The organism is Micromonospora lutea, from assembly GCF_016863535.1.
GTDB lineage: Bacteria > Actinomycetota > Actinomycetes > Mycobacteriales > Micromonosporaceae > Micromonospora > Micromonospora lutea.
This window is the reverse complement of the sequence record NZ_BOPB01000001.1, coordinates 57085-112198: the sequence shown is the minus strand read 5'-3', so window position 1 is coordinate 112198 and position 55114 is coordinate 57085. Positions and strand designations below refer to the sequence as shown.

The window sequence follows — 55114 nt, the reverse complement described above, 5'->3', positions numbered from 1 at the left end:
CGCATCGCGATGGCCGCCTCGGGCTCGCTCGCTGTGCAGGGGGAGATCATTCAGTGGGTGGCCGACCACCGGCGGCACCACGCCTTCTCCGACCTGGAGGGGGACCCGCACTCGCCGTGGCGGTTCGGCGAGAATCTGCGCGGACTGGTGAAGGGGCTGTTCCACGCGCACATCGGGTGGTTGTTCGGCCGGGAGTTGTCCAACCGGGAGCGTTTCGCGCCGGACCTGTTGGCCGACCGCGACATCCGACGGATGGACCGGTTCTTCCCGGTGCTGGTGATCGTCTCGGTGCTCGGGCCGGCGGCGATGGGCTGGCTGTTCACGTGGTCCTGGCAGGGGGCGTTGACCGCGTTGTTCTGGGCTGGTCTGGTCCGCATCTCGCTGCTGCACCACGTCACCTGGTCGATCAACTCGGTGTGCCACGTGTACGGAGAACGGCCGTTCATGATGCGCCAGGGTGACCGGGCGGCGAACTTCTGGCCGCTGGCGCTGGTCTCCTTCGGGGAGAGTTGGCACAACCTGCACCATGCCGATCCGACGAGCGCCCGGCACGGTGTCCTGCGGGGGCAGATCGACATCTCAGCCCGGGTGATCTGGCTGTTCGAGAAGATGGGCGCGGCGTGGGACGTGCGTTGGCCGAAGCCCGAACGGATCGCGGCGAAGCTGGCGAAGCCGGCGGCCTAGCAGCCGTACCGGACACCCACCCCGCAAGTTACCTGGCAGTATGTTCGGGTGAACGGGCGGCAAGCAGGCAGCATCCCACGACAGGGCGTCGCCGAGCGCCAGCGAGGTGACGAGATGGTCGAGGCTCCCAACGAGGGCGGCAAGCGGCGGCGAGCGGTGCCCGCGGCGGCCAAACCGACGCCCCGGGTACGCATGTCCGCCGCGCAACGTCGGGAGCAGTTGATCTCGATTGGTCGGCAGATCTTCGCCGAACGCGGCTTCGACGCCACCTCCATCGAGGAGGTGGCGTCGCGCGCGAAGGTCTCCAAGCCGGTGGTCTACGAGCACTTCGGTGGCAAGGAGGGGCTCTACGCGGTGGTGGTGGATCGGGAGGTCCGGTCCCTGCTGGACCGGATCACCACGGCGCTGACCGCGGGTCATCCGAGAGAGTTGCTGGAGCAGGCCGCGCTGGCCCTGCTCGGCTACATCGAGGAGGAGACCAACGGCTTCCGGGTGCTGGTGCGGGAGTCGCCGGTGCTCTCGGCGAGCGGCAACTTCAGCAGCGTGATGAACGACGTCGCGCACCAGGTGGAGCACATTCTCGGCGCGGAGTTCTCCAGTCGGGGGTACGACCCGAAGCTGGCCGAGTTGTACGCGCAGGCGCTGGTGGGCATGGTCGCCCTGACCGGCCGCTGGTGGCTGGAGGTGCGTAAGCCGCGTAAGGAGACGGTCGCCGCGCACCTGGTGAATATTTCCTGGAACGGGCTGTCGCATCTGGAGGCGAAGCCCGGTCTGATCACCGTGGGCGGGCGTTGACCCTCAGCGGCGTCGGTGAATCTCGGCGACGGGGTGGTAGCGACGATTTCGCTCGGCCTCGGCGTCCTCGTGCGGGCCGACCTTGTCGTAGAGGCCGGTGCCGAGCAGGACCAGCCCGAAGATCATCGAGACGACCACCGTCGACATGGAGAAGTTCAGGAAGTTGGCGTCGGTCTGCAGCACCGACATCAGCAGAATGCTGGTGACCAGGAAGACGACCCCGGCGGTGAGGTTCATGTAGTGGCCGAGGTTGCCGCGCCGGGACGCGCCGACGATGAGTACGGCCCCGAAGACGATGGAGACCAACGAGAACGCCAGGTTGGTGCGGAGGCCGAGAGCCCAGTCGCCGTTGCGACCGAAGAGCGGTTGGCCCCAGGTGAGCGCGGTGCCCCAGACGCCGAAGATCAGGATGTAGAGCCCGATCAGGCCGGAGAGCACCCGGTAGAACGGCCGCGCCGGATGGTTGATCGGAAAGTGCGGCATCGACGCCTCCACACCAAAAGGGAACAACAACGACATTGTTCCCCAGTCGGGCAGCCGATGCGGGCGGATGCGCAACCCCGACAGGTTTTCGCCGGAGCCCGACCCGCGCAGGGATCAAGCCTGACCGCCCGGAGCGGGTCGGGCTCCGGCGACAACCACAACCGGAACAGAGAAGACCTCAGAGCACGAGCCGAGCCTTCTGCCACGCCTCGTGCTCCTCGTCGGTACCGACCTTGCTGTACATGCCGGCCATCAGCAGCGCCAGGCTGAGCACCATGTACACGATGACCGTGGCGACGCTCAGGTTGAAGATGTTGGCCTCGGTCCGGATGAAGGCGAGACCGGCCAGGCTGACCACCATGATCAGGTACGCCGACCACTGGTTGATCAGCACGTCGAGGTTGCGCCCGATGGCGGTGCCGGCCAGCACGATCGCGCCGACCACGATGCTGAACAGCGAGAAACCGAGGTTCGTGCCCTGACCCAGGGCCTGGGTGTCGCTGCGGCCGAAGAAGGGCTCGCCGGTGCTGGCGAGGAAGCCGATCACTCCGAAGACCACCAGGTACAGACCGATCAGCCCGCCGATCGCCCGGAAGATCGGCCGCGCGGGGTGGTTGACGGGGGTGTGGGCCATGTCAGTGTCTCCAACGCCGTTGGGTGAGGGTCGACGACGATTCTCCCGCATCCGATGGTGTGACGCCGCACACGGGGTACCGAAGGCGCAGGCAGCGGCCGGTCGGCGGGTCAGCTCGCCGGAATCTCGTCGGCCAGGGTGAGCCACGCCTGCTCGACTTCCTCCCGTTCGCTGCGTACCTGGGTGAGCTGGGCGTCCAGCTCAGCCACTCTGGTGTAGTCGGTGGCGTTCGCAGCGAGCTGGTCCAGCAGCGCGGCTTCCTTCTGCTCCAGCTTCCCGACCTGCCGTTCGAGGCGGGCCAGTTCCTTGCGGGCCTGCCGGGCCTCCGCGGCGCTCATTCCACCGGCGTCGGCCGGGCCGGTGGTCGGAGTCACGGATGCCGGGGTACGCCCCGGTCCCGGTCGATCGTTGGTGCGGGCGAGGTACTCGTCGACACCGCCGGGCAGGTGCACCAGCCGACCGTCGCCGAACATGCCGTACGCCGAGTCGGTCACCCGCTCGATGAGGTAGCGGTCGTGGCTGGCCACCACGATGGTGCCGGGCCAGGAGTCGAGCAGGTCCTCCAACGCGGCCAGGGTGTCCGTGTCGAGATCGTTGGTGGGCTCGTCGAGCAGCAGCACGTTCGGTTCGCCGGCAAGCAGTCGCAGCATCTGCAGCCGACGCCGCTCGCCGCCGGAGAGGTCACCGACCGGGGTCCAGAGCCGCCGGTCGTCGAAGCCGAACACCTCGGCGAGTTGGGCGGCGGAGATCTCCCGATCGCCGAGGCGGACCCGCCGGGCGACCTCCTCGACCGCTTCGAGTACGCGCAGCTCGCTGGGCAGCTCGGCGAGTTCCTGGGAGAGGAAGGCGGGTCGTACGGTGCTACCGGTGATCAACCGTCCACGGTCGGGGTGGGTGACGCCGGCGAGCATCCGCAGCAGGGTGGTCTTGCCCGCGCCGTTGGCACCGAGGATGGCGACCCGGTCCCCGGGGCCGACCTGCCAGGTGACGCCGTCGAGGATGGTCTTGGGGCCGGCGTGCAACCGGATGTCTTCCAGGTCGTACACCTGCTTGCCGAGCCGGGCGGTGGCCAACCGTTGCAGCGACATGGTGTCGCGCGGCGGCGGCACGTCGGCGATGAGGGCGTTGGCGGCGTCGATGCGGAACTTTGGCTTCGAGGTGCGGGCCGGGGGGCCACGACGAAGCCAGGCGATCTCCTTGCGGAGCAGGTTCTGCCGGCGTGCCTCGGTGGCGGCGGCGATTCGTTCCCGTTCGGCTCGGGCCAGGATCCAGGCCGCGTAGCCACCCTCGTAGGCCCGTACGGTCTGATCGACGACTTCCCAGGTGGTGGTGCATACGGCGTCGAGGAACCAGCGGTCGTGGGTGACCACGACCAGGGCACCCTTGCGGCTGAGCAGGTGCCGGGCCAGCCAGTCGACGCCGCTGACGTCGAGGTGGTTGGTGGGCTCGTCGAGGATGAGCAGGTCGGCGTCGCGGACCAGCAGGGCGGCTAGCGCCACCCGGCGGCGCTCACCGCCGGACATCGGCCCGACCGGGGCGTCCAGGCCCAGGTGGGGCATGCCGAGCCCGTCGAGGATGGCGCGTACGCCGGCGTCGCCGGCCCATTCGTGCTCCGCGCCCATGCTCTCGGCGAGCCACTCGGTGCCCAGGACGACGTCGCGGACGGTGGCCTCGGGGCTGAGGGTGAGATTCTGTGGCAGCCAGGCGACCCGCAGGTCGCGGCGGTGGGTGACCCGGCCGTCGTCGGGCTGTTCGGTCCGGGTCAGCAGTCGTAGCAGGGTGGACTTGCCGGCGCCGTTGAGCCCGACGACGCCGATCCGGTCGGCGTCATCCAGGCCGAGCGAGACATCGGTGAGCAGTGGCCCGGCCGCGCCGTAGCCCTTGGACACCCGGTCCAGGTTGACGATGTTGGCCACATACCCACCTTTCATGATCAAGGCGTCCCGGTGCCGGCGGGCACCTGGGGACGCCTGTCGTTCCAGGGTACGTGGAGCAACCTCGCCCTCGGCGTCCGCCCGACCGGACCCGCCCCTACCTGCGGACCCCGTCGGCGCCAGGCGGGGGCGTCAGGTGATCCGGGCGCCGTGCACCGGGCCGTGGGCGGTGCGGGCCTGCCGGCACACCCCGGCGGCCTCCAGCTCGGCGGCGACGCGTTCGGCGTCGGCGGCGTCGGCGACGAGGAACGCGCAGGTGGGTCCGGAGCCGGAGACGATGCCGGCCAGCGCCCCGGCCGCCTCGCCGGCCTTCAGAGTGGTCGCCAGCGACGGCCGCATGGCCAGGGCTGCGTCCTGGAGGTCGTTGCCGAGGCTCGGGGCGAGCACCCGGGGGTCGCGCTGCCGCAGCGCGGCGAGCAGGCCGTCGGTGCTGCCCAGGGGCGGCCCGGCGGCACCAGCCTCGCGGAGCCGGTCGAGTTCCCGGTACGCCTCCGGGGTGGACAGACCGCCGTCGGCGATGGCGACCACCCAGTGCCAGGAGGTGGGCCGGGCCAGCACCGGGCTGACCGTCTCACCTCGGCCGGTGCCCAGCGCGGTCCCGCCGTGAATCAGGAAGGGCACGTCCGAGCCGAGGTCGGCGGCGATGCTCGCCAACTCGTCACGGGACAGACCGGTGCCCCACAACGCGTCGCAGGCGACCAGCGCGGCTGCCGCGTCCGCGCTGCCGCCGGCGAGCCCACCGGCCAGCGGGATCTGCTTGCGCAGGTGCAGTCGGGCGTGCGGCATCACGCCGGCGTACCCGGCGAGGGCGTGCGCCGCCCGGATGATCAGGTTGGAGTCGTCGAGGGCGAGTTCCCCGGTGCCCTCGCCCTCCATGGTGAGGGTCAGCGTGTCGCCACGACGCGCGGTCAGCTCGTCGTAGATCGAGATCGCGTGGTAGACCGTGTTCAGCTCGTGGTAGCCGTCCCGACGCAGCGGACCGACCCCCAGGTGCAGGTTGACCTTGGCGGGCACCCGTACCCGGACCGGACCGCTCGCCCCGCGCGGCTCATCGTCCTCCGGACGCCAGGCCTCGGTCACGGGGTGATGTCCCGCACTGACAACCGCACGTCGAACGGCTTAGTCACGATCAGCTCCTCGGCGGAGTCGGCAGCCAGCTCGTACCGGCCGTCGACGAGGTCGTACGCGTACACGTGCACGGGATTCTGCTCGATCCGCCAGTAGTGCGGGATGCCGGCGTCGGCGTAGTCGGCAGGCTTCTCCAGTCGATCCCGACGTCGGGTGCCGGATGAGACGACCTCGACGGCGAGCACCACCTGCTCGGCGTCGACGTAGTGGTTGTCGGCGACGACCGGGCGCTTGATCAGCACCACGTCGGGCTCGAAGGTGTTGCGATGGTTGATCGCCACCCCGACCGCGGTGGCGGGCGCGACATCGTCGGGCGCGTTGTGGAACAGCCACATCCAGAGCCGGTTGGCGATGTTCTGGTGACCGATGGTGGGGGAAGGGACCAAGACCAGGACTCCGTCACGCAGCTCGACGCGGGGGGCGTCGTCGGGGAGGGCCAGCACGTCCTCGATGGTGTGGTTGGCCAGGCGTTGCCGGACCGGGTCCGGGCCCCACATGCCGGACCCGTCGGGGTCGATCGGCTGCGCGGTCACTGGTACACCTCCTCGGCGGGCACTGCCTCAGCCTACTGTGCTCCCGGCGTACGACTCGGGGCCGACGCGGCCACGGCGGCGAACTGCTCGACGGTGAGTGACTCGCCGCGTGCGCCGGGGTCGATCCCGGCGGCGGTGAGCGCGGCGGCGGCCCGGTCGGCGCCGCCGGCCCAGCCGGCCAGGGCGGCGCGCAGGGTCTTGCGCCGCTGCGCGAAGGCGGCGTCCACCACGGCGAAGACCTGGTTTCGGGGGACGTCGGCGCGGGGCGGTTCGCGGCGGGTGAAGGCGACCAGGCCGGAGTCGACGTTGGGCACCGGCCAGAACACGTTCGGCGGCACCTTCCCGGCGGCGCGGGCGTGGGCGTACCAGGCGAGCTTGACCGACGGTATGCCGTACACCTTGGAACCGGGACCCGCCACGAGCCGGTCGGCGACCTCCTTCTGCACCATCACCAGCCCGTGCCGGAGGCTGGGCAACTCGGCCAGCAGGTGCAGCACCACGGGTACCGCGACGTTGTACGGCAGGTTCGCCACCAACGCGGTGGGTGCCGGGTCGGCCAGGTCGGCGGCGGTGATCCGCAGCGCGTCCGCGTGGTGCACGCTGAGCCGGTCGGCGGCCGGGCCGGCATGCCGGGCGGCGGTGCCGGCGAGCGCACCGGCCAGCGTGGCGTCGATCTCGACGGCGTGCACGTGGGCGGCGGCGGGCAGCAGGGCGAGGGTGAGCGAGCCCAACCCGGGGCCGACCTCCAGCGCCACGTCGTCGGGGGCGAGCCCGGCGGTGGCGACGATCCGGCGGACCGTGTTGGGGTCGTGCACGAAGTTCTGGCCGAGCTTCTTGGTGGGCGCGACGCCGAGGCGGGCGGCGAGGTCCCGGATCTCCGCCGGGCCGAGCAGGTCTGCGGCCATAGCCCGACAGCGTACGGCGTAAGGAAGGGCACCTTATTAACGCCTCGTGTAGAGGAAGGGTCCCTTCCTAACGGTTGGGCCGCGAGCGAGCCGCCGGGGGCGGGTTCAGCGCCAGGGGCCGAAGGCGCGGTCGCCGGTGGTCGAGATGGCGGCACAGAGTTCGTCGAGGTCGGCGCCGGTGACGGTGGCCAGCGCCCGGACGGTCAGCGGAATCAGGTAGGAGGCGTTGGGCCGGCCGCGGTGCGGGACGGGGGTGAGGTACGGCGCGTCGGTCTCCACCAGGATCTGGTCGAGCGGGGTCAACGCTGCCGCCTCGCGCAGCGCCCCGGCGCTGGCGAAGGTCACGGTGCCGGCGAAGCTGAGCAGATAGCCCCGGCGGACGCACTCGGCGGCGAACTCGGCGTCGCCGGAGAAACAGTGCATCACCACCGTGTCCGGTGCGCCCTCGTCGTCGAGGATGCGCAGCACGTCGGCGTGCGCGTCCCGGTCGTGGATCACCAGCGTCCGGTGGTACCGCTTGGCGATGGCGATGTGTGCCCGGAAGCTCTCCTCCTGCGCGGCGCGGCCCTCGTCTCCGGTGCGGTAGCGGTCCATGCCCGTCTCACCGATGCCGCGGACCCGGTCCTGGCCTGCCAGTGTCTCGATCTCGCGCAGGGCTTCGTCGAGGTCGGTCAGCCGGGGGGCTTCGTTGGGGTGCAGCGCGACCGTGGCCACCACCGCCGGGTATTCGCCGGCCACCTCGACACCCCAGCGGGAGGAGGCGACGTCCACCCCGACCTGCACCAGCCGGTCCACTCCGACGGCGGCGGCGACCTTGATGGCCGCCGCGACCGGATCGGCGGCGTCACCACCACCCGGTACCCCGGCCTCGCTGACGGTGATGTCGAGGTGGGTGTGGCTGTCCAGGACCGGCAGGGGCAACGGCTCGGGTGCGGGTGGAAACTCTCCGGCACGGCGGGCGGCGCGCTGGCTACGGGACTCGGTCGGCTCGCTCATCTCGTCGACAGCATCACACACCGACCGAGTCCATCGGCACGCCACCCGGAGTTCACCTCGGCTACGCCCCGCACCCCTACCGTCGCGGAGTGGACGCGCGAAGCGAGCTTTCCCGGGCCGGCGGTACGGTGCCGGAGCGGACCGGTCTGCGGGTGGCGTTCGGCGGTGCGGTCTATCCGGCGGAGGAGATCGCACGGGGCGCGGCGTACGAGTTGTTGAGCGCCGACGAGGCGACAGGTTTCGAGTGGGCGCCCCGGCCGAACTCGGCGCTGCCCTGGCGACGGTTCGTGCACGTCACCGAGGTCACCGCAGTGCATGGGGCGACCGAGCAGGCCGAGGAGCCGGAGACGCCGTTGCTGGTGCCGCTGCACCGGGAGCGGGGCTGGTCGGAGGTGCACCGGCTCGCGCAGCAGCCGGCCGCCGCTGACGATCCGCTGATCACTGCGGTACGCGCCTCCGCCGGTGTCCGGCGGGGCACCCGGATGATGAAGATCCTCTCCGCCCGGCAACTCGCCGGCTACGTCCGGGGCTGGTTACCGCACGGGTTCTGCTACCGGGAACACGACGTGGCGCACCTGCGTACCCCGACGACGACGAGTGTGCTGCGTACCGACGGCGGCGATGGCCGGGACAGCGCGGACGTGACGTACGCGCTGCGCTGGCGGGCCGCCGACCAGGGTGACTACGACGTGCCGGCGGGTGCGGCGTACCGCGGCCTGGCGGCGCTGGGTGCCCGGGACCGGTTGGGTCCGGCGGTGCTCGGTACCGGCTTCACGCCGAGCAGCCATCATCTGATTCCGGAGTTCGTCACCCGGGACTTCGCCGACCTGCCGATGCCGGCGAACGCCACCCTGCTGGCCTATCCGGCGGAGGGTGTGGAGGTGGTGCTCTACGCCTACCAGGCGGAGCAGCGGGGCTGGCTACGGATGGTCGGGCCACAGTGGCGGCACCTGCTCGCCGAGGTGCCGGGTCTGTCACCGGACCAGGAATATGTGCCGACCGGGGAGGCGCCGCGCTCGACCCGGCTCGTGGGTACGCACGCGGGCGGCGAGTACGAGGCGGTCGCCGACCTGCCCGGCGGCTTCCGGGTCCTGGCGCTGACCCGGGCCGCCCGGTACCCGGTCGACGGGGCGAGCCGACGGCTGCGCCTGGCCGCCTGGCGGGGGGTGCCGTGTCTGGTGCTGCGCGAGGAGTCGGGCTGGCTGCGGTTACGGCTGCGACGGCCCGATCCGGACGCCGTCGCCGCCACCGGGGCACAGTGTCACGAACGGGGTGTCTACGAGACATGGGCCCCGGGCGGTGAAGTCACCGACGATCAGGTGGTGGATCACCCGTACCTCCTGTGACCTGCCCCTGAGGCTCGGGTGGCGCAGGAATACCGGACGTCCGCCGGGGAAGGCTCGGTTTCCCGCCTGAACAGGAGGACGAGATGCCGTTCATCACCGTCGGCACGGAGAACTCCGCGCCCATCGACCTGTATTACGAGGACCATGGGTCGGGTCAGCCGATCGTGCTGATCCATGGTTTTCCGTTCAACGGAGCGACCTGGGAGAAGGTCTCCGGACCGCTGCTCGACGCCGGATACCGGGTGATCACGTACGACCGTCGCGGCTTCGGCAACTCCGCCCAGCCGGCGTTCGGGTACGACTACGACACCTTCGCCGCCGACCTCGACGTGCTGATGACCGAGTTGGATCTGCGCAACACGATCCTCATCGGCCACTCGATGGGCACCGGCGAGGTGACCCGCTACCTCGGCGCGTACGGTTCGGAGCGGGTGGACCGGGCGGTGCTGTTGGCACCGCTGGCACCGTACCTGCGGCAGGCGCCGGACAACCCCGAGGGTGTCGAGGCCAGCCTCTTCGAGGGGTTCAAACAGGCGATCCTGCAGGACCGGTTCGCCTACCTCACCCAGTTCTGCGAGGCCTTCTTCAACTACAGCGAGAACAAGGGCAAGCTGGTGAGCGAGGAGGCGCACCGGGCGCACTGGGAGATCGGCGCGCGGGCCTCGGCACTGGCCACGTACCACTCCGTGGACGCGTGGGGTACCGACTTCCGGGCCGACGTGTCCCGGATCGACGTGCCGGTGCTGATCGTGCAGGGCGACAAGGACAACGTGTTGCCGTACCCGAAGACCGGCCAGCGGTTGCAGCCGATGCTGGCCGACAGCCGGCTGGTCACCCTCAAGGGCGCACCGCACGGCACCCCGTGGACCAACGCCACCGAGGTGAACCAGGCGATCATGGAGTTCATCGGCTCGCCGACCATGGCCCACGCCTGATCCGACGGCCGGCGCGCACCGCGCCCGGGGCACGGGTTCACGCACGGCCGCGATGGGCGCGCACCCCGAACGGGCCGCGCCCATCGCGGCGACGGTCAACTTTCGAGCCGGGCCAGTTCCTCGTCCACGATCGAGGGGTCGAGCTTGCGGAAGACCGGCTTGGGGGCCGCGAGCGCCCGGCCCACCGCGAGCGGTACGGACTCCCATCGCGTGCCCTGGGTGTAGTCACCGGTCAGCACCGGGTACGCCGGCCCGACGTCGAGGTCGGTGACCTCCTCGATCACCGGCATCGGGGCGTGCACCCCGGTGCCGCCGAGCAGCTCGTGGATCTTCTGCGCGGAGTGCGGCAGGAACGGGGTGAGCAGCGTGTTGGCGTCGCTGACCACCTGGAGGGCGACGTGCAGGATGGTGCCCATCCGGGGCTTGTCCGCCGCGTCCTTGAGTTTCCACGGCGCCTGCTCGGAGAGGTACTTGTTGGCCTCGGCGACCACCTTCATCGCCTCGCCGATGGCCTGCTTCTGCCGGTGCCGGGCGATCAGGTCGCCGACCGTGTCGAAGCCGGCGCGGGCCACGGCCAGCAACGCCTGGTCGGCCTCGGTGAGCCCGTCCGGGCCGATCGGCGGGATCTCGCCGAAGTTCTTCGCCGCCATGGAGATGGACCGGTTGACCAGGTTGCCCCAGCCGGCGACCAGTTCGTCGTTGTTGCGGCGCAGGAACTCGGCCCAGGTGAAGTCGGTGTCGTTGTTCTCCGGCCCGGCCACCGCGATGAAGTAGCGCAACGCGTCGGCGTCGTACCGCTGGAGGAAGTCCCGGACGTAGATGACGACCCGGCGCGAGGAGGAGAACTTGCGTCCCTCCATGGTCAGGAACTCGCTGGAGACCACCTCGGTGGGCAGGTTGAGCCGTCCGAGCTGGCCCGGTTCGCCATCCCGGCTGCCCTCGCCGGAGTAGCCGGCGAGCAGGGCGGGCCAGATCACCGAGTGGAAGACGATGTTGTCCTTGCCCATGAAGTAGTAGGCCTGGGCGTCACCGTCGGCGTCGCTGGCCGAGGCGGCGCCGCCCGCGCCGTCGGTGACATTCCAGTACCTCCGCCACGCTTCGGGGTCGCCGGTGCGGCGGGCCCACTCGATCGACGCGGAGAGGTAGCCGATGACGGCGTCGAACCACACGTAGATCCGCTTGTCGGTGCGCTCGCGCCAGCCGTCGAGTGGGATCGGCACGCCCCACTCCAGGTCCCGGGTGATGGCCCGGGGGTGCAGGTCGTCCAGGAGGTTCCTGGAGAAGCGGAGCACGTTCGGGCGCCAGCCTTCCCGGGTGTCCAGCCACTGCCGCAGCACGTCGGCCAGGGCGGGCAGGTCGAGGAAGAAGTGCTCGGTCTCGACGAACTCCGGCGTCTCCCCGTTGATCTTCGAGCGCGGGTTGATCAGGTCGATCGGGTCGAGCTGGTTGCCGCAGTTGTCGCACTGGTCGCCCCGGGCGCTGTCGTAGCCGCAGATCGGGCAGGTGCCCTCGATGTACCGGTCGGGCAGGGTCCGGCCGGTGGACGGCGAGATGGCCCCCATGGTGGTCTTCGGCACGATGTAACCGTTGCGGTACATCCCCTCGAACAGCTCCTGCACCACGGCGTAGTGGTTGCCGGTGGTGGTGCGGGTGAACAGGTCGTAGGAGAGACCGAGGCCGTGCAGGTCCTCGACGATCACCCGGTTGTACCGGTCGGCCAGTTCCCGTGGCTTCAGACCCTCGGCGTCGGCCTGCACCTGGATCGGCGTGCCGTGCTCGTCGGTGCCGGACACCATGAGCACGTCGTGGCCGGCCATCCGCATGTACCGGGCGAAGACGTCGGAGGGAACGCCGAAACCGGAGACGTGGCCGATGTGGCGTGGCCCGTTGGCGTACGGCCAGGCCACTGCCGCGAGAACGTGACTCATGGACAGAAAGCCTAGTGACCCCCGTGTGGCGACCGCGAACCAATAGGGCTCTGCGGTCGGTGTGGTGGTCCGGACCAGGTCAGCAGTTCGTCCGAATTGTCGCCGACACGCTGCCTGAGCTGCCCGATCAGCCACCCTCACCGGTGTCCAATGAAACGCGTGACTGGCAGCCGAGCCGCCCGAGACCACTCCGACGGCCCTTTTCCCGACGCCGGGCCGGAAACCAGCGCGCCGCCGCGTACCCAGGTGGTGGCGCCGCACCCCCGCGCGGTGCCCTCGGCGGCACCCGAGAGCGGAACCGGCGGCACCGAACCGGACCAGGCCGAACCCGCCACCGTCGAGTTACCGCACGGAGTCGAGGTGGAGCCGACGACCGGCGCGCCGGTGGACACGCTGCCGCGTCGGGTCCCGATCCGCGCGACCGGGCGTCGGGGTCGCCGGCACCGGCCCCTCGACGACGGTACGCCGGACGAGGACACCTTCTGGGCACCGATCGAGGAGGTGCACTGGGACGGCACCCCGGTGCGGCAGGACGCAGCGGGCGAGGGCGATCCGTGGTGGCGGCGGTTCCGGCCGGTCCGCCGGCACCGGGAGCGGAGCAGCCACCCGCCGGACCCCCTGGCGGGGTTGGCCGCGTTGATCGGGTTGAGCCTCGCGGCGGCCTTCTTCGCCTGGGTGAGCGCCGGCCCGCTCTGGCTCGCCGTCGGGCACGCCACCTCCGGCACGGTGACGGTCACCCGGTGCACCGGGGACGGCCTGGCCCAGCGGTGCCGGGGCATCTTCACGGCGGGGGACGAGGAGTTCCGGACCCACGGCGTACGGGTCAGTGGGGTGCCTCGGGACCTGGCGGTGCCCGGTTCGGCCCTGCCCGCCCGGGTGACCGGACCGGACGGGCACGTCGCGTACGCCGACCGTGGGGTGGGGGCTCAGCTGCGTTGGCTGCTCGGGCTGCTCGGAGTGCTCGGCTGCGCGGTGGGCATCGTCCGCTGGACCGGTGCGGCCCGGCTGCCCGACCCGACCGAGCGGCGTTGGGCGATCGCCGCCTCGCTGGCCGGTCCACTGCTGACCGCCTTCGGCTTCATGGTCGCCGCCTGGTAGCCGGCGGCGTCCGACGGACGCACCGGTTCACTGGTGTACGAGCGCGTAGACGTCGCGGCGGCGCAACCCGTACTCGGTCGCCACGTCCGTGATCGCGTCCCGGCGGCTCCGACCGGCCGCCTCCCGCTCGGTCACCGCCGCGCGCAGGGTGTCGTCGTCGGGGCGCACCGCGGGTGTGGCCGGAGCCCCGGCCACCACGAGTGTGATCTCGCCGCGCGGGTCGCCGTCGGCAGCCCACCGGGCCAGTTCACCGAGCGGGCGACGCAGCACCTCCTCGTACGTCTTGGTCAGCTCGCGGCATACCGCGGCGGGCCGGTCGGCACCGAACGCGTCGGCCAGGTCGGCCAGCGCGGCGGCGATCCGGTGCGGCGCTTCGAAGAGGACCAGCGTCCGTTCCTCGTCGGCCAGTGCCCGCAACCGGGCGCGCCGGGCGCCGGCGGCACGGGGCAGGAACCCTTCGAAGCAGAACCGGTCGCAGGGCAGCCCGGACAGGGCGAGAGCGGTGGTGACGGCGCTGGGGCCGGGCGCGGCGGTGACCGACACCCCGGCGTCCAGGGCGGCGCGGACCAGGCGGTAGCCGGGGTCGGAGACGCTGGGCATTCCGCCGTCGGTGACCAGTGCGACGACGTACCCCTCGGTGAGCACGTCGACCAGTTCCGGGGTCCGCCGCTCCTCGTTGCCCTCGAAGTACGAGACGATCCGGCCGGCGATGGTCACGCCGAGATCGCGGGCGAGCCGGTTCAGTCGGCGGGTGTCCTCGGCGGCAACCACGTCGGCGGCGGCGAGCACATCCCGCAACCGGGCGGAGGCGTCGGCGGGGTTGCCGAGCGGCGCGCCGAGCAGAATAAGGCGGCCCGTTTCGGACATTTCACCCACAGCGGCGTACTCCTTCATCGACAGGCGTACCGGATATGGGGACGACAGGCACCACCGGCACCCTTCGCAGCCTACGATCGCCGGGTGACGAGTGCGTCGACAGCACAGAGCGCGAGCCCCGACCAGCCCTCGGAGCCGGCAGCGACGACAGCCACCGATCCGACGGAGGGCGGCGTACCGGCGGCGATCCGCCGGCGGCTGGCCACCGTCGAGGCCGGGCTGAACGACCGATCGTGGTTGGCCACGGCGGTCGTGGTGGTGATCGCGGGGGTTCTCCGGTTCGCGAATCTCAGCCATCCGCCGGGCAAGATCTTCGATGAGGTCTACTACGCCCGGGACGCCTGGGGGCTGATCGACAAGGGCGTGGAGTGGAACTACCTCAACAACGCCCCGTCGTACGTGGTCCACCCGCCGCTGGGCAAGTGGTTGATCGGTCTCGGCGAGTGGGCGTTCGGCTACCACGACGCCGAGCACGGCATCTCGGTACCCGGCCACCTGTTCACCACCGCGCCGGAGTTCGGCTGGCGCTTCTCGGCGGCCCTGCTGGGCACCCTGTCGGTGCTGCTGCTGGTCCGCATCGGCCGCCGGATGTTCCGCTCCACGGTGCTCGGCTGCGCCGCCGGCCTGCTGCTCGCGGTCGACGGGTTCCACCTGGTGCTCTCCCGTACCGCGCTGCTCGACATCTTCCTGCTCTTCTTCGTCCTGGCCGCCTTCGGTGCGCTGGTGCTGGACCGGGACGCCACCCGCCGCCGCTGGGCCCGGGCCCTGGAGGCCGGGCTGGATCCGAACGCCCGCGGGCGGGCCGGCCGTCCGCCCGGCGGCTGGCGGAACTGGCCCTGGTGGCGCCTGGCGACCGGGGTGCTGCTCGGCTGCGCTTTCGCGGTGAAGTGGAGCGCGCTGTTCTTCGTACCCGTCTTCGCGCTGCTGATGTTCCTCTGGGACGTCGGCGCCCGACGGTCGGCCGGGGTACGCCGGCCCTGGCGCGACACACTGCTCGACGGCGTGCCGTGGATGGTGCTCGCCGGCCTGCTGATGGCCGTCACCTACGTCACGACGTGGTCCGGTTGGCTGTACAGCCAGGAGGGCTACTACCGGCTCGCCGAGCGGTACCCGGACGCCGGCCTCAGCGACACGCCGATCATCGGCCCGCTGTGGAACCTGGTGCAGTACCACCAGGCCGCGCTCGGCTTCCACAACCAGCTCGACGATCCGCACAAGTACCAGTCGTGGCCGTGGCAGTGGTTGCTACTGGGCCGGCCGGTGGCGTTCCACTGGACCGGCGACGGCCCCTGTGGCGCGGCGAGCTGCGCCGAGGAGGTGCTGCTGCTGGGCACCCCGCTGTTGTGGTGGTCGTTCCTGCCCGCGCTGGTGGCACTGGTCTGGCTCGGGCTGGCCCGGCGGGACTGGCGGGCCGGGGCGATTCTGCTCGCCGTGGCGGCCGGGCTGCTGCCCTGGTTCTGGTTCGCCCTCGACGGCCGGACGATGTTCTCCTTCTACGCCGCGCCCGTGGTGCCGTTCCTGGTGCTCGCCGTGGTCTACGTGCTGGGTGCCATCGCCTCGCCCGCGGGGTTGAGCGGCAGCCGAGCCGTGACCGGCCCCGACGAGGAGGCGAGCCGGGAACGCCGGTTGGTCGGCGGTGTGATCGCCGGGGCGTACGTGGCGTTGGTCGTCCTCTGCTTCGCGTACTTCTACCCGATCTTCGTGGGCTGGACGTTGCCGTACGAGGACTGGTCGGCGCGAATGTGGTTGGACGGCCGCTGGATCTGACACCACGATGGGCCCGTACGCCTCGGCGTACGGGCCCATCGTCGACAAATAGGACGCGCCCCGATCGCCTGCCACGGGGGAAGCGGGCGATTGGGGCGCGCACCAGCAGCTTAACCACCCGCGACCGGAGGCACAACGGGGCGACGCGGGTCAGATTTCCGACGAATGCTGAATGCGACACGAAATTCCGGCGATGGTTGCCGCTGCGTGACTCCGCGCGGACTCTGCGCCGCCGACGAGTCGCCGACCGCCGCTCGGCTGAACCGATCCGTCCAGCGACGCAGCTTCGGCGTGACACCGTCCGACAGCGAAGCGTCGTCCCACCTGGACGGTCGATCGAGGGGCGGCCTCAGTGCTGTTTCGGACGGCGCGGCAACCAGCCGAAGAATCGGTCCTGCAATGACGTCGCACCGCTGATGTGCAGATCCTCGGCAGCGGCGGCGAGACAGGCGCCCAGGTACACACTCAGCATCGCCCGATCCGTGCCGTACTCGGTCAGCAACTGCTCTCGTTTGGGCTCACAGGGCCACTCGGCGTCACAGGTGCCACACGTCCATTCGGGGGTCACCGGGGCGTGCCCGCCCACGCGGGATGGCGCGATTCCGTCCGTCTCCGCCACCGTGACACCCGAGCGATCCGTAACACCCGTCATCGCGCTCCCTTCCGCCTCCACCGGGGACGGCGGGCATGCGGGCCCGCCGCCGGGTCGAGAATGCCCGTGCGCACCTTCAGCGTCCGGGGACGCTGAGGCGTTACACCGTTGCGGTACGTTGACCAACCATGGCCGCCGCGACCTGCCGTAGGCACCGCATCCACCAGAGGCACCCATCATCGCCGGTCCCCCGTACCGGCACCATTGACCGAAAGCACTCCCCCGGAGCCGCAGGTGCGTGATCTTCTGCCGCCCGCCGTCGCGGTGGCCGTGGCCGGTCCGGACGACTGGTCCGGGCCGTTGCACGCGGCTGAGGCCGCCTGTATCGGAGACCGAGCGGTGGACAGCCGCCGCCGTGACTTCACCGCCGGCCGGGTCTGCGCCCGGCGCGCCATGGCGGCGCTCGGTCTCCCACCGGTCGCCGTACCAGCCGCGCCCGACCGCTCCCCAGTCTGGCCGGCGGGCACGGTCGGCACCATCACCCACACCCACGGCTACTGCGCCGCAGCCGTCGCCCGCAGTGACGAGATCCGGGCGGTCGGCATGGACGCCGAGCAGCACCGGGAACTCAGTGCGGGAGTACGCCGCCTGATCTGCCTACCCGACGAGCACGAGCAGATCGCGCGGCTGCCAACGGGCGTTTCCTGGCCGGCGGTGATCTTCAGCGCGAAGGAGACCGTGTACAAGGTGTGGCATCCGGTCGTCGGCAGTTGGCTCGACTTTCACGACGCTCTGGTACGCCTCGATCCCGATACCGGGACGTTCACCGCGCGAATCTCACCCGCTCGGGTCACCGACGCGTCGGTCGACGACCCGCCCGCGCTGATCACCGGCCGCTTCGCGGTGGAGGCCGACCTGGTGCGCACCGCCGCCGTGCTCACCATCCGCTAGCGAGCACCGCCGAGCTGCACCGCGACCGGCGACCGGATGTCCTGTCCTGAATGGACTTGTCTACACTCCGCCCGGTGATCAACAAGAGATGGTCGTCAGCCGCCCTGCTCGGGCTGCTGGCGGCGACCACGCTGGCCGGCCCGGTGCCGGCGCTTGCCGACGACCGGGCGGAACCCCCAGCCGAACCACCACGGGTCCAACTCGTACTTGATGTGAGTGGCTCGATGCGAGCCACCGACATCGACGGACGTAGCCGGATCTCCGTGGCTCAGCAGGCGTTCGGCGAGGTGGTGGACGCGCTGCCCGACGAGACACAGCTGGGCATCCGGGTGCTGGGCGCCACCTACAAGGGCAAGGACAAGCAGCAGGGCTGCCTGGACACCCAGCAGATCGTGCCGGTCGGTCCGGTCGACCGGGCGCAGGCCAAGGCCGCCGTGGCAACCCTACGACCGACCGGTTTCACGCCGGTCGGGCTCGCCCTGCGCGAAGCCGCCAAGGACCTCGGTACCGGCACCACCGCCCGACGAATCGTGCTGATCACCGATGGCGAGGACACCTGTGCCCCGCCGGACCCCTGCCAGGTGGCCCGTGAGCTGGCCGCCAAGGGCACCACGCTGGTGGTGGACACCCTCGGCCTCGCACCGGACGAGAAGGTACGCCGGCAGTTGCTCTGCATCGCCGCCGCCACCGGTGGTACCTACACCGCCGCACAGAGCGCCGAGGATCTGACCGACCGACTGAAGCAACTGGTGGACCGGGCCCGCGACACGTACGCCACCACTCCGGCGAAGGTCGACGGGACGGACACCTGCCAGGGGGCGCCCCTGCTCTCCGCCGGCGTCTACACCGACCGGGAAACCTTCTTTGAGCACCGTTGGTACCGGGTACCGGTGCGGCAAGGGCAGGAACTGCGGGCCTCGGTCAGCGTGGCGCTCGACCGCCCGATCAACCCCGACTACGGCGTGCTGCTGCGGGCCACTGCGACGGACGGTCGGGAACTCGTTCGCGGGGTGGACGCCGGCAGCGGACGTACCGACGTGATCTCCACTGGCCTGCGCTGGTCGGCCGGAGAGGACGCCGAGCGCGCCGAGGAGACCGACCCGACTCCGGCAGCCAGTTCGCGCCCCGCCGTCACCACCGTCTGCCTGGTGGTCAGCAACATGTTCTCGCCACGGGCGGGCACCGCGGCGGATCCGGGTATGCCCGTCGAGCTGACCGTCGACGTGGTCGCCGCTTCGTCCGCCCCGGACGGGCCGGACCTGGGCCGTGGCTGGATGCTGCTGCTCCTGCTGACCCTCGCCGGCCTGCTCACCGGGCTCGTCACCGGCCTGCTCACCCGCTGGTGGGTAGCCACCTGGAGGAACTGAGTGATGCTCACCCGATCGGCAACCGCCGCTGCCCTGCTCGCCGTCGGTGTCGCCCTGGCCCCCGGCACCGCACTCGCCGCGCCTACGCCCACCCCTTCCCCCGGTGCGGTCACCGTCACGAAGGCGGGCACCTCGTACCTGAGCGCCACCCCCGTCGCCGCCGGCCAGCCCGTCCGCGTCGCCGCCTCGACCGGTGAATACCTCTACTGGTCGTTCCCGGCCACGGCGGGCGAGGTCCACGAGATCACCGCGACGGTCACCCTCGCGCAGAACCGCGGCGGCCGATCCACCTGGACGGTGGAGGTCTTCGACGGGCTGCGACGCCGGCAGGCGTGCACGGCCGGCGCGCAGACACCGACCGCCGACGCTTCGGCGCGTACCGTCGGCATCGGCTGCACGCTGCGGCGGGTGCGCCCATGGGCCGAGCCGTGGTCCGGCGACCCACTACCCGGCACCTACTACGTGCGGCTGGCCGTGGTCGACGTCCCCGAGCCCGACCTCGGTCTGCCGATCGACGTGGACCTGCTGGTCTCGACCGTCGACGACGCCGGCACCTCCGCTGACGACGGCAGGTTGGAGGCGGCGCTGGTGCCACCGACCAACGCCGGCACTGTCTTCGACGCCGAACCGACGGTCGCAGCGGAGGGCGATGAGGACGACGGCTGGAACCTGAGCCTCACCGGCTGGCTGCCCGAGGCCGGGTCCCGCTGGATCTGGACCACCGCCGGCGGGATGCTGGCCGCGGTCGCGGGCGTGATCGGCTTCGCCCTCACCCGACGCCCCTCCACCAGGTGAGCCCCGCCGGCAGGTCGCATTGAGGTGCCCGCTGCGACCTGCCGGCGGTCCCCACGCCGAGCCAGCGGGAACAGGGCGGTGGCGGCGGGGCGCAGCCCCACCAGTCCCGATGCTGGCCACCGCACTAGTCCAGGGCGAAGGTGGCCGAGGCGCGTCCGGCTGCATCCGGTACCGCCTCCAGGTAGAGCAGTCCGTCGCGGTGGCGGACGTACTGCCCGGGGAAGTTCACCGACTCCAGCGACACCTTCGCCGCGTCGGCGAGCCCGGCCCTTCGGGTGAAGGTGGCGTCCTGTCGGAAGAGGTTCGAGCCGTCGTTGCGTTCCACCCAGATCTGGTGGTTGCGGTGCCGCAGGAAGTAGCCGGGATAGTTGGTCGATTCCAGCGAGACCGCCGAGGAGTTCGACAGGCCGGCGACGATCCGGAACTGCGAGTCGGCCAGGTTGGTGACGTTCGATTCCAGCCGGACCCGGAACTCCCAGTGCCGCAGGTAGCGGTCGGGCAGGTCGTGGGCGCGCAGCCGGACCGGCGTCAGGCCGTCCGGCACCGGTACGCCGAAGTTCGGGGTGCCGTCGGCGTTCCAGTAGACCCGCTGGACGCGGGTACGCCGGTTCGGGTCGCTCAGCGGGTCGTAACCGTTGCCGAGGTACCGCTCGTAGTTGCGGGAGTGGTAGACGATCACGTCGCTGCCGTCCTCGGCCACGGTGAACGAGTTGTGGCCCGGGCCGTACTGACCGGTCCGGCTGTCGCTGGTCAGCACCGGTGTGGCGCGCTTGGTCCACGAGGCCGGGTTGAGCAGGTCGCTGTTGGCCTGGGCGGTGAGCAGGCCGACCGCGTAACTGGCGTCGGTGGCGCTCGCCGAGTAGGTCATGAAGACCCGGCCGTTGCGGATCAGCACCGCCGGGCCCTCGTTCACCCGGTAACCCCGGGTCTCCCAGGCGTGGGTCGGGGTGGCGATCAGGCTCGGGGTGCCGGCGTACGTCCAGGGGTTGACGGCTCGCGCGAGGTAGATGTTCGAATTGCTGCCGGCGTACTCCGCCCAGGCCAGGTAGCGCTGGCCGTTGTGCACGAAGGTCGTCGCGTCGAGCGAGAAGCTGCTGCGTGCCGGCTGGAGTTGACCACGCTCGACCCACGGGCCGTCGAGCGGGTTCGCGGCGCTGCTCTCCAGCACGTACGGCCGGATGGCCCAGATGTCGTCGGTGCGGCCGGCGGCGAAGTAGACGTACCACCGGCCGTCGATGAAGTGGATCTCCGGGGCCCAGATGTGCGCGCCCATCTCGCCGCTGCTGTGCCGCCGCCAGATCACCCGCTCGCTGGCGGTGGCGAGCCCCTGCAGAGTGGTGGCGCGGCGCAGCACGATGCGGTCGTACTCCGGGACGGTCGCGGTGAAGTAGTAGTAGCCGTCGGTGTGCCGGTAGATGTGCGGGTCGGCGCGCTGTTCGGCCAGCGGATTGGTGAATGTGACGGCGGCGGCCCGCGCTGGGGCGGCCGGCCCCACCAGCGTGCTGGTCACCGCGATCATCAGGGCGGCGCACGCCGCTGCCCACCTGCGGTACGTGAGCTGAGGCCGTGTCATCGCCTTCGCCCTTCCGCCGACTGCGAGCCGACCGTCCGGGGCGGGCACAGTCCCCGTCCGACCGTGCCCGCCGTGCCCGCCTCATTGATAGCGTTAACAATCACCCGCCGTCAAGAGACGGACATCTATTAGACGTCTGGCCGCAACACATCAACCGCCCAGCGCAGGCATCCCGGATCCGCACGCCCGCAGGAGTCCCACAGGTACGGGCCGACCCGGACAGGCGAGCAGGGTCGCCCGATCCTCCAGGCCCCGGGCCGGTCACACCGCGACGGGTCGCTCTAATCCGTCCAGGTCAAACTCAAACACTCCTGATGAAGCGATGCGCCAACGGGCGGCGGCTCGACGCCTGCCGGGAGTTTCGTTTCAGCATCGGTGACGGCGCAGCGCAACTGGCTGGATGAAAGGTCTGTCACGCCGCGCAAGTCGGCACCCGAAAGATCGGCTCGCCAGAACGACGTTCCGAAGAGAGTCGCGTTGCGCAGGCTCGCTCCCTTGAGATCGGCGCCATGGAGAAGAGAATGGGCCAGGTTGGCGTTGTCAAGTTTGGCCAGCTCCAGTTGGGTGCTCCGCAGACGGGCGCTCGACATCCGCACCTCGCGTAGATCTGCACCCCGCAGGTCAGCCCCATTGAGGGAAATACCATCGATCCGGGCCCCTCGGAGATAGGTGTTCGGAAGTTCCAATCCGTCCCCACTGCGCTGGTTGTTGGCAATTCCTTCCGGTGTCAGGACCGCCCGGTCATCTTCTTCCGAATTTCGTCTGGCGAGTACGGTCAAGGCAGCCTGAACGTCCATCGGCAGCCGGGCACGGCGGTCCGATCGGTGTTCAGGCCGGCTGGCCGACTCCTGCGGAGCATCGGCTTCAGGGGCATCCGGCAGCGGAGAATTCAGCCGCACGAAGCCGGCAATGATCTCGATCGTCGCCGGCTGGTCGGGCGGCGAGTTCCGCATCAACTGCTCAAGGGCATAGATGGCACCCACCCGCAGTAGGAGTTTCTCGCGCCCAGGCTCGTTGAGTTGCCGCACCGCGTCGTTGTACCTGTCACTGGCCTGTCCTTTGAGCGTCACATCAAGCTGCGCACGGTCGGCCTCATTACTGAGGTAGAGTCCGACCGCGACCACTAAGACCGACACGATGCTTCCTATGGCGATCAGGCGATGCCAGGGATCAGGCTTGATTTCCACACGCGGGAAATCCTGGGTCTGCGTCCACGCTGGACCCGCCGGCTTTCGCGACCGAATCCTGTTCGCGGGCCTACTGGCCCGGACATGACGTCTTCGGCGACCTTGACCAGGGCTTGGGCCCTGACCCGCACCGCCGCCCCTCACGTGTTTTCTGCGGAAGACCACTTTCAACCCCTCACCGCACCATGAGATCAATGGGAGCGGACCTTCACCGAAGCGGAATCGCCACCTCGTTACAGGTGCAAGATACGGGCGCAATCATGATCACCGGTTGAATCGCTTCCGGCCTGGTCCAGTCGGATTGTGGACATCGTCGAACGCACGCACTACGACGGTTGTGCGGCCGAATCCTTCAACGGCCTGACTGGTCGGGCAGTCAGGCGGTCGGGCAGTCAGGCGGTCGGGCAGTCAGGCGGTCGGGCAGTCAGGCGGTCGCGCCGCCGTCGACGGCGATCGACGCGCCGTTGATGTGCCGGCCGCCGTCGCCCACCAGGTGACTGACCGTGGCCGCCACGTCGGCCGGTGCCGCGTACCGGCCGAGGGCGATGTGCGACCGCTGGGCGTCGGCACCGGCGCTGTCGGCCGGGTTCATGTCGGTGTCGGTCGAGCCCGGCAGGATCAGATTGACGGTGATCCCGCGAGGCCCAAGCTCCCTGGCCAGCGCCCGGGTCAGCCCGTTGACCGCGCTCTTGGTCATCGCGTACGCGCTCACCCCCGGGGCCGGGACACGGCTGGCGAAGCTGCTGCCGATGTTGACGATCCGGCCACCGTCACCCATGTGACGTACCGCTGCCTGGGTGGCCAGGTACACCCCGCGCACGTTGACCGCGACCGCCCGGTCGAGGTCCTCGAAGCTGACCGCCTCGATCGGCCCACCCGCGAACACCCCGGCGTTGTTGACCAGAATGTCCAGTCGCCCCATCTCGGCGACGGTCCGCTCCACGGCACCGACAACCGCCGCCGGGTCCGCGCTGTCCGCACAGATCGCCAGACCCGCGCCTCTGTACGCCTCGATGTCGGCCAGGACGGACTTCGCGCGGTCCCCGGCGCTGCGGTAGGTGAACGCGACGTCCACGCCATCCTCGGCGAGCCGGCGGGCGACGGCGGCACCGATACCCCGACTTCCGCCCGTGACCAGTGCAACCCTGCCGGCAAGTTGGACCGTCATGCCGGCAATCCTGACAGTTCACTCAGGACAGCCGCCCGTCGGGTCGTCGATCACCCTTACGTGAGCACCCACCCGGTCGGCAACGGTGACGCTGGGACGCCGGGTAGCCTCGCCGACCATGCAACGAAAGGTTTTCGTAGTAGCTACTCTGTGCTACGCCGCAGTGGTCGGTTACGGTGCACTCGTCTGGCCGGAGCGGGTGGCGCTGCACTTCGGGGCCGATCTGCACGCCGACTGGTACGGCTCACGCGGTACGGCGATCCTGGTCGCCGTGGCGCTCGGTGTTTGCATGGCGGCGGCGTTCGTCGGTTGTGCGGCCCTGGTCAGCCGGATCCCGCTCGACCTCCTCAACGTCCCGCATCCGTCGTACTGGAAACAACCGGAGCACGTGGCCGAGCTGCGCCGCCGCTCCGCCGAGGACATGTACCACCTCGGAGCGGTCACGATTTTCTTTCTCGCCGGCGTCCTCATCCTGGCCGTCCAGGCGTCGACCAGCGTCGACCACCGGTTGTCCGGGGCGGCCCCGATCCTGCTGATCGGATATCTCGGCTACCTCACCGGGTGGACGATCTGGCTCTGGCTCCGCCGCTACCGGCCGCCGGCACGCTGAACCACTCCGCGCCTGCGTCATATCCGTTCGGGGCCCGGATGCCGAGCAGGTGGCGGCCTTGCCAACGTTGGAAACGTAGATGCATTGGTGACCGAAGAAGAATCGTCGCCGCAACATCGTCAGCACGGCGCTTCGGGAGGCTGCGGGGAACCGCTCGGGGGCGGCGCTTCCGGGCTGAGTTGTGCCGGATCTGTGCCAAATGACCAATGGCCAGCGTTTCCGCTGGCCATTAATGGTGTGGGTGGAGCTGAGGGGATTTGAACCCCTGACCCCCTCGATGCGAACGAGGTGCGCTACCGGTCTGCGCCACAGCCCCTCCGCCGGTCTACCGGCGTCGGTCCCACCCGGCTTTCACCGGGCGGGCCGGCGACAAGGCTAACAGGTTCAGCGCCCCCGCCGCGAACCACCCCGCCCACTGAGCCTCCCAAGATCCTCGCAGTTTCCCCGATATTGCTGCCTTCAGCCGATCCGAGGCAGCACTATCCCCGAACTTGTCGCCTCGCACGGCGCCCAGGGGCGAGGGCGAGCGCCTCGGCGAAGGCGAAGGCGAGGGCAGGGGCGAGGGCAGGGGCGAGGGCGAGGGCAGGGGCGGGGTCAGGCGGAGTGGGAGCCGGGGCCGGTTTCGTAGGGGCGGCCCCGCAGGCCGCCGGCTCGGCGGTAGGAGACCGAGCCGCCGCTGGCGGCCTGCGGCAGGTCGGCCGGACGGTCCAGGCCCATCGCGTTGCGTCGGACGGATTCCCGCTGGGCTGCCAGGCGACGCTGCGCCTCACGACGGGCCGCTGCCCGGCGGGCCTGCTCACGGCGTACCTCGGCCTGACGAGCCGCCAGCCACGCGGCCTCGCGAGCCAGGGCCCGACGTCGTCGGCGGTCAGCCACCGCACGGGCGCGCAGGTGTACGACGTACACGATCAGCAGGGTGGCGGTGACCGCGAAGCTGATCCAGAATCCGGGGCCGACGACCAGCACGCCGATCAGCTCGACGGCGTTGAGCAGCACCAGCGCGGCGAGCACCCGGCGGCGGCGGTAGATGGCGGGGGTGTGGTGACGGTGCCGGTCCGGGCGACGGCGGGTTCGGCCTCCACCCACCGGTACGGCGCGCAACCGGCTCGGCCGACCGGATCGGCGCGGCACCGGGCGTTCGCCAGCCGCGCTGCGGGAAGAGCCACCGCTCCCCTCAGCGGGACCTGACGGCAACTCGCCACCGTCACCTGAGCGACGAGGCGCGGGAGGAACCGAGCGACGTAGAGCGGGCGGACCGGAGACCGGACTGGCGAGCTCCCCCGAGCCGCGATCCTCACTGAGAGTGATCACCAGGGCACGGGAGGGGTTGACCGGTCGTCGACCGGGGACAGTGCGACGGCGTCGGCGGCGCTGAAGCACCCGCGCCGTCGACTGCGCCCGCTCCGCCACCAGCCGCTCGGCGGCGTCGTACCGGCGAACCAGCGCCGGAGCGAGGGCGAGCAGACCGGCGGCGGCGAGGACGGCGAGGAGCACCGAGGTCGGCACCCTCACCCCTCCCGTCACCAAATTCGGAGCAAGCGCCGACCGCCGCAGGATCTTCCACCGATCGGCATCGGCGACGTGAATCATGCGGAGCGGGCAACGCCTGCCGCAGCTTGCAGTTACCTGAGGTTACGGGTCACCGTCGCCGGAACCGCCGCGCCGCGCCGATCCCGCACGTGGGACGGCTCACGGGGTACGAGCACGCAGCCGATGCCAACGGGCCAGCAGGCCACCCTCGGCGGCGATCTCCTCGCTGGTCATCGCGTAGCCGATGTGATCACGCCAAGCACCGTCGATGTGCATGTAGCGCGCGTGGTACGCCTCCTCGCGGAAGCCCAGCTTCTCCACCACCCGACGCGACGGCCGGTTTTCGGGACGGATGTTGACCTCGATCCGGTGCAACCCGCCGGAGCCGAAGGCGTGGTCGACCGCCAGCGCCAGCGCGGTGGGGATGACGCCTCGGCCGGCGACCCGCCGGTCGACCCAGTAACCGACGTACCCGGAGCAGAAGGCGCGGCGCACGATGTTGCCCACGTTGATGTGACCGACCAGCCGCTGCACCCCGTCCTCGTGCAGGCAGACCGCGAACGGCATCCCCTCACCGGTACGTGCCGAGTGTCGCTGGTCGCGATAGACCCAGCGGAACGTCGCCGGGGAGTTCACCTCGTCCCAGTCACCGGGCACCGACGACTCCCAGGGGGCCAGCCACTCCCGGTTGGCCCGGCGCACCTGCGACCAGGCCGCCGCGTCCGACCGCCGGTACGGCCGCAGCAGCACCGAACCGTCGGAGAGCACCGCCGGCCAGCCAGGCGCGCGTCGGAACACCGAACCTCCACTCCGGAGCATCACCGGTGGATCACCGGCGGCGGTCCAGCAGCAACACGTCGACAGTGGAGCCGGCGGCAGCGGCAGTCACCCGCTCACCGAGAACGAGAAGCCCGTTCGCCTCTGCCAGGCCGGAAAGCGTGAACGGACCGCCGTTGAGCGGTTGAACAGTGTAACCCCCGCCACGGCGTTCAGCGACGTGTGCGGGACGGAACTCGCGCAGCCCGGCCGGGGAGGAGACGGTCTCCAGCAGATGTGCCCGTACGCTGGGACGAAACACCGGCTCCGCGCCGGCCAGCAGGTTGATCGCGGGCCGAGCCAGCACCTCGAAGCCGATCATCGCCGCCCCCGGGTCGCCGGGCAGGCAGACCACCGGCACCTCCTCGGCGCCGACGGTACCGAAGCCGAGGGCGGTACCCGGATAGAGCGCCACGTCGGTGAAGGTGACCGGACCGGCGCGGCTGCCCTCCCGGCGCGACAGGATCCGGCGGACCATGTCACCCGGCCCGGTGCCGGTGCCGCCGGTCGTGATGATCAGGTCGGCGCGCAGGGTCTGGTCCTCCAGCAGCCCACGCAGCCCTTCCGGGTCGTCGTCACAGATACCCACCCGGTAGGCCAGCGCTCCCACCTCGGCCGCCGCAGCCGTCAGGGCGTGCGAGTTGGCGTCGACGACCTGCCCCGGCTGACTGCCCCGGCCGACGTCGACCAGTTCGTCGCCGGTGGCCACGATCACCACCCGAGGGCTCGGGCGCACCACCACGTGACCGATGCCGGTCGCGGCGAGCACCGCCACCAACGCCGGCGAGACGTAGGTGCCGGAGCGGGCGAGCAGTTCGCCGGCCGCCACCTCCTCGCCCGTCCGGCGGACCCCGTACCCCCGTTTCGGAACCCGGAAGATCTCCACTGCCGCCATGCCCTGGTCGGTCCACTCCACCGGGACGACCACGTCCGCGCCGATCGGCAGTGGCGCGCCGGCTGCCACGGAGAAACACGAGCCCGGGGTGAGCCGCACCGGTCGCCAGCTCGCCGCGCCCAGATCACCGACGACGTTGAGTCGTACGGTGCGACCGCCCGGCCGACTGGACTGGGCCGGGACGTATCCCACGCCCCGGCCACCACCCGCGATGTCCTCCCAGCGCGCCGCGTACCCGTCCACAGCCGCCTGGTCGAAGGCCGGGAACGAGTGCGGGGCGACGACGTCCTCGGCGAGAACGTTGCCGTACGCCTGGGTGAGGTCGAGGTCGAGCGGAGGCAGCGCGCGCAACCTGCGCAGCACGCTGCTCAGGTAGTCGGCGAGCGGCGTCAACCCGTTTTCGGCCGCCTCGGCGTCGGCCGTCGTGGTCATGTATTCGGACCGCCCGACGCGTCCGAGTTGACGAACTCGGCCAGCCACTTGCGGAACTCGCTACCCAGGTCCTCGCGGTCGGCGGCGATCTGGACCACGGTCTGCAGGTAGCCCAGGGGCATGCCGGTGTCGTAGCGGATGCCTCGATAGACGATCGCGTGCACCGGTGTGCCCTCGGTACGCAGGATCTCCATCGCGTCGGTCAGCTGGATCTCCCCGCCGCTGCCGGGCTTCGTCCGACGAATGGCGTCGAAGATCTTGCCGGGCAGCACGTAGCGGCCGAGCACGGCGAGGTTGCTCGGCGCGTCCTCCGGCTTCGGCTTCTCCACCATGCCGGTCACCTTCACGACCTCGCCGATGTCAGTCAGCTCGGACTCGGCCGGCTCGACGGAGGCGATCCCGTACCGCTTTGTCTCTGCCGGGTCGACCTCGAAGAAGGCGAGCACCACCCCACCCGTACGCTTCTGAAGCTCCAGCATGGCCGGCAGCAGCGGCTCGCTGAGGTTGACGAACTCGTCGCCGAGCAGCACCGCGAAGGGCTCGTCGCCGACGTGGGACTCCGCGTACCCGACGGCGTGCCCGAGGCCGAGCTGCTCCGGCTGGCGACAGGTGTAGATGGACGCCAGTTCCTCGGTCCGCTTGACGGCCGCGAGCAGATCAGGCTTCTCCGCGAGCCGTTCCTCCAGGTCGGGGCGACGGTCGAAGTGGTCCACCATCGACGTCTTGCCCCGACCGGTGATCAGCAGCACGTCGCCGATGCCGGCCTGGGCGGCTTCCTCGACGATGTACTGCAACACCGGCCGGTCGACGACCGGCAGCAGTTCCTTGGGAACGGCCTTGGTGGCCGGCAGGAACCGGGTGGCCAGGCCGGCGGCTGGGATGACGGCTTTGACGGCACGGGGACGGCCGGTGGCGGTGGCCGCTGAGGGGTTCGCTGAGTGCTCCGACATGCCGCGAGACTATCGGCCATCGGCGTGCCTCGGCGGGTGAGGACCAGAAGACGCGCCGCCCACCGGACCGGTTCTGCCGGTGCCGACGGCACCGGATCCGGCAGGCACCTCGGCGGGGGCCGGCACGCTCGGACCGACGTCCCGGCCAGCCGACGTGCCGCCGATGGCCGGCATGTCGGGTCCGGCCCGGGGCAGTCCGTCGGCGGGGCTACGGGCGACCGCCGGCACCGGTACCTCACGGGTCGGCGACGCCTGGCGGGTGGGCGCCAGTCGCCAGGTGTCCCGGCTGGCGGTCTTCGCGGCGTAGAGCGCCTCGTCCGCCGCTGCCAACACCTGCGGTCCGGTGTCGGCGTGGTCCGGAAAAACGGCGATGCCGATGGAGACGGACACCGGGATCAGCTCCCGGACACCGGCGTGCCCCAGCGCCGTCACCGGAGTGGCCCGGACGGCCGCGCCGAGCCGCTCGGCGACGATGGCCGCGCCACGGGCATCGGTCTCCGGCAGCAGCACCACGAACTCCTCCCCGCCCCGGCGGAAGGCCAGGTCCACCTCCCGGATCTCGCCGCGTACCCGGCGGGCGAACTCGGCCAGCACGGTGTCCCCGGCCGCGTGCCCGTACGTGTCGTTGACCTGCTTGAAGCGGTCCAGGTCGAGGGCGAGGACGCTGACCATCCGACCGAACCGGCTGGCCCGTTCCACCTCCCGACGCAGCGACTCGCGCAGGTACCGGTAGTTCCACAGCCCGGTCAGCGGGTCGGTGAGCGACAGCCGTTGCGCCTCCTCGTGTACGCGCACGTTGTCCACGGCGACCGCGGCGTGCCGGGCGAAGGTGCGCAGGGTGGCCAGATCGTCGTCGTCGAACTCCTCCCCGCCGAGGCGGTCGTAGAGGGCCAGCACGCCCAGCACGGCCTCCGCCGGTCGGCCCGATCCGACGGCCGCCGGTGCCGCTCCCGGCGCGTCGCCACCGGTCGCGTCGGGCGCGGTGAACGGCACCGCGATGTACGTCCGGCAGCGCGGCTCGTCCGGGGAGACGATCGTCGGTTCCACCCGACCTCGGCGCGGCTGGCCTGTCGCCGCGACCGCACCGACCACCCCGCTGCCCAGCGCTACCCGCAGTGGTGCGACGCCGGACCAGCGGTCGTCGAGCCCCGCGCTGCATCGGGCGACGAGTTGCCCACCCTCCTCGGTGAGCAGCACCGCCCCCGCTCGGGCCCCGGTCGCGGCCAGCGCGCTGTGCAGGATCACCCGCAGGATCCGGGGCAGGTCATGGGTGCTGGCCAGCGTGTCGCCGAGCACGGCAAGGTGTCCGCGCAACTGGTCCCGGCTGCTGGTCAGCGCCGCCAGGTAGCCGCCCGTCTCACGAGTCATCCGATTGAAGGCGACGGCCAGCCGGCCGAGCTCGTCGCTGCTGCGTACCGGTACCCGGACGGTGAGATCGCCGGTGGCGACCCGGTCGGCCGCACCGGCCAGTTCCACAAGTGGCCGGGTGCTCACCCGGGCCAGCCGCCATGCGACGGCCACGCCCAGCAGGGCGGCCAGCAGCACCACGCCGACCAGCACCGCGTGCAGGCCCGGCGGTTGGTCACTCGGTACCGAGAGCACCAGGGGCAACGGCTGTCCGATGGCCGGGCCGGCGCGACGCACGTACCGACCGTCGGTGGTGCCGGTGACGCGCTCGCCGTGCAGCGAGGCGGCGGCGGCCAGCACCGCGTCACGACCGTTGCCGGACTCGGTGCTGTGCGCCACCTGGACGGACGGACCCCCGTCGAGCAGGGTCACCGCGACCCCGGTCACCGAGGCGAGTCGCGCGACGAAGGCGGGGTCGACCGGCTGGGCGGCGGCGACCGTACCCAGTGCCGAGCCGGCGGCATCGCGCAGTTGCACCCGTACCACGAGGGCGCTGACCGATCCGCCGGATGGTTCCGCCATGGCGCATTCCCGCCAGGGCGCCGGGGGTGGGTCCGGGGTGGCGTAGCTGACCCGACCGGTCTCGTCGGTGACGAGCACCGCGGTGGCCAGCCCTCGGCGGACCACCTGCGCGGCGGTCCCCGCACGGTCAGCGGTGACGGCGACCGCGTCGGCTGCGGCGCGTAGCTGCTGGCAGAGGGCGTCGATCGAGGTGCGTACGGCCGCGGCGGCCACCGCCAACCGCTCGGTGGCCCGGCTGCGGTCAACCGTCGCGACGGTGGAGGCGACGAAGACGGCACCGAGCAGGACCGGGCCGAACGCCACCGCCAGGAAGGCTGCGGTCAACCGCCCGCGTAGCGTCAACGCTTCCCCTTCCCCCCGGAAGTTGCGCGACCGTCGCCTGCGATGCTGACACAGAGCGACGGCTGGGCAAGCGTTGCGTGAGGAGTGTTGCGTGCCGGAATTTGCGGAAGAAGCGGAAGTGACGCATGACGCGAAGCAGGCCGCCCGGATCAGCCTGCTCGCGCGCCGCCGCGCCCGTACCGAAGCTGACCGCGCCACGGCTGCGGCACGCATCCAAGCCGAGCTGATCTCACTGGTCGGTCGGCTGCGGCCCGGCCGGGTCGCCGCGTACGCCCCGGTCGGTCGGGAACCAGGTGGCCCGGACCTGCCGACGGTGCTCGCCGACGCGCTGCCCCCGGGTGCGGACCTGCTGCTGCCGGTGCTCTGCGACGACCTCGACCTGGACTGGGCCGCCTGGGACGGGCCGCAGGCCATGGTCGCTGCCGGGCGGGGGATCCGCGAGCCGGCCGGGCCTCGACTGGGGGTCGCCGCGGTCGCCACCGCCGATCTGGTGGTGGTGCCGGCACTGGCGGTGGACCGCCGGGGCATCCGCCTGGGGCGTGGCGGTGGGTCGTACGATCGGGCCCTGGCACGGGTGCCGGCGACCGTCCTCACGGTGACACCGCTGTACGACGGTGAGCTGCTGGACGAGTTGCCCACCGACCCGCACGACCAGCCGGTACGAGCGGTGATCACGCCGACTTCCGGGTTGATGGTCCCCTCGGGTGTCGTGCCCCACACTTCCGCTGGACGAACCGGGGGGCGATGACGCACCATTGGCACTCGAATACGTCGAGTGCCAACTGGCCGTGTCAGACCCGGAGGAGAACGTGCCCACGTACCAGTACGCCTGCACCGCGTGCGGTCACCAGCTTGAGGCAGTGCAGTCCTTCTCTGACGACCCACTGACCGACTGCCCGGCGTGCGAGGGGCGACTGCGTAAGCTGTTCAACTCGGTCGGCATCGTCTTCAAGGGCTCGGGCTTCTACCGCACCGACTCCCGCTCCTCCGGATCGGACAGCACGTCCAACGGGTCGAACGGCAAGTCGGAGTCCTCGACCTCCAGCTCGAACGGGTCGAACTCCTCGGCGACCAGTTCCAGCTCGTCCGGCTCCGCTTCGTCCGGCTCCACCTCGTCCGGCTCCGGCAGCGGGTCGTCCGGCGGATCGTCCGGGTCCTCCGGCGGCGCGAGCAAGGCGTCGGCCACGGCCAGCCCCTCCTGACGGATCCGGTACCGGAGCCACAGGGCCCGGGACGAACGGGCGGAGACGCTTACTCCCAGTGCGGTGGGCGCTCGGCGAGCAGCCAGTCGTCGTTGCCGCCGGCCCGCTCACCCCAACCGTGGTCGGTGTCGTCGGCGGTCTGCTCCGGCAGCACCACGAAGTCGTCGGTCAGCTCGACCGTGCGATCGTCATCCCCCCGGCCATGTGGTTCGCGAGTGCTCACGAGCGGCAAGACTAACGCAGCGTGCGTCACCGACGATCCGAGCGGCGTCGGGGATCGTGCTGGGTCGGATAGGCGGTCGGCAGCACCATCCCCGACGTTGTCCGGATCATGACGCGTCCGGGCGCGGCCTGACGGTGCGGCGACGAGGTGGTTGGTAGCGTCGGACGGCGTGACGGTCCCCCCATCCGGTCTGGATCCAGACGATCCGTGGCGCCGGCCCGACTCCGGCGACGGATCCTCAAGCCAGGGCGGCGTCCCTGACCAGATCCCGGGCCGCGCCGCGTCAGGTGGGGCGGGCAGTTACGGCGGCCCGCCACCCACCACCGCGCCACCGCCTGGTTGGCGGCCTCCGGTGCACCTGCAACCGGCGCCGCCCCGTCACCTGCCGGCCCAGGACATGACCGGCTTGGACGCGCAGGAACAGCGGGCACAGCGGGTCACCTGGATCGTCGGTGCGGTCGCCGGCGCCGTCCTGGTGGTACTGACCTGCCTACTCTGCACCCGGTTGCTGTTCTGAGGTCGCACCCGGGCCAGCCAGGATCGGGATGGTACTGGCTGGTTCACCGGTGGGCGGCGGTCCGGGCCAGCCGTGGGCGGCCTATTCGTAGGTGTTGCCCCAGACCATCTCGGCACCGGAGTGCCCGCTGAACCAGACGTAGACCAGGGCGGCGACACCCAGCCCCAGCACCACGACCGACAGCACCGCGGACACCCAGCCGGGCAGCTTCGGCACCCGGGGGTGATTGCTGGTGATGACCAGCAGCAGGATGACCACCAGGCCGAGCGCCAACGTGACGCGGAACAGTATCTCGCCGTGCGCCGCATGTTCGTTGATCTTGTCGAGGATCTCGCCGGAGAACCCCCGCTCGATCTGCCGGGCCTGCAGCGCCTCGCCGGACCTCGCGGCGACCCATGCGGTGATCGGGGCGACCACCGCCAGGACCGCCACCGCCCAGTCCAACCGGGCGCGGAACCGGGGCAGCACGATGTACGCGAGGGCGAGCAGCACCAGCAGCGGTACGAAGACAACGACCGCGTGCACGACCAGCACGTGTAGGGGCAGTCCCAGCGCCTTCTCGAACATCGGCACCTCCGAGGGTGATCGTGGATGTCAGCGTACGGGGGCATGCCTGATCCGCCCAACGCCCTGTTGCTCCACACGCAGCACCGACCCCGAGGGTTCAAGTAGACCGGCGTGGCACTCTTGACTGGTGGATACCGTCGACGTCGGCCTGTTTGGTCCCGGTTCGGTCACCTGGAAGTTGCACCAGGAGCCCATCCTGTTCGTCGCCGGGCTGCGTTCGCTCTACCTCCAGGCGTTGCATCCCCGGGCAATGGCCGGGGTGGCGCAGAACAGCAACTACCGTCAGGACGCCTGGGGGCGTCTGCTGCGCACGGCCGAGTACGTGGGTACCACCGTCTACGGCACCACCGACGAGGCGGAGCGGGCTGGACGACGGCTACGTCGGCTGCACGCCCGGATGACCGCGATCGACCCGGCCACCGGCGAGCGGTTCCGGATCGACGAGCCGGATCTGCTTCGCTGGGTCCACGTCACCGAGGTGGAGTCGTTCCTCGACACCGCGCGTCGGGCCGGCGTGCCGCTGGACGCCGACGAGGTCGATCGCTACTACACGGAGCAGCGGCGTACCGCCGCCCTCGTCGGGCTGGCCCCGGAGACAGTTCCCGGCACCGCCGCCGAGGTGACCGACTACTACCAGCGGATCCGACCCGAGCTGCGGATGACCCGGGAGGCCGCCGAGACCGCCCTTTTCCTGACCGCCCCGCCCCTGCCGTGGAAGCTCAGCCTGCCGGCGCGGATCGGGCTGAACCTCGGCCCGCCACGGTGGGCGTACCTGGGCATCGCCGGTACCGCTCTCGCCCTGCTGCCGTCCTGGGCGCGACGGCTCTACGGCGGGTTGGGTCTGCCAACCACCGCGCTCTCGGCCGATGTGACGGTACGCGCGCTGCGGCTCGCCCTCACCGCCCTGCCACGCGACTGGCGGGAAGGCCCCATGCAGCGCGCCGCCAAGGAACGGGCGGCTCAGCTGACCGCTACCGCCGGCACCACCGGCTGACGGCGGCGGTCGTTCCGCGGTGACGTGCCCGGTCAGTCCTGCTCCGCGGATGGCTCGGCGAAGCGCTCCACTGCGGCCCACGGTTCCTTGCCCGGCATCGCGGATCCCGTCGGGCAGTCGCGCCGATAGTCACACCAGGCGCAGCGCGGCCCCGGAGCGGTCGGGAAGGCGTCGTCCGGATCGGCCCCGTCGGCGACCGAACGTTCGGCGGCCATGATGTCGCGGGCGGTCTCCTCGGCGCGGGTCACCTGCCGCGCCAACGACTCGACACTGTGCTCGTGTGCGGCAACGGTGCCACTCGGCAGGTGATGCAACTCGACCCGCCGGCACGGCCGGCGGAACACCCGCTCGGCCGCGTACGCATAGAGCGCCAACGCCTGCGAACCGCGTGCGTCGTCGCTGTCGAGCCCGGTCCGGCCGGTCTTGTAGTCGACGATGACCAGCTCGGGCCCTTGCGGGCCGGGCCGGGAGTCGATCCGGTCGGCGCGGCCGTTGAAGGCCAGCACCGAGGTCTTCACCGCGACCACCCGTTCCACCCCGATCGGCTCGTCGGCCGGATCCAACCCGCCCACGTACGCCTCCAGCCAGCCGAGGGCCCGCCGGTAGGCGTCGCGCTCCTGCTCGTCGTCGCGGTAGCCCTCGCGTACCCAGGTGCCCTTGAGCAGGGTGGGCAGCGTCTCCGGGCGGCGTCGGTCGGCGGGCAGCGCATACCAGTTCTTCAGGGCGGTGTGCACGCTGGCGCCGAGGGAGTTGTGCGCCCAGGGTGGGCCCTTCGGCGGTGCCGGACGGTCGACGTAGGAGTAGCGGTAGCGCCGAGGACAGTCGGCGTAGGCGCCGAGCCGGCTCGGTGTGCAGACGAACAGGCGCTCCGGCATGCCTTCGAAGCCGAGCTGCTCGGGCTGCGTGTCGCGGGGCCGGGGCGGGCGGCCACCGGCGGCGGGTCGTCCGGCTGGGGAGGCTCGTCGCACGTTCAGATCCTGTCATCCACCCCCGACAGAGCTGGCAGCCGGTCAGCCGACGCCGTTGTACTGAGCCACGAACGCCGCGATCGCATCCGCGATGAGCTGCACGGCGATCGCCGCCAGCAGCAGGCCGGCGATCCGGGTGAGCACCTCGATCCCGCCCGGACGCAGGACCTTGACGATGCCTCCGGAGAACCGCAGCACGATCCAGACGGTGAGCATCACCGCGACGATGGCGGCGGCGATCGCGGAAAAGTCGGTTGGCCCGTCTGCGCGCTGGACGAAGAGCATCGTCGCCACGATCGCGCCGGGTCCAGCCAGCAGCGGGGTGCCCAGCGGCACCAGGGCGATGTTGGCGGTGGCCTGTTTGGTCGGGTCGTCGGTCTTGCCGGTGAGCAGTTCCAGGGCGACCAGGATCAGCAGCAGTCCACCGGCCGCCTGTAACGCCGGCAGGTCCACGTGCAGGTAGGCGAGGAGTGTCTGGCCCGCCACCGCGAAGATCACGATGACACCCAGCGCCAGCGCGACGGCCTGCCAGGCGGCCCGGTGACGCTCCCGCGCGGACAGCGGGCCGGTCAACGCCAGGAAGATCGGCATCATGCCGGGCGGGTCGACGATCACCAGCAGGGTCACGAAGACCTCACCGAAGAGCTTGAGATCCACCCGGTCACCGTAGCCGTGGCCGTCGGCGTCGGAACCCAGGTCACCCCTAAGCGACCTCGGTCACCCCGGAGGAGGCGGCGACGATCCGCTCGTACGCGTCAAGGCCGGTGGTGAAGGCACCGAGCTGGACCGTTTTGTGGCTGCCGTGGAAGTCCGACGACCCGGTCACCAGCAGGCCCAGCTCGGCGGCGAGACCGCGTACGTGGGCGCGTTCGGCGGGCGAATGGTCCTCGTGGTCGGCTTCCAGGCCGACCAGCCCGGCTGCGGCCAGCTCGGCGATCAGCTCGTCCGGCACGATTCGGCCGCGACGACTGGCCCTGGGATGAGCGAAGACCGGTACGCCGCCGGCCGCCCGGACCAACCGCACGGCCCGGAACACGTCGATGTCCTCCTTGGGCAGCCGGTACCGCTCCCCCAGCCAGTCCGGGCCGAACGCCTCGGCGGTGGTGGTGACCAGACCGGCCCGGATGAGCGCCTGGGCGATGTGTGGCCGGCCCACCGTTCCGCCGCCGGCCAGGGCCAGGATCTGTGGCCAGTCCACGCCGATGCCGTCGGCACGTAGCAGGTCCACCATCCGTTCCCCCCGCGCCAACCGCGCTGCCCGCACCCGGGCCAGCTCGGCGACCAGTTCCGGATGCTCCGGATCGAAGAGGTACGCCAGCAGGTGCAGCGACACCGGGGGTTGCTCGCCGTCCCACCGGCAGGAGAGTTCCGCGCCACGGACCAGCCGCAGCCCGGGTGGCAGGGCACGCAGCGCCGGCCCCCAACCGTCGGTGGTGTCGTGGTCCGTGATCGCGACCACGTCCAGTCCCGCAGCGGCGGCGGCACGGACCAGCTCGGCCGGGTCGAGAGTTCCGTCGCTGGCCGTGGAATGTGTGTGCAGGTCGATCCGGATGCTCATCGCCCGTCGTCACCGGGTGCCCGGTCAGCCACCGCTCACCACCACTGGCAGTTCACCGGCCGGAAGGTCGGGCAGGACGGTCGGCGCGGCACGCCGGCCCGCGGCCACCTGGTCGACGGCCACCCGCACCAGACCGCCGTTGGCGGCGGCGTAGTAGGCGGTGTCGGGGGCACTCCAGACCACAGTGCCGGTCATCGCCGGCCCGGCCGGGCGTACCCCTGAGGTGTCGAGCTTCGCCAGGTCCACCAGCAGCGCCGAGTCCTCACCCGCCGACCTTCCGTTGACCAGCAGCCAGCGCCCGTCCGGTGACACCGCGCCCCGGCCGTCGCCGAGCAACTCCGGCCCGCATTCCGGCCGCACGGGTGTGAGGTCCCGAGCCGGGTCGAGCAGCGTCAGGCAGGCGGGGAGCCCGGCACCCGGGGTGACTCCACCGACCAGGCGTCCGTCGGGCAGCGCACCGAAGATGTGGCTGCTGGCCCGATCGCCGCCCGGGTCCAGGGGCCCGGGTCGTGGTGACCACAGCACGTGCCCGGGATCGTCGGGCACCAGCCGGACCAGCACGGCACCGTTGACGAACCGCAGCGGTACCGCCTCGACAGGTGCCTCGGCCCGCACGATGGCGGCGAGTTCGCCGTTCACGATCCCGGCGGCGGCCAGCACCGTGCCCTGCTTCCAGGCGACCTGCCGGCCGTCTTCGTCCAGGGCGATCTCGTCGGCACCGGCCAGCAGCACCTGCGCGGTGCCGTCCGCGGCGATCGCCCACAGGAAGCGTCCGGCCAAGGTCGGTGCGCTGATGGCCAACCAGCCACGGCCGTCGGTGAGTCGATGGGCCCGTTCCACGGTGCCGGTGCCGTGCAGCGGCACCCGTCGGCCCTGCGCGGTGGCGATCGATCCGCCAATGAGCAGATCCACCTCGGCGATCGGAGGCGCGGTGTCCGGCCCGGGTGGCGGGATGGTGCTCTTGACCAGCGGTGGCAGATCCGGGTCGCCGATCACCACCGTGCCGCCGGTCGGTGGCCGGTCGTCGCGCAGGTGCAGATTGCCCGCGCCGACCGCCACGATCGTCGCCACGGCCAGTCCCATGCCGGTCAGCGTTCGGCGACGCTGGATGCGGTTGGCCCGTCGGATCGCTGCACCGGCCGGGTCAGCCGTGACCGGACGTGGTACGGCCGCCCGCCGGGACAACATCTCCCGTAGGGCACCTTCCAAGTCGCTGGGCGGCACGTCCAATGAACGATCCGGGAACCAGCTCTGGTTGTCATGAGCTGTGGGTTTCCGCTTCACCGTCGCTCTCCGACCAGCGCGCTGCCCGGCTGCGCCGCCGACTCGGGTACCGACGCCGGGTCGCCATGCCCGCCCGTTCCCGTCGAGTCCGGCGCGCCGGGCGAGGAGACCACGTCCGGGGAGGCCGTCACCCGACCGGGACCGGTTCCGGCCGGGACGATCCCACCTGAGGGCGTTGCGGCCGGCCGCTGCCGAGTCACCCTGCCGGGCCGGGCGGCACCCTCCGGTTGCGGCTGTGCGCGCCTGCTCCGATCGGCCGACTGCGCGGCCGGCTCCGAACCTTCGGCGCGCAGGCCGAAGGCGTCGTCCGCACCGATCCGTCGACGTAGCGTGGCCAACGCACGGGACGTCTGACTCTTCACCGTGCCCGGCGAGATCTCCAGCATGGCGGCGGTCTGCGCCTCCGACATGTCCTCGTAGAAACGCAGCACCAGCACGGCTCGCTGCCGGGCGGGCAGCGCCCGCAGGTGCCGCCAGAGCACGTCCCGGTCCAGCTGACGTTCGATCTCGTCGGTGGCGGCCTGTTCGGGCAGCACCTCGGTCGGCCGCTCACCGTGCCAGCGACGTCGCCACCAACTCGTCGAGGTGTTGACCATGACACGCCGAGCGTAGGGTTCGATCGCCTCGATCCCACCCAATCGCTTCCACGCCAGGTACGTCTTGGTCAGCGCGGTCTGGAGGAGATCCTCCGCGGTGCCCCAGTCTCCGGTGAGCAGGTAGGCGGTCCGCAGCAGGGTGCCGGAGCGGGCCGCGACGAAGTCGCGGAACTCCTCTTCCAGCGGATCGCTGCTGGCCACACACCACCTCCGTGCCTGTACTCGCCGCAGCCTGCCACAGCGTGACCAGCGGGTCGAGGACGAAAGGTGCGCGATATCTCCGATGTTCGGTCAGAAACCTTCAGGCGCCGTCGTCGGCCTTGGCCTCGTCCTGCTCCTTGCCCAACCGGGCCTCGACCGCCTGCGGCTCGTACATCTCCTCGACGACGCGTAGGTAGAGCTCGTTGGGGTTGGGCAGGTTCTTGACCTCGCGGAGCGCCTGCTCCTGGCCGGCAGACTCCAGCACGAAGGTGCCGTAGTTGAGCGCCCGACCCGCCGGCGTCTGCTCGTACTTCATGTCGGTGACCCGGACCAGCGGCATCATCGCCACTCGCCGGGTGATGATGCCGTTGACCACCATGACCCGTTTGTTGGTCAGGATGAACCGGTCGTACCACCAGTCGGCGACCCGCCACGCCACCCAGCCCATCACCGCGAACCAGAGCAGCACCGCGATCGTGGTGAGCGCGCCGACGTCCTGACCGGCGAGGAAGCCGGAGAGGTAGCCGAGCACGAAGGTGGCGGCGACCCCGATGATGATCGGGGTGACGAGGTGGATCCAGTGCCGCTTCCACTCGCCCCGGTACCGTTCGGTTGGGAAGAGGTATCGGGCGACCAGCGAGCTGGGTTCGTCCTCCAGCGGCAGCACCCGGCGGGGGGTGGCACCGCTGGCGTCGGCGCGCAGACCGGCCAACTCCTCCTCGGAGATCTCCGGGGGGAGATAACCGGCCTCCGGATCCCGCACCCAGGCCCGACCGGACCGACCCTCGCCGGCGTACGCCGGACCGTCACCGTAGCCGGCATCGTCAGAGAAGGCCGGGCCGTCGGACAGGCGAGCGCCGGTGCCGTAGCCCGGGCCGTCGTCGGGGTCGATTCGGGGAATCGGCTCTGTATCGCGTTCCCGGCGGGCCCGGTCGGGGTCGTCAGGATCGAAGGGGGGGCCGGAGGGGCTTCCCATCGGAGGCTAGGCGACCAGTGAGGTGAAGAAGTCGCCGAACCCCTGGGCGATGTCCATGATGCCGCCGCCCAGCGACTTGAACACATCCGCCGCGGAATTTGGCCTGTAGGCGACGAAGAAGATCAAGAATGCGATTCCGGCCCAGGTGAGGACCTTCTTGACCATGGCGGGCCATCCTCTCGCGCGGCGCCGGGTCCCATTACCGCAGCGGCACCCAGAGTATCAGCGTGGTCTCTTACCGTGAATATCTGCGTCCGTTCTCCGACATTCCAGGAGGCTTGTCAAGCCTTCCCGTGCAGATACGGAGATGGGGCGCCGTACACGAGCTCTGGCGGCGTCCGCTCGACCAGGTCGTGCAGCAGCACGTCCTCCGCGAGCAGATGCCCCGCACTCGCCGGCCAGGCTATCGCATAGAGCCACATTCCCCGAGCCTCGCCGGCGTACGCGCTTCGATCCGGCAGCGAGTTGACCAACCACAGTGGAGTCGGGTGGCCGGCCGCCCTGATCCCGGCGCGTCCGATATGGCCGGCGTGCCCCGGGCCGGGGTCGGTCAACGCCTCGGCCAGCTCCGGTCCGGCATCCGGGCCGGGCACCCCGGCGTAGCGCGCGCCCAGGCCCACGCCGGGTTCCTCGGCCACGAAAATCAGATCAGCCGGGCCACCACCCAGTGGTGCGGGTCCGGCGCAGGCGACCGCCGTGGCGCGTACGCCGAGCCGATCGTCACCGGCCCACGCCACACCGGTCGTGGTCCAGCCCGGAGGCAACGGCCACGGACACCACAGCGGAACCGTCGGCCGCTGCGGTTGGGCGGCGGCCTGGATCAGACCAACCACGCTGGCCACGATCTCCGCTCCGATGTTCTCGGGCACGTGCAGTGGGGCGATGGGCCCGCAGTCGGGGCACCGGGACTCGGCGTGCATGAGGTCCGGCGGCCGGACCGACCCACCGCATCTGGGACAACTCACCGCAACCGTCACCACTCCACCGTCGCCCCGTGGCCGCCTCTCGTCAAGCCGAGCCGCCTCATCCATGGCCCTGCCGCCCCAAAACCCCGATCAATCCTGGCCGATCATGAAGTTGTTGCACGTCCGTCCGGCGTGTCGCGGCAACACCTTCATGATCAGCGGGATTTCGGGGGCTGAATCAGGTGGGGGGCGGGCCGGCGTGGGTGCGGATCCAGGCGTGCATGGCGATTCCGCTCGCCACGCCCGCGTTGATCGAGCGGGTCGAGCCGTACTGGGCGATGGAGAAGATCTGGTCGCACGCGGCATGCGCGGCCTCGGACAGCCCTGGGCCCTCCTGCCCGAACAGCAGGACACACCGTCGCGGCAGCGTGCTGGTTTCCAGCGGTCGGCAGCCGGGCAGGTTGTCGATCCCGACCAGCGGCAGGTCGTTCTCCGCCGTCCAGGCGACCAACTGGTCGATTGTCTCGTGATGGCGTACGTGCTGGTAGCGGTCGGTGACCATGGCGCCGCGCCGGTTCCAGCGTCGCCGGCCCACGATGTGCACCTCGGCCGCGAGGAACGCGTTGGCGTTGCGTACCACGGTGCCGATGTTGAGGTCGTGCTGCCAGTTCTCGATCGCCACGTGAAAGTCGTGCCGCCGCCGGTCCAGGTCGGCGACGACCGCCTCGCGCCGCCAGTAGCGATAGCGGTCGACCACGTTGCGCCTGTCTCCCGCGGCGAGCAACTCCGGGTCGTAGCGGGGATCCTCCGGCAGATCTCCGGGCCAGGGCCCCACGCCGACATCGAGCTGCTCACCGGTCACGATCACGCAGGTTACGCCTCGCCGCCCAGGCCACGCCCCATCGCCCGCCACCCGGCGTCCGGCCAGCGACGGACAGCGAGCACGAGCACCCCGGCCGCTCCGGTCAGCGCAGCGCGAGCGCGTCGCCGAGGCGGTCGAGAAGACGGCGGTCGACGGGAGCCAACGCTGTCGATGATGCGGTACGACAGACGCGGGCGGCCACCGACTGCACCCACTGGCGGTATGCCGCCGAGTCGGCGGGGTCGGCATGGCGATCGAGTACCCGCACGACGGCCCGGCAGGCGGCGAGCACGTCCACCAGGTCGGTGAGCTGGACCGCGGGCGGGGCTGCGCCGTCATCTCGGGCGTAGATCGCGGACACCACGGCTCGGACCAGATCACTGTCGAAGGCTCGCCCGGCCGCCACTGCGTCCAGGCCGGCCAGGCCCGCCGCCACGCTCCGGTGCGGACGCCCAAGGCCGGGTTGGGCAGCCGCCACGATCACCCGCCCGGGCAGACTCGTGAGCAGGTCCCACTCCGTGGCGGAATAGGCGGTGGCGGTGGTGATTCGCTCGCTCATGGCGGGACCTCCGGCGCCAGCATATGCGCCCGGACCCGGGACCGAACCCCTCCGGTGGGAACCCGCCACGGCGCGCCCCGGTGACCGCGCGACGATGGTCGATCGGACCCGCGTACGGGTCAGCGGGGTTCGGGAAAGCTGGGCCGCTCGGGGTCGACGCCGTCCGGCACGGCTGCCGCGGCGTACTCCCGCTTGGGGACCATCACCTTGCGCCGGAAGACGCAGACCAGCGTGCCGTCCTGGTTGTAGCCGCGGGTCTCCACGGCGACCACCCCCCGATCCGGCTTGGAGGTGGACTCCCGCTTGTCCAGCACCGTGGTCTCGCCGTAGATCGTGTCGCCGTGGAAGGTGGGTGCGACGTGCCGCAGCGATTCGATCTCCAGGTTCGCGATGGCCTTGCCGCTGACGTCCGGCACCGACATCCCGAGCAGTAGCGAGTAGATGTAGTTGCCGACAACGACGTTGCGCGTGAACTGGCTTGCCGTCCCGGCGTAGTGCGCATCCAGGTGCAACGGATGGTGGTTCATGGTGAGCAGGCAGAACAGGTGGTCGTCGTACTCGGTGACGGTCTTGCCCGGCCAGTGCCGGTAGACCGCGCCGACCTCGAACTCCTCGTAGTAGCGGCCAAACTGCATCCTGGTCCCCTTCGACGGGCGGCGACGGAGTTCGGCACAGCATGCCTTATCGAGGGTTAAGGAGAACCGAGGGGCGCGGCAGACGCCGGAATGTCGCACCGGACCGGCACCTGAAGGCCGGATGATCGGCGTTCGAGCGGGCGATCGGCGGGGTCGACCGAGGCCGGACGCAATGAGCGGCGGGGCCCTCCCCGGCACCCGCCGCCCACGCTCTGATGCCTCAAGATTCTGCCGTACGACCGTCCGGTCGCACAGAGACCGAGGTCACATTTATCTTTTTGTTACATCACTCTGAGTAACTGATCATCGGCCCCTAAGCGATCTCTGCAGGTCGAATCAGTGCTAGTCAGCACCAAATTTGCTGCGTTGCGCCGGGTCAGGGCGTTGATCTCATTGGAAACGCTCCCATTACGGGCAGTTAAGCAAATGCGACATGCAAGTGCGATCTGCGGGTGCCCCTGGAGACCGATGACGATCGATGCGGGCGAAGGCCCCACCCGAGCTGCGACCAGGGTTACGGTGGCACCACGGCGGGAATGCGAAGGGGTGCTCCCGGGTTACATCAGACGTAGCTGTTCCGCGTGATCGGAGAGACTCACATGGCAACCGTCGAGCTGACCACGGCCAACTTCGACCAGGTGACCGAGGCCAACGGCATCGTGCTGGTCGACTTCTGGGCTGACTGGTGCGGTCCCTGTAAGCGGTTCGCTCCGGTCTACGAGCGATCGTCCGAGAAGCACGCGGACATCACCTTTGGCAAGGTGGACACGGAGGCGCAGCAGGAACTCGCTGCCAAGTTCGACATCCGGTCCATCCCGACGATCATGGCTATCCGCGATGGCGTGATCGTCTTCGCCCAGCCCGGCGCGTTGCCCGAGTCGGCCCTGGAGAACCTCATCGAGCAGGTTCAGGCGCTCGACATGGAAGACGTACGCAAGAAGCTCGCCGAGCACAAGCACTGACCACACTGACCGACACGATGGCCGGGCCCGGTTCGGGCCCGGCCATCGTGGTCTGCGCTGCCACCGCGACGACCGGACTCGTCACAGCTGGGACACGGCCCGCCGGTCGGACCACGCCGACGAGCGACGGTGCCGTATCTTCGGCACGCGATGGATGTGTTGACGAGTCGCGGCCGCAGGGCCCGGGTGGTGGTGACGGCAGTCGGCCTCGCCGTCCTGCTGTCCGGCACGGTCTGGGGCGCGGACGATCACTTCCCGTTCGGTCCCTTCCGGATGTACTCCACCTCCGATCCCGCCGACGCGGACGCTCCGGACACCCGGGTGGAAGGGGTCGACCGCAGTGGCAACCTTGTCGACCTTGGTGAGGGAGCAACCGGCATCCGCCGGGCCGAGATCGAAGGCCAGCAGAGCCGGTACGTCGCCGACCCCAGCCGGTTGAGCGAGATCGCCGAGGCGTACGGCCGACGTCAGCCCGACGCACCGGAGCTGACCGAGGTCCGGATCGTGATCCGGTGGCACGACATCACCGACCGTCGGCCCACCGGTGGATGGGTCGACGAGACCGTCGTCCGTTGGCAGGTCACCCGATGAGCCGCTGGCTCACCGAGGCGGTGCCACGGGCTCGGATCGCCGCGTTCCGGACGCTGGTCTACCTCTTCGTCGCCGCCGACCTGGTCATCTTCACCCCCTGGGTGCGCGACCGCGTCGACGTGCCCGGCAACCTCTACCAACCGCTCTTCATCGGGCGCGTACTGCCGCTGCCCACCCCCACCGCGACGCTGGTGAGCGTGATCTTCTGGGCCCTGCTGCTGTTGGCCCTGCTCGCCGCGAGCGGACGGGCCCACCGGCTGCTCGGCTGGACGGTCTTCGCGCTCTACCTGCAGTGGATGATCATCGCGATGAGCTACGGCAAGGTCGACCACGACCGGTTCGCCCTGCTCGTCGCGCTGGCCGTGCTGCCCACCGCGGGCCGAGCCCGGCACGGTGACCAGACCCGGACGGAGGCCGGCGGCTGGGCGCTGCGGGTCACCCAGATCTCGGTGATCTGCACCTACTTCCTGGCGGCCTGGGCTAAGTTCCGCTTCGGCGGCCTGGACTGGGCGACCGGCTCGGTGCTCGCCAAAGCGATCATCCGACGCGGCACCGACCTGGCCGACCTGATCGCGCAGGTGCCCCACCTGCTGCTCGTCGCCCAGTTCGGCATCCTCGCCTTCGAGTTGCTCAGTCCCCTGGTCTTCGTGCTGCCCGAACGCTGGCGGCTCGCCACGGTCGGCTTCTTCTACTCGTTCCACCTGGTGACGATCGCGACCATCACCATCTCCTTCGCACCACACCTGGTCGCCATGACCAGCTTCCTGCCGCTGGAAAAGGTCCGTCCGGTGGTGGCGCTGCGACACCTGCTGGCTCGCAGGTCCGTGCCGGCCCGGGGCGACCTCGGCCCGGTGTCGCCGGTGGAAGCCGGGCCACCGGGAGCCGAGCCGGTGCCCGGTCCGGCAGCGACCTGACCTGCCGGCGTGATCGGCGGGGTCGTCAGCCGCCGGAGGGGCCGTAGAGGCGGTCCCGGGTCTCCTGGGGCAGCGAGCAGGCGGCCGTACCGCCGGGCATCCGGTGCCGGTTGCGGGCCACCCAGCGGTACGCGGGCCAGGCGACGGCGCGTACCGGCGGGATCCGTAGCCCGACGCCGGCGATCCGCCACACCGGGCCGCTGCTGGCCAGCAGTGCGGCGATGGCGTCCGGACCCGAGGCCCGGCTGCCGTCGGAGCCGACCCACTGCACCGCTTCCTCGCACTGCGCCTCGGTCAGGCCGAGCTGGTCGAGGTCGGCGAACTGCCAGGGCACCACGCGGGCGTCGGTCGGGATGCGGCGCTCGATGAACTCCGCGCAGCGGGTGCAGAAGGCGCAGTCCCCGTCGTAGACGAAGGTCGACATGCCTTCATCCTCCCCCCACGCCGGCCGGTCCACACCGGGGTGTCCGGCGAGTCACTTGCCCGCAAGTAGAACGTGTGTTCGAATACTGGTCATGCGCTGGGAAAACCTCACCGCTCCCCCGGTCGAGGGAGTTCCCGGTCGGGCAGCGCCAGCGACACCACCCCTGCCGCTGGCGCTGCCCGATGCGGTCGTCCGCACCTTCGACACCCCCGACTTCGCCGGCATGACCTTCTACGAGGTGCACGCCAAGTCGATCCTGAACAAGGTCCCGGGCACCTCCCGGGTCCCGTTCGAATGGACCGTCAACCCGTACCGCGGGTGCAGCCATGCCTGCGTCTACTGCCTGTCGGGCGACACTCCGATCTTGATGGCCGATGGAGGCGTCAGTGCAATACGCGATCTGGAGGTGGGCGACCGCATTTACGGGACCGAACGGCGAGGTGCCTACCGCCGCTACGTGGTGACCACCGTTCTGGCCAAGTGGTCAACGATGAAGCCGGCCTACCGGCTCACGCTTGAGGACGGAACGACACTCGTCGCGAGCGGCGACCACCGCTTCCTGACCGAACGGGGCTGGAAGCACGTCATGGGCGCCATGAGCGGCGGCGGTCAGCGTCCCTACCTGACCACGAACAATCGTCTGATCGGCACCGGGCGATTCGCGGCCGGGCCGAAGGAGAACGATGCCTACCGACGGGGCTACCTCTGCGGCATGATCCGCGGCGATGGCAACCTGGGCACCTACGTTTACCCGTACGGCGTCGTGCACAGGTTTCGCCTCGCATTGGCCGATGAGGAGGCGCTGCACCGCACCCGGCGTTATCTGTGCACGTTCGGCGTGGAGACCACCCGGTTCTCCTTTACACCTGCGAGTTCACATCGCAGAGCGATGGAAGCGATCCGCTGTTCCAAGGCAGCGGATGTCGACGCCATCCGAAAGCTCATCACATGGCCCGGTCAGCCCGACGACGACTGGTACCGAGGTTTCCTCGCCGGCATCTTCGACGCCGAAGGAAGTTGCAGCAGGGGGATCCTGCGGATCTCGAATGCCAACGACGCCATCCTGACCTGGACAGCTGACGCGTTGCGCCACCTCGGCCTGTCCGCCGTCCTCGAGGACCGTGGGCTGGCCAACCGTGTCCGCACCGTGCGGGTGACGGGTGGCCTCGCTGAACGTCTGCGGTTCTTCCACCTGACCGACCCCGCCGTCAGCCGCAAACGGTCGATCGAGGGAGCTGCGGTGAAGTGTCAGGCGAGGCTCCGGGTCACCGCGATCGAATCTCTTGGACTGGACCTTCCCCTGTGGGACATCACTACGGGCACCGGCGACTTCGTCGCCGACGGGGTGGTGAGCCACAACTGCTTCGCCCGCAACACCCACACCTACCTCGACTTCGACGCGGGGGCGGACTTCGACAGCCGGGTGATCGTCAAGGTCAACGCGGGTGAGTTGCTGCGTCGTGAGTTGGCCGCGCCGCGCTGGCGCGGCGCGCACGTGGCGATGGGCACCAACGTCGACTGCTATCAGCGGGCCGAAGGACGTTACCGGCTCATGCCGCCGATCATCGAGGCGCTGCGCGACTTCGCCAACCCGTTCTCGATCCTGACCAAGGGCACGCTGATCCAGCGTGACCTGCCGCTGCTGCGGCAGGCGGCCGAGGTAACCCGGGTGAGCGTCTCCTTCTCGGTCGGCTTCGTCGACGAGGGGCTGTGGCGCTCGGTCGAGCCGGGCACGCCGAGCCCGCGCCGGCGGCTCGACGCGGTACGCCGGTTCGCCGACGCCGGTTTCGAGGTGGGCGTACTGATGGCGCCGATCCTGCCCGGCCTCTCCGACTCCGACGAGTCCATCGACGCCACCGTGGCGGCGATCGCCGCCGCGGGTGCCGCCAGCGTGACGCCGCTCGCGCTGCACCTGCGCCCCGGCGCCCGCGAGTGGTACGCGCAGTGGCTCGGGCGGGAGCATCCCCGGCTGGTTCCAGGCTACCGGGAGCTGTTCCGGGCCGGCGCGTACGCACCGCAGTCCTACCAGCGGGAGCTGACCGCGCGGGTCCGCATCGCCGCCCGCCGTCATGGACTGATCCGTTCCGGGGCCGGCGAGCACCGTGACGCGCCGCAGCCCGCACCAGCGTCGGAGCAGCTGAGTCTGCTCTGAACGGGTTCAAGCGAGGCTGAGCGTGCCGCAGCCGCCGGCAGGTCTGCCGAACAGCCGATCAGGGGCGACACGGTTACAGTCGTCGGATGCGTACCGCCAAGCAGATCCTCGCCGACGCCGGCGTGATCGCCGTCGTGGGCGCGTCCCGCGATCCGTTCAAGGCCGCTCACCGGGTGCCGCTGGAGATGCAGCGGCACGGCTGGCGCATCATCCCGGTCAACCCGGTCGCCGACGAGCTCTTCGGCGAGCCGGTGTACCGGTCCCTGGCCGACATCCCGCACCCGGTCGACCTGGTCGACGTGTTCCGGCCGGCCGACGATGCCGTGGAGGTGGTTCGGCAGGCGGTGGCGATCGGTGCCCCGGCGGTGTGGCTGCAGCTCGGCATCGTCTCGCCGGAGGCAAGGCGGATCGCCGAGGAGGCCGGCATCGACTACGTGGAGGACCGCTGCCTGGTCGTGGAGCGCGCCGCCGCCGGCCTGACCCGCCGGAGCTGAGCACCGGCAGCGCAGGCCGCCGGCACCGGCCCTCAGCGTTAGGAAGGGGCCCTTGCTATACCTGAGGCGTTAACAGGGTGCCCTTCCTTTCACCGTCTGAGCTTGTAGTCGCGGAGCAGGCCCCGGGAGATGATGGTTTTCTGGATCTCCGAGGTGCCCTCCCCGATGAGCAGGAACGGGGCCTCCCGCATCAGCCGCTCGATCTCGTACTCCTTGGAGTAGCCGTAGCCGCCGTGGATGCGGAACGCCTCCTGGACGACCTCGGCGCAGTACTCCGAGGCGAGCAGTTTCGCCATCCCCGCCTCGACGTCGTTGCGCTGGCCGGCGTCCTTGAGCCGGGCCGCGTTGACCATCAGGGCGTGCGCGGCTTCGATCTTCGTACCCATCTCGGCCAGCTTGAAGGCGATGGCCTGGTGCTTCGCGAGCGGCTGGCCGAAGGTCCGGCGCTGCTGGGCGTACGCGACGGCCAACTCGAAGGCCCGGATGGAGATGCCGCAGGCACGGGCGGCGACGTTGACCCGGCCGACCTCGATGCCGTCCATCATCTGGTAGAAGCCCCGGCCCACCTGGTCGGCACCGCCGAGGACGGCGCTGTCGGCGACGGTGACCCCGTCGAGCACCATCTCGGTGGTCTCGACGCCCTTGTAGCCCATCTTGTCGATCTTGCCGGGGATGGTCAGGCCCGGGGCGGTCTCGCCGAAGCCGGGCTCCTTCTCCAGCAGGAAGGTGCTCATGTTGCCGTAGACCGAGTCGGCGCCGGTCTCGGTCCGGACCAGGGTGGCCACCACCGACGAGTACGCGCCGTTGGTCAGCCACATCTTCTGGCCGTTGATGACGAAGCGGTCGCCGTCGCGGACCGCCTTCGACTTGATCGCCGAAACGTCGGAGCCGCATTCCGGTTCGGACATCGAGAAGGCGCCGCGTACCTCGCCGGTGGCCATCTTCGGCAGCAGCCGCGCCCGCTGTTCGGCGGAGCCGTGCTGGGAGATGAGGTACGCCACGATGAAGTGGGTGTTGACGATGCCGGAGATCGACATCCAGCCCCGGGAGAGTTCCTCCACCACCAGCGCGTAGGTCAGCAGGGACTCGCCGAGGCCGCCGTGTTCCTCGGCGATGGTGAGGCCGAACAGGCCCATCTCCTTCATCCCGTCGAGGATGTCGGTCGGGTACTCGTCGGCGTGTTCCAGGCGCTGCGCGTGCGGGATGATTTCCTTGTCCACGAACTCCCGGACGGTTTCCAGGATCGACCGCTGCTCGTCGGTCAGGCCGGGCGTCTGGGCGAGTCGAGCCATCTCAGCCTCCGGGGAATCGACACATTACTCATTGGTAACTAAACGCTCGATAAGTATCGGTCGGCCGAACCGGAGCGGCCAAGGTGGCCAGTCCACACAAGCGCTGTGAAAAGCTTCACCACGGCGGGTAGCGTCCCGCAATGAGGGTCCTGCGCCAGCACGGCGGACGGCCCAGGACCGTACGGCCGGGACGGAGGAGGAGAGCGTGGGCCAACCACCGGAGCCGGACCAGCCCCCATCGCCCTACGAGCCACCGCCGGGCGGCCAGGAGCCACAGTACGGCCAACCGTACGGACAGCAGCCACAGTACGGCCAACCGTACGGACAGCAGCCGGGCGAGCAGTACGAACAGCCGGCGTACGGGCAGCCGGCGTACGAACATCCGGGCCAGCCGCCACACGGCCAGCAGTGGGGCCAGCAACCACCGTACGCCCCGCAGGTGCCCTACGGGCAGTACGGGCCGCCGGGCGGTCCGGGCAGCGGACGCGGCACGAACGTACTGGCCATCCTGTCGCTCGTCTTCGCCTTCGTCTTCGCCCCCGCCGGCATCGCCCTCGGGCACCTGGCCAAGCGGCAGCTGCGCACCAGCGGCGAGGACGGCGAGCAACTCGCCCGCTGGGGCCTGATCCTCAGCTACATCTTCACCGGCCTGTTCCTGCTGGCCTGCTGCGGCTGGTTGGCCTTGGTGATCTGGGCCGGTTCCGACGGCACCAACACCTGAGGGCGTCGTCGAGGCGGTCGCTGATGCGCAGCGCCGCTCAGCGGAACTGTGCCTCCCGGACACTGTTGCCGCCGTCGACCACCAGCATCTGCCCGGTGATGTACGACGCGGCCGGCGAGCAGAGGAACGTGATCGCCGCGGCGACCTCGTCCGGTGTGCCGGGACGCCCCACCGGCGTACCCAGACCCTGCTTGATCTCGGCCATTGTCGACGCGGCGGTGTAGATGGTGCCCGGGGCCACCGCGTTGACCGTCACCCCGTCGGCGATCATCTCCATGGCCAGCGCCCTGGTCAGGCCCACCACGCCAGCCTTGGCTGCCGCGTACGCCGCCTCGGTGGGCAGCGCGTTGACCGGACCGGCGGTGGCAGCCAGGTTGACGATCCGACCCCAACCGCGCTCGGCCATGCCGCCGATGAAGGCCCGGCTGCACAGGAAGGCAGTGGTCAGGTTCCGGTCGATCTCGCCCTGCCACTCGTCGTAGCTGAGCTGCGCGACCGGCCGCAGCACCTCCGGGCTGGCCCGGCTGGCCAGACCGGCGTTGTTGACCAGCACCTCGACATCGCCGAGCTGCTCGGTGACGGCATCGGCCAGCGCCCCCACCTCCGACTCGTCGGTGAGGTCGGCGACGAAACCGGTCACGCCGAGTTCGCCGGCCCGTTCGTGGATGCGCCGGGTCGTCGACACGATCGCCACCCGGGCTCCCAGGTCGGAGAGCCGGCGAGCGGTGGCGTACCCGATGCCGTCCGGGCTGCCCGCTCCCGTCACCAGCGCCACCTTGCCGTCCAACCGCATCGTCACCGGTTCCGGCAGTGACGCCGGTGCGTCCTGCTCGTCGGGCTCCGGTGTCACGGCGGAGCGTGGACGTCGCCCCATGCCCGGTCGACTGACGTCCCGTCGTGGTCTGCTGCCGGAACGGTCCGCCGCCCGCGCGTCAATCCCCATGCCGAGATCCTGCCCTTACCGTCGCTGTCGGGCAACGCGCACCCGGTGCCGGGCGCGTCGCGAAGTGCGTGGCGTGACTACCCTGACTGCGCCACAACCTCACGACGGAAGAGAAGCCCGATGACGCAACCCCCGCCGGCGGGCTGGCCCGACCCCGCATCGACCGGCCAGCCGTCCGGCCCGCCCGCCGACCCGACCATGCCGGCCAACCCGCAGCCATCGATCCCACCGCAGCCGTCCGGGTACGACCCGTACCAGCCGGCTGCCGACCCGTACGCCGGCATGAAGTCGGACCCGGCCGCGGCGCCGTATCCGCCCGTCGGTTACCCGCCGGCCCAGCCCTACGGCTACCCGCCCGTGCCACCCGGCTACGGCTATCCGCAGCAGAAGACGAACGCCCTGGCGATCGCCGCACTGGTCCTCTCCCTGCTCGGGGTCGGCTCGTGCATCACCGCCCCGATCGGCGCCATCATGGGACACGTGGCCATGCGCCAGATCCGGGAGACCGGCGAGGGCGGCGAGGGGATGGCCAAGGCCGCCATCATCGTCGGCTGGATCCTCACCGGCCTGCTCGCGCTGGTGCTCATCGCGTACGCCGTCGCGATCGCCCTCGCCATCTCGTCGTCCAACACCTGACCTGCGACGCCCGCCCCGGCCGAGGTCGGGGCGGGCGCGTGCGGCGGTTACGGCTACCCGGCCGGCGGGGTGAAGGTCGAGCTACGCGTCATGCCCGCTGCTCGCCCCTTGGCGGCGATCACGAGCGCCATCTTGCGGGACGCCTCGTCGATCATCTCGTCGCCGAGCATGACCGCGCCCAGCCGGCCACCTGCCTCCGAGGTGTAGTGCTGGTACGCGTCCAGGATCAGTTCGGCGTGGTCGTAGTCGGACTGGGCCGGCGAGTAGACCTCGTTCGCGGCCTCGATCTGCCCGGGATGCAGCACCCACTTGCCGTCGAAGCCGAGCGCCGCCGAGCGCTTCGCCACCTCACGGAAGCCGTCGGTGTCCCGGATCTGCAGGAACGGGCCGTCGATGGCCTGCTTGTCGTGCATCCGAGCGGCCATCAGGATGCGCATCAGGATGTAGTGGTACGGATCGCCCGGGTAGTCGGGGATGAGAGCGCCGACCACCAGTGACTTCATGTTGATCGAGGCCATGAAGTCAGCCGGGCCGAAGATGATCGTCTCGACGCGTGGCGATGCGGCGGCGATGGCGTCGACGTTGACCAGCCCGGCGGCGTTCTCGATCTGCGCCTCGATGCCGATGCGGCCCACCCCCAGGCCGAGGGTCTTCTCCACCTGGGTGAGGGTCATGTCCAGCCACTGCACCTGCGCCGCGTTCTGCACCTTCGGCAGCATCACGCAGTCGAGGTTGGCGCCCGCGCCCTCCACCACGTCGATGACGTCCCGATAGGTCCACGGGGTGGTGAGGTCGTTGACTCGGACGACTCGCGTCTTACCCGCCCAGTCGCCCTCGTTGAGCGCCGCCACGATGTTCTTGCGAGCGTCCGGCTTGGCCAGCGGGGCGACCGCGTCCTCCAGATCGAGGAAAACCTGATCGGCTGGGAGACCCTGAGCCTTGCCGAGCATCTTGACGCTCGAACCGGGGACGGCCAGGCAGGACCGACGGGGACGCCCGACAACGGCCATCGACGGAACTCCTTCCGGGTACGGTCGTCCGCCGTCCCTGACTTAGAGCGACAAGGTGCTTGTGACGCCACGGTAACCTCGTTCCGTGACCCCGGTGAATGGACCTGTGGAAGATGTCACTGACCGTCGACTGGTCGTGATCACCGGAGCGAGTTCCGGCATCGGACTGGCCGCCGCCACCAGCCTGGCCCGCCGGGGAGACCAGGTCGTCCTGGTCGGCCGGGATCCGGCCCGGCTGCGGGCCGCCGCCGACGAGGTACGCGAGGCTTCCGGGGAGCGGCCCGAGGTGTTCCGTGCCGACTTCGCCGTTCTCGACGATGTCCGGCAGATGGCCGAGCGCGTACGCGCCGCGTACGACCGGATCGACGTGCTGGCCAACAACGCCGGTGCGATCGCGCTCCAGCCGATCACCACGGTTGACGGTTTCGAGTTGTCCATCCAGGCCAACCACCTGGCGCCCTTCCTGCTCGCCAACCTGCTGGCCGACCGGGTGCGGCGGATGGTGGTGACCGCCTCCGGCGCGCACCGCAGCGGCTCGCTCGATCCGGAGAACCTCAACGCGCCCCTGCACCGCTACCGTCCGCTGTCCGCGTACGGCACCAGCAAGCAGGCGAACATCCTGTTCACCGTTGAGGCGGCACGGAGGTGGCCGCAGGTCGAGTCGTACTGTTTCCATCCCGGGGTGGTGCGCACCCGCTTCGGCAACGACAGTCGACTGGTCTCTCTGGGCATGCGGGTGCTGCCGTTCCGCAGCGCGGCCAAGGGGGCCCAGACGTTGGTGTGGCTCGCCAACCAGGACCAGTCCCGGTTGAGACCCGGTGGTTACTACTTCGACTGCCGGCCGCGCCGCCCGTGGCCGAAGGCGGCAGACCCGCGACTCGCGGCACGACTCTGGACGGCCAGCGCCGCCGCTGTCGGCGTCCCGGGCTGACAGCGAACGGGCGCCACGCTGGGCAGAACATTGCGATACTGCGCGCCATGACCATGCACGAAGGCACCACCCCCCGGGTGCTCGGCAAGGACGAGGAACTGGTCACCGAGACCGCCGCCGCGGTGTGCCTGGTCGCGTTGGTGGAGTTGCCCGACGCTGCGGTGGAGGCTGGGCAACGGTACGAGGACACCGTGCTCGCCCTGCTGCCACGCCACGGTGGTCACCTGGAACGGCGGCTGCGTACCGACGACGGGCGTACCGAGGTGCACGTCATCCGGTTCGACACCCGGGCGGGATACGAGGGGTTCCTGACCGACCCGGAGCGGACCGCGCTGCGTGCCAGCCTCGGCGAGGCCGCGCCGCAGACCCGGGTGCTGGAAGTGCACGAGGTGTGACCGCCGCAGGCGGCGTCAGTCGCGGACCGGTGCCGCGTCCGCCGGTACCGCAGTGCTGACCCGTGTCGTACGCCGGGCCGTGCGGGTGCTGGACAACACCACCACGGCGACGCCGACCAGCAGCAGCGACAGGCCGGGCAGGGTCACCGGGTCGGGTAGCTGGCCCAGCCACGCCCAGCCGATCAGCGCCGCGCCGGGTGCCTCCAGCAGGATCAGCACGCTGACCGTGGTGGCCGAGACCCGCCGCAGGGCGTAGCTGAACATCGAGTGGCCAAGGAGCTGCGCCCCGCCGACCAGGGCGAGCACGGCCAGCCAGGTACCGGTGTCGAAGCCGCTCAGCGGCACCCCGCCGGCCAGGCAGACCACCAGCAGGATCAGCCCGCACACGCCGTAGCAGATGGTGGTGTAGGTGGCGTTGCTGAC

59 protein-coding genes, 1 tRNA gene and 1 pseudogene (2 of these 61 running past the window's edge) are annotated in these 55114 nt (G+C 70.6%); 23 read left to right on the top strand and 38 right to left on the bottom strand.

Annotated features, from left to right (window positions below):
* Positions 1 to 684: the 3' portion of an acyl-CoA desaturase gene (locus tag Vlu01_RS00555; protein WP_203990830.1), read on the top strand. It extends 270 nt beyond the left edge of the window; 684 of the gene's 954 nt are visible here — the last part of the coding sequence; its start codon lies off the left edge, out of view; its stop codon occupies positions 682 to 684.
* A gap of 114 nt (positions 685 to 798) precedes the next feature.
* Positions 799 to 1479, top strand: a complete 681-nt coding sequence (locus Vlu01_RS00550; protein WP_203991604.1) for a TetR/AcrR family transcriptional regulator — start codon at positions 799 to 801, stop codon at positions 1477 to 1479.
* A 3-nt stretch (positions 1480 to 1482) separates the two neighbouring features.
* Here Vlu01_RS00550 and Vlu01_RS00545 read toward each other — a convergent pair whose 3' ends face one another.
* From Vlu01_RS00545 to Vlu01_RS00515, 7 genes are all read right to left on the bottom strand, one after another.
* On the bottom strand, positions 1483 to 1962 hold the full coding sequence (locus Vlu01_RS00545; protein ID WP_203990826.1) for a DUF4383 domain-containing protein: 480 nt from the start codon (positions 1960 to 1962) through the stop codon (positions 1483 to 1485).
* A 178-nt stretch (positions 1963 to 2140) separates the two neighbouring features.
* Positions 2141 to 2596, bottom strand: a complete 456-nt coding sequence (locus Vlu01_RS00540; RefSeq protein WP_203990823.1) for a DUF4383 domain-containing protein — start codon at positions 2594 to 2596, stop codon at positions 2141 to 2143.
* A 110-nt stretch (positions 2597 to 2706) separates the two neighbouring features.
* Positions 2707 to 4512 (bottom strand): ABC-F family ATP-binding cassette domain-containing protein, encoded by a 1806-nt coding sequence (locus tag Vlu01_RS00535; protein ID WP_203990820.1) that lies wholly within the window; start codon positions 4510 to 4512, stop codon positions 2707 to 2709.
* 150 nt (positions 4513 to 4662) lie between these two features.
* The gene (locus Vlu01_RS00530) at positions 4663 to 5610 is read right to left on the bottom strand and encodes a 4-(cytidine 5'-diphospho)-2-C-methyl-D-erythritol kinase (protein ID WP_203990817.1); all 948 of its coding nucleotides are present in this window, start codon (positions 5608 to 5610) and stop codon (positions 4663 to 4665) included.
* Positions 5607 to 6191, bottom strand: coding sequence for a Uma2 family endonuclease (locus Vlu01_RS00525; protein ID WP_239095608.1), 585 nt, complete (start codon positions 6189 to 6191; stop codon positions 5607 to 5609). The genes Vlu01_RS00530 and Vlu01_RS00525 overlap by 4 nt, the downstream gene beginning before the upstream one ends.
* Positions 6192 to 6223: 32 nt before the next feature.
* On the bottom strand, positions 6224 to 7096 hold the full coding sequence (gene rsmA, locus Vlu01_RS00520) for a 16S rRNA (adenine(1518)-N(6)/adenine(1519)-N(6))-dimethyltransferase RsmA (protein WP_203990814.1): 873 nt from the start codon (positions 7094 to 7096) through the stop codon (positions 6224 to 6226).
* 105 nt (positions 7097 to 7201) lie between these two features.
* A complete protein-coding gene (locus Vlu01_RS00515) occupies positions 7202 to 8092 on the bottom strand; it encodes a TatD family hydrolase (protein ID WP_203990811.1) in 891 nt (296 codons plus the stop codon).
* Positions 8093 to 8181: 89 nt separating this feature from the next.
* On the opposite strand from Vlu01_RS00515, the gene Vlu01_RS00510 reads away from it, so the two are divergent.
* Both Vlu01_RS00510 and Vlu01_RS00505 read left to right on the top strand, forming a co-directional pair.
* Positions 8182 to 9438, top strand: a complete 1257-nt coding sequence (locus tag Vlu01_RS00510; RefSeq protein WP_203990808.1) for a hypothetical protein — start codon at positions 8182 to 8184, stop codon at positions 9436 to 9438.
* Between the two features lie 83 nt (positions 9439 to 9521).
* Positions 9522 to 10373, top strand: a complete 852-nt coding sequence (locus tag Vlu01_RS00505) for an alpha/beta fold hydrolase (RefSeq protein ID WP_203990805.1) — start codon at positions 9522 to 9524, stop codon at positions 10371 to 10373.
* 95 nt (positions 10374 to 10468) lie between these two features.
* Here Vlu01_RS00505 and metG read toward each other — a convergent pair whose 3' ends face one another.
* The gene (gene metG / locus Vlu01_RS00500) at positions 10469 to 12301 is read right to left on the bottom strand and encodes a methionine--tRNA ligase (RefSeq protein ID WP_203990802.1); all 1833 of its coding nucleotides are present in this window, start codon (positions 12299 to 12301) and stop codon (positions 10469 to 10471) included.
* Positions 12302 to 12451: 150 nt separating this feature from the next.
* Between metG and Vlu01_RS00495 the strand changes: the two genes are divergently transcribed.
* Positions 12452 to 13399, top strand: a complete 948-nt coding sequence (locus Vlu01_RS00495; protein WP_203990799.1) for a hypothetical protein — start codon at positions 12452 to 12454, stop codon at positions 13397 to 13399.
* 27 nt (positions 13400 to 13426) lie between these two features.
* On the opposite strand, the gene rsmI is transcribed toward Vlu01_RS00495, so the two are convergent.
* On the bottom strand, positions 13427 to 14293 hold the full coding sequence (gene rsmI, locus Vlu01_RS00490; protein ID WP_373307217.1) for a 16S rRNA (cytidine(1402)-2'-O)-methyltransferase: 867 nt from the start codon (positions 14291 to 14293) through the stop codon (positions 13427 to 13429).
* 66 nt (positions 14294 to 14359) lie between these two features.
* Here rsmI and Vlu01_RS00485 point away from each other — a divergent pair, with 66 nt between their 5' ends.
* Positions 14360 to 16042, top strand: coding sequence for a dolichyl-phosphate-mannose--protein mannosyltransferase (locus Vlu01_RS00485; protein ID WP_203990792.1), 1683 nt, complete (start codon positions 14360 to 14362; stop codon positions 16040 to 16042).
* A 349-nt stretch (positions 16043 to 16391) separates the two neighbouring features.
* On the opposite strand, the gene Vlu01_RS00480 is transcribed toward Vlu01_RS00485, so the two are convergent.
* On the bottom strand, positions 16392 to 16661 hold the full coding sequence (locus tag Vlu01_RS00480; RefSeq protein ID WP_203990777.1) for a hypothetical protein: 270 nt from the start codon (positions 16659 to 16661) through the stop codon (positions 16392 to 16394).
* Between the two features lie 267 nt (positions 16662 to 16928).
* On the opposite strand from Vlu01_RS00480, the gene Vlu01_RS00475 reads away from it, so the two are divergent.
* The 3 genes from Vlu01_RS00475 (at position 16929) to Vlu01_RS00465 (ending at position 19747) form a co-directional block, all read left to right on the top strand.
* Complete coding sequence (locus Vlu01_RS00475; RefSeq protein ID WP_203990774.1) at positions 16929 to 17585, top strand: 4'-phosphopantetheinyl transferase family protein; 657 nt, start codon at positions 16929 to 16931, stop codon at positions 17583 to 17585.
* A 74-nt stretch (positions 17586 to 17659) separates the two neighbouring features.
* On the top strand, positions 17660 to 18952 hold the full coding sequence (locus Vlu01_RS00470; protein ID WP_239095607.1) for a VWA domain-containing protein: 1293 nt from the start codon (positions 17660 to 17662) through the stop codon (positions 18950 to 18952).
* A gap of 3 nt (positions 18953 to 18955) precedes the next feature.
* Positions 18956 to 19747: a peptidase gene (locus Vlu01_RS00465; protein ID WP_203990768.1), complete on the top strand. Its 792-nt coding sequence runs from the start codon at positions 18956 to 18958 to the stop codon at positions 19745 to 19747.
* Positions 19748 to 19871: 124 nt separating this feature from the next.
* Here the strand turns inward: Vlu01_RS00465 and Vlu01_RS00460 are convergent, their stop codons facing one another.
* From Vlu01_RS00460 to Vlu01_RS00450, 3 genes are all read right to left on the bottom strand, one after another.
* On the bottom strand, positions 19872 to 21320 hold the full coding sequence (locus Vlu01_RS00460; protein WP_203990765.1) for a family 43 glycosylhydrolase: 1449 nt from the start codon (positions 21318 to 21320) through the stop codon (positions 19872 to 19874).
* A gap of 281 nt (positions 21321 to 21601) precedes the next feature.
* Positions 21602 to 22507, bottom strand: coding sequence for a pentapeptide repeat-containing protein (locus Vlu01_RS00455; protein ID WP_203990763.1), 906 nt, complete (start codon positions 22505 to 22507; stop codon positions 21602 to 21604).
* A gap of 424 nt (positions 22508 to 22931) precedes the next feature.
* On the bottom strand, positions 22932 to 23675 hold the full coding sequence (locus Vlu01_RS00450) for an SDR family NAD(P)-dependent oxidoreductase (protein WP_203990760.1): 744 nt from the start codon (positions 23673 to 23675) through the stop codon (positions 22932 to 22934).
* A gap of 118 nt (positions 23676 to 23793) precedes the next feature.
* Between Vlu01_RS00450 and Vlu01_RS00445 the strand changes: the two genes are divergently transcribed.
* Positions 23794 to 24285 (top strand): DUF1648 domain-containing protein, encoded by a 492-nt coding sequence (locus Vlu01_RS00445; RefSeq protein ID WP_203990757.1) that lies wholly within the window; start codon positions 23794 to 23796, stop codon positions 24283 to 24285.
* Positions 24286 to 24527: 242 nt separating this feature from the next.
* On the opposite strand, the gene Vlu01_RS00440 is transcribed toward Vlu01_RS00445, so the two are convergent.
* The 6 genes from Vlu01_RS00440 to Vlu01_RS00415 form a co-directional block, all read right to left on the bottom strand.
* Positions 24528 to 24601 (bottom strand) — tRNA-Ala (locus Vlu01_RS00440).
* A gap of 278 nt (positions 24602 to 24879) precedes the next feature.
* Complete coding sequence (locus tag Vlu01_RS00435; RefSeq protein ID WP_203990754.1) at positions 24880 to 25797, bottom strand: hypothetical protein; 918 nt, start codon at positions 25795 to 25797, stop codon at positions 24880 to 24882.
* Between the two features lie 177 nt (positions 25798 to 25974).
* Positions 25975 to 26583 (bottom strand): GNAT family N-acetyltransferase, encoded by a 609-nt coding sequence (locus Vlu01_RS00430; RefSeq protein ID WP_373307231.1) that lies wholly within the window; start codon positions 26581 to 26583, stop codon positions 25975 to 25977.
* Between the two features lie 61 nt (positions 26584 to 26644).
* A complete protein-coding gene (locus Vlu01_RS00425) occupies positions 26645 to 27958 on the bottom strand; it encodes a molybdopterin molybdotransferase MoeA (RefSeq protein ID WP_203990748.1) in 1314 nt (437 codons plus the stop codon).
* Positions 27955 to 28908 carry a UTP--glucose-1-phosphate uridylyltransferase gene (locus Vlu01_RS00420; protein ID WP_203990745.1) on the bottom strand — a complete coding sequence of 318 codons (954 nt, stop codon included), beginning with the start codon at positions 28906 to 28908 and terminating at the stop codon, positions 27955 to 27957. The genes Vlu01_RS00425 and Vlu01_RS00420 overlap by 4 nt, the downstream gene beginning before the upstream one ends.
* A gap of 9 nt (positions 28909 to 28917) precedes the next feature.
* Positions 28918 to 31179 carry a GGDEF domain-containing protein gene (locus Vlu01_RS00415; RefSeq protein WP_203990741.1) on the bottom strand — a complete coding sequence of 754 codons (2262 nt, stop codon included), beginning with the start codon at positions 31177 to 31179 and terminating at the stop codon, positions 28918 to 28920.
* Positions 31180 to 31297: 118 nt separating this feature from the next.
* Here Vlu01_RS00415 and Vlu01_RS00410 point away from each other — a divergent pair, with 118 nt between their 5' ends.
* Both Vlu01_RS00410 and Vlu01_RS27815 read left to right on the top strand, forming a co-directional pair.
* Positions 31298 to 31927, top strand: a complete 630-nt coding sequence (locus Vlu01_RS00410; protein ID WP_239095606.1) for a 5-formyltetrahydrofolate cyclo-ligase — start codon at positions 31298 to 31300, stop codon at positions 31925 to 31927.
* Positions 31884 to 32081, top strand: a pseudogene (locus tag Vlu01_RS27815) (FmdB family zinc ribbon protein); the annotation flags it as partial. The gene Vlu01_RS00410 and the pseudogene Vlu01_RS27815, both read left to right, overlap by 44 nt.
* 62 nt (positions 32082 to 32143) lie before the next feature.
* Here the strand turns inward: Vlu01_RS27815 and Vlu01_RS27380 are convergent.
* Positions 32144 to 32365 carry a hypothetical protein gene (locus tag Vlu01_RS27380; protein ID WP_239095630.1) on the bottom strand — a complete coding sequence of 74 codons (222 nt, stop codon included), beginning with the start codon at positions 32363 to 32365 and terminating at the stop codon, positions 32144 to 32146.
* 65 nt (positions 32366 to 32430) lie between these two features.
* The gene (locus tag Vlu01_RS00400) at positions 32431 to 32604 is read right to left on the bottom strand and encodes a hypothetical protein (protein ID WP_203990722.1); all 174 of its coding nucleotides are present in this window, start codon (positions 32602 to 32604) and stop codon (positions 32431 to 32433) included.
* Between the two features lie 169 nt (positions 32605 to 32773).
* On the opposite strand from Vlu01_RS00400, the gene Vlu01_RS00395 reads away from it, so the two are divergent.
* Positions 32774 to 33121 (top strand): hypothetical protein, encoded by a 348-nt coding sequence (locus Vlu01_RS00395; protein WP_239095605.1) that lies wholly within the window; start codon positions 32774 to 32776, stop codon positions 33119 to 33121.
* Between the two features lie 81 nt (positions 33122 to 33202).
* Here Vlu01_RS00395 and Vlu01_RS00390 read toward each other — a convergent pair whose 3' ends face one another.
* On the bottom strand, positions 33203 to 33688 hold the full coding sequence (locus Vlu01_RS00390; RefSeq protein ID WP_203990717.1) for a DUF2231 domain-containing protein: 486 nt from the start codon (positions 33686 to 33688) through the stop codon (positions 33203 to 33205).
* A 127-nt stretch (positions 33689 to 33815) separates the two neighbouring features.
* Here Vlu01_RS00390 and Vlu01_RS00385 point away from each other — a divergent pair, with 127 nt between their 5' ends.
* A complete protein-coding gene (locus Vlu01_RS00385) occupies positions 33816 to 34682 on the top strand; it encodes an oxygenase MpaB family protein (protein ID WP_203990714.1) in 867 nt (288 codons plus the stop codon).
* 32 nt (positions 34683 to 34714) lie between these two features.
* Here the strand turns inward: Vlu01_RS00385 and Vlu01_RS00380 are convergent, their stop codons facing one another.
* The 11 genes from Vlu01_RS00380 to Vlu01_RS00330 all read right to left on the bottom strand — a co-directional run bounded on the left by Vlu01_RS00380 (position 34715) and on the right by Vlu01_RS00330 (position 43226).
* Positions 34715 to 35557 carry a RecB family exonuclease gene (locus tag Vlu01_RS00380; protein ID WP_373307229.1) on the bottom strand — a complete coding sequence of 281 codons (843 nt, stop codon included), beginning with the start codon at positions 35555 to 35557 and terminating at the stop codon, positions 34715 to 34717.
* Positions 35558 to 35692: 135 nt separating this feature from the next.
* Complete coding sequence (locus Vlu01_RS00375) at positions 35693 to 36307, bottom strand: MarC family protein (protein ID WP_203990708.1); 615 nt, start codon at positions 36305 to 36307, stop codon at positions 35693 to 35695.
* Positions 36308 to 36353: 46 nt separating this feature from the next.
* Complete coding sequence (locus Vlu01_RS00370) at positions 36354 to 37208, bottom strand: PHP domain-containing protein (RefSeq protein ID WP_203990705.1); 855 nt, start codon at positions 37206 to 37208, stop codon at positions 36354 to 36356.
* 24 nt (positions 37209 to 37232) lie between these two features.
* The gene (locus Vlu01_RS00365; protein WP_203990703.1) at positions 37233 to 38432 is read right to left on the bottom strand and encodes a hypothetical protein; all 1200 of its coding nucleotides are present in this window, start codon (positions 38430 to 38432) and stop codon (positions 37233 to 37235) included.
* Between the two features lie 56 nt (positions 38433 to 38488).
* Entirely contained in the window at positions 38489 to 39289 is an 801-nt protein-coding gene (locus Vlu01_RS00360; protein WP_203990700.1) for a SigE family RNA polymerase sigma factor, read from the bottom strand.
* 100 nt (positions 39290 to 39389) lie between these two features.
* Entirely contained in the window at positions 39390 to 40265 is an 876-nt protein-coding gene (locus Vlu01_RS00355) for a PH domain-containing protein (protein WP_203990698.1), read from the bottom strand.
* Positions 40266 to 40271: 6 nt separating this feature from the next.
* Positions 40272 to 40430, bottom strand: a complete 159-nt coding sequence (locus Vlu01_RS00350; RefSeq protein ID WP_007455302.1) for a hypothetical protein — start codon at positions 40428 to 40430, stop codon at positions 40272 to 40274.
* A gap of 116 nt (positions 40431 to 40546) precedes the next feature.
* Positions 40547 to 41296, bottom strand: a complete 750-nt coding sequence (locus Vlu01_RS00345) for a DUF6758 family protein (RefSeq protein ID WP_373307216.1) — start codon at positions 41294 to 41296, stop codon at positions 40547 to 40549.
* 112 nt (positions 41297 to 41408) lie between these two features.
* Positions 41409 to 42032, bottom strand: coding sequence for a TrmH family RNA methyltransferase (locus Vlu01_RS00340; protein WP_203990696.1), 624 nt, complete (start codon positions 42030 to 42032; stop codon positions 41409 to 41411).
* A gap of 103 nt (positions 42033 to 42135) precedes the next feature.
* Positions 42136 to 42591, bottom strand: coding sequence for a hypothetical protein (locus tag Vlu01_RS00335; protein ID WP_203990695.1), 456 nt, complete (start codon positions 42589 to 42591; stop codon positions 42136 to 42138).
* Positions 42592 to 42710: 119 nt separating this feature from the next.
* Complete coding sequence (locus Vlu01_RS00330) at positions 42711 to 43226, bottom strand: MaoC family dehydratase (protein ID WP_203990688.1); 516 nt, start codon at positions 43224 to 43226, stop codon at positions 42711 to 42713.
* 599 nt (positions 43227 to 43825) lie between these two features.
* Between Vlu01_RS00330 and trxA the strand changes: the two genes are divergently transcribed.
* The 3 genes from trxA to Vlu01_RS00315 all read left to right on the top strand — a co-directional run bounded on the left by trxA (position 43826) and on the right by Vlu01_RS00315 (position 45693).
* Positions 43826 to 44188: a thioredoxin gene (trxA, locus tag Vlu01_RS00325; RefSeq protein ID WP_203990686.1), complete on the top strand. Its 363-nt coding sequence runs from the start codon at positions 43826 to 43828 to the stop codon at positions 44186 to 44188.
* Between the two features lie 129 nt (positions 44189 to 44317).
* Positions 44318 to 44779, top strand: coding sequence for a hypothetical protein (locus Vlu01_RS00320; RefSeq protein ID WP_308440913.1), 462 nt, complete (start codon positions 44318 to 44320; stop codon positions 44777 to 44779).
* Positions 44776 to 45693: an HTTM domain-containing protein gene (locus tag Vlu01_RS00315; RefSeq protein ID WP_203990684.1), complete on the top strand. Its 918-nt coding sequence runs from the start codon at positions 44776 to 44778 to the stop codon at positions 45691 to 45693. The genes Vlu01_RS00320 and Vlu01_RS00315 overlap by 4 nt, the downstream gene beginning before the upstream one ends.
* 25 nt (positions 45694 to 45718) lie before the next feature.
* Here Vlu01_RS00315 and Vlu01_RS00310 read toward each other — a convergent pair whose 3' ends face one another.
* Positions 45719 to 46117: a thiol-disulfide oxidoreductase DCC family protein gene (locus tag Vlu01_RS00310; RefSeq protein ID WP_203990682.1), complete on the bottom strand. Its 399-nt coding sequence runs from the start codon at positions 46115 to 46117 to the stop codon at positions 45719 to 45721.
* Between Vlu01_RS00310 and Vlu01_RS00305 the strand changes: the two genes are divergently transcribed.
* Positions 46116 to 48269 (top strand): intein-containing Rv2578c family radical SAM protein, encoded by a 2154-nt coding sequence (locus Vlu01_RS00305; RefSeq protein ID WP_308440912.1) that lies wholly within the window; start codon positions 46116 to 46118, stop codon positions 48267 to 48269. The genes Vlu01_RS00310 and Vlu01_RS00305 overlap by 2 nt on opposite strands.
* Positions 48270 to 48355: 86 nt before the next feature.
* Complete coding sequence (locus tag Vlu01_RS00300; RefSeq protein WP_203990677.1) at positions 48356 to 48763, top strand: CoA-binding protein; 408 nt, start codon at positions 48356 to 48358, stop codon at positions 48761 to 48763.
* 89 nt (positions 48764 to 48852) lie between these two features.
* On the opposite strand, the gene Vlu01_RS00295 is transcribed toward Vlu01_RS00300, so the two are convergent.
* Positions 48853 to 50055 (bottom strand): acyl-CoA dehydrogenase family protein, encoded by a 1203-nt coding sequence (locus Vlu01_RS00295; RefSeq protein ID WP_203990675.1) that lies wholly within the window; start codon positions 50053 to 50055, stop codon positions 48853 to 48855.
* Between the two features lie 205 nt (positions 50056 to 50260).
* Between Vlu01_RS00295 and Vlu01_RS00290 the strand changes: the two genes are divergently transcribed.
* Positions 50261 to 50776: a DUF4190 domain-containing protein gene (locus Vlu01_RS00290; protein WP_203990672.1), complete on the top strand. Its 516-nt coding sequence runs from the start codon at positions 50261 to 50263 to the stop codon at positions 50774 to 50776.
* A 37-nt stretch (positions 50777 to 50813) separates the two neighbouring features.
* On the opposite strand, the gene Vlu01_RS00285 is transcribed toward Vlu01_RS00290, so the two are convergent.
* Positions 50814 to 51650: an SDR family NAD(P)-dependent oxidoreductase gene (locus Vlu01_RS00285; protein ID WP_203991589.1), complete on the bottom strand. Its 837-nt coding sequence runs from the start codon at positions 51648 to 51650 to the stop codon at positions 50814 to 50816.
* A 189-nt stretch (positions 51651 to 51839) separates the two neighbouring features.
* Between Vlu01_RS00285 and Vlu01_RS00280 the strand changes: the two genes are divergently transcribed.
* Complete coding sequence (locus Vlu01_RS00280; RefSeq protein WP_203990669.1) at positions 51840 to 52355, top strand: DUF4190 domain-containing protein; 516 nt, start codon at positions 51840 to 51842, stop codon at positions 52353 to 52355.
* Positions 52356 to 52408: 53 nt separating this feature from the next.
* Here the strand turns inward: Vlu01_RS00280 and Vlu01_RS00275 are convergent, their stop codons facing one another.
* Entirely contained in the window at positions 52409 to 53365 is a 957-nt protein-coding gene (locus tag Vlu01_RS00275; protein WP_203990661.1) for an HpcH/HpaI aldolase/citrate lyase family protein, read from the bottom strand.
* 106 nt (positions 53366 to 53471) lie between these two features.
* On the opposite strand from Vlu01_RS00275, the gene Vlu01_RS00270 reads away from it, so the two are divergent.
* Both Vlu01_RS00270 and Vlu01_RS00265 read left to right on the top strand, forming a co-directional pair.
* Entirely contained in the window at positions 53472 to 54296 is an 825-nt protein-coding gene (locus tag Vlu01_RS00270; RefSeq protein ID WP_203991586.1) for an SDR family NAD(P)-dependent oxidoreductase, read from the top strand.
* Positions 54297 to 54343: 47 nt separating this feature from the next.
* Positions 54344 to 54691, top strand: coding sequence for a hypothetical protein (locus Vlu01_RS00265; protein WP_239095603.1), 348 nt, complete (start codon positions 54344 to 54346; stop codon positions 54689 to 54691).
* A gap of 15 nt (positions 54692 to 54706) precedes the next feature.
* Here Vlu01_RS00265 and Vlu01_RS00260 read toward each other — a convergent pair whose 3' ends face one another.
* A protein-coding gene (locus Vlu01_RS00260; RefSeq protein WP_203990659.1) for a DMT family transporter crosses the window boundary here: on the bottom strand, positions 54707 to 55114 show its 3' end. The gene runs 519 nt beyond the window's last position; the window shows 408 of its 927 coding nt (coding positions 520-927); the start codon falls outside the window, past its right edge; its stop codon occupies positions 54707 to 54709.

Bases quoted from the DNA above. Each gene is read 5' to 3' on its own strand.
- Vlu01_RS00465 (WP_203990768.1), top strand. From the start codon at position 18,956: ATGCTCACCCGATCGGCAACCGCCGCTGCCCTGCTCGCCGTCGGTGTC.
- Vlu01_RS00380 (WP_373307229.1), bottom strand. From the start codon at position 35,557: ATGCCGGAGCGCCTGTTCGTCTGCACACCGAGCCGGCTCGGCGCCTAC.
- Vlu01_RS00315 (WP_203990684.1), top strand. From the start codon at position 44,776: ATGAGCCGCTGGCTCACCGAGGCGGTGCCACGGGCTCGGATCGCCGCG.
- Vlu01_RS00335 (WP_203990695.1), bottom strand. From the start codon at position 42,591: ATGAGCGAGCGAATCACCACCGCCACCGCCTATTCCGCCACGGAGTGG.
- metG (WP_203990802.1), bottom strand. From the start codon at position 12,301: ATGAGTCACGTTCTCGCGGCAGTGGCCTGGCCGTACGCCAACGGGCCA.
- Vlu01_RS00445 (WP_203990757.1), top strand. From the start codon at position 23,794: ATGCAACGAAAGGTTTTCGTAGTAGCTACTCTGTGCTACGCCGCAGTG.
- Vlu01_RS00545 (WP_203990826.1), bottom strand. From the start codon at position 1,962: ATGCCGCACTTTCCGATCAACCATCCGGCGCGGCCGTTCTACCGGGTG.
- Vlu01_RS00550 (WP_203991604.1), top strand. From the start codon at position 799: ATGGTCGAGGCTCCCAACGAGGGCGGCAAGCGGCGGCGAGCGGTGCCC.
- Vlu01_RS00280 (WP_203990669.1), top strand. From the start codon at position 51,840: ATGACGCAACCCCCGCCGGCGGGCTGGCCCGACCCCGCATCGACCGGC.
- Vlu01_RS00310 (WP_203990682.1), bottom strand. From the start codon at position 46,117: ATGTCGACCTTCGTCTACGACGGGGACTGCGCCTTCTGCACCCGCTGC.
- Vlu01_RS00450 (WP_203990760.1), bottom strand. From the start codon at position 23,675: ATGACGGTCCAACTTGCCGGCAGGGTTGCACTGGTCACGGGCGGAAGT.
- Vlu01_RS00420 (WP_203990745.1), bottom strand. From the start codon at position 28,908: ATGTCGGAGCACTCAGCGAACCCCTCAGCGGCCACCGCCACCGGCCGT.
- trxA (WP_203990686.1), top strand. From the start codon at position 43,826: ATGGCAACCGTCGAGCTGACCACGGCCAACTTCGACCAGGTGACCGAG.
- Vlu01_RS00275 (WP_203990661.1), bottom strand. From the start codon at position 53,365: ATGGCCGTTGTCGGGCGTCCCCGTCGGTCCTGCCTGGCCGTCCCCGGT.
- Vlu01_RS00425 (WP_203990748.1), bottom strand. From the start codon at position 27,958: ATGACCACGACGGCCGACGCCGAGGCGGCCGAAAACGGGTTGACGCCG.
- Vlu01_RS00295 (WP_203990675.1), bottom strand. From the start codon at position 50,055: ATGGCTCGACTCGCCCAGACGCCCGGCCTGACCGACGAGCAGCGGTCG.
- Vlu01_RS00350 (WP_007455302.1), bottom strand. From the start codon at position 40,430: ATGGTCAAGAAGGTCCTCACCTGGGCCGGAATCGCATTCTTGATCTTC.
- Vlu01_RS00505 (WP_203990805.1), top strand. From the start codon at position 9,522: ATGCCGTTCATCACCGTCGGCACGGAGAACTCCGCGCCCATCGACCTG.
- Vlu01_RS00460 (WP_203990765.1), bottom strand. From the start codon at position 21,320: ATGACACGGCCTCAGCTCACGTACCGCAGGTGGGCAGCGGCGTGCGCC.
- rsmA (WP_203990814.1), bottom strand. From the start codon at position 7,096: ATGGCCGCAGACCTGCTCGGCCCGGCGGAGATCCGGGACCTCGCCGCC.
- rsmI (WP_373307217.1), bottom strand. From the start codon at position 14,293: ATGAAGGAGTACGCCGCTGTGGGTGAAATGTCCGAAACGGGCCGCCTT.
- Vlu01_RS00355 (WP_203990698.1), bottom strand. From the start codon at position 40,265: ATGGGAAGCCCCTCCGGCCCCCCCTTCGATCCTGACGACCCCGACCGG.
- Vlu01_RS00540 (WP_203990823.1), bottom strand. From the start codon at position 2,596: ATGGCCCACACCCCCGTCAACCACCCCGCGCGGCCGATCTTCCGGGCG.
- Vlu01_RS00495 (WP_203990799.1), top strand. From the start codon at position 12,452: ATGAAACGCGTGACTGGCAGCCGAGCCGCCCGAGACCACTCCGACGGC.
- Vlu01_RS00305 (WP_308440912.1), top strand. From the start codon at position 46,116: ATGCCTTCATCCTCCCCCCACGCCGGCCGGTCCACACCGGGGTGTCCG.
- Vlu01_RS00370 (WP_203990705.1), bottom strand. From the start codon at position 37,208: ATGAGCATCCGGATCGACCTGCACACACATTCCACGGCCAGCGACGGA.
- Vlu01_RS00515 (WP_203990811.1), bottom strand. From the start codon at position 8,092: ATGAGCGAGCCGACCGAGTCCCGTAGCCAGCGCGCCGCCCGCCGTGCC.
- Vlu01_RS00265 (WP_239095603.1), top strand. From the start codon at position 54,344: ATGACCATGCACGAAGGCACCACCCCCCGGGTGCTCGGCAAGGACGAG.
- Vlu01_RS00330 (WP_203990688.1), bottom strand. From the start codon at position 43,226: ATGCAGTTTGGCCGCTACTACGAGGAGTTCGAGGTCGGCGCGGTCTAC.
- Vlu01_RS00345 (WP_373307216.1), bottom strand. From the start codon at position 41,296: ATGGATGAGGCGGCTCGGCTTGACGAGAGGCGGCCACGGGGCGACGGT.
- Vlu01_RS00390 (WP_203990717.1), bottom strand. From the start codon at position 33,688: ATGTTCGAGAAGGCGCTGGGACTGCCCCTACACGTGCTGGTCGTGCAC.
- Vlu01_RS00300 (WP_203990677.1), top strand. From the start codon at position 48,356: ATGCGTACCGCCAAGCAGATCCTCGCCGACGCCGGCGTGATCGCCGTC.
- Vlu01_RS00285 (WP_203991589.1), bottom strand. From the start codon at position 51,650: ATGGGGCGACGTCCACGCTCCGCCGTGACACCGGAGCCCGACGAGCAG.